This window comes from Curtobacterium sp. ME-Dv--P-122a (assembly GCF_030209645.1).
In the GTDB taxonomy this organism is placed as follows: Bacteria; Actinomycetota; Actinomycetes; order Actinomycetales; family Microbacteriaceae; genus Curtobacterium; species Curtobacterium flaccumfaciens.
The window spans coordinates 57,672-115,342 of the sequence record NZ_JARVRO010000005.1; the positions used below are offsets into that span (position 1 = coordinate 57,672).

At 70.2% G+C, this 57,671-nt stretch carries 47 protein-coding genes and 1 tRNA gene (2 of these 48 cut by a window edge); 36 read left to right on the forward strand and 12 right to left on the reverse strand.

The genetic code is table 11. The features are described 5' to 3' along the window. The 4 genes from gltB to QRN49_RS03985 all read left to right on the forward strand — a co-directional run. Positions 1–1,687, forward strand: partial view of a glutamate synthase large subunit gene (gene gltB, locus QRN49_RS03970; RefSeq protein ID WP_502868968.1) — the 3' portion only. It extends 2,918 nt beyond the left edge of the window; only the last 1,687 of its 4,605 coding nucleotides appear in the window; its start codon lies off the left edge, out of view; it ends in the stop codon at positions 1,685–1,687. Beyond that, the gene (locus tag QRN49_RS03975) at positions 1,680–3,137 is read left to right on the forward strand and encodes a glutamate synthase subunit beta (protein WP_071403731.1); all 1,458 of its coding nucleotides are present in this window, start codon (positions 1,680–1,682) and stop codon (positions 3,135–3,137) included. The genes gltB and QRN49_RS03975 overlap by 8 nt, the downstream gene beginning before the upstream one ends. Before the next feature lie 197 nt (positions 3,138–3,334). After that, positions 3,335–4,780 carry a pyruvate kinase gene (gene pyk / locus QRN49_RS03980; protein WP_017887208.1) on the forward strand — a complete coding sequence of 482 codons (1,446 nt, stop codon included), beginning with the start codon at positions 3,335–3,337 and terminating at the stop codon, positions 4,778–4,780. A 130-nt stretch (positions 4,781–4,910) separates the two neighbouring features. Continuing rightward, on the forward strand, positions 4,911–6,005 hold the full coding sequence (locus QRN49_RS03985; protein ID WP_284753999.1) for a VIT1/CCC1 transporter family protein: 1,095 nt from the start codon (positions 4,911–4,913) through the stop codon (positions 6,003–6,005). A gap of 32 nt (positions 6,006–6,037) precedes the next feature. Here QRN49_RS03985 and QRN49_RS03990 read toward each other — a convergent pair whose 3' ends face one another. Further along, the gene (locus QRN49_RS03990; protein WP_284754000.1) at positions 6,038–6,577 is read right to left on the reverse strand and encodes an HdeD family acid-resistance protein; all 540 of its coding nucleotides are present in this window, start codon (positions 6,575–6,577) and stop codon (positions 6,038–6,040) included. A gap of 151 nt (positions 6,578–6,728) precedes the next feature. On the opposite strand from QRN49_RS03990, the gene exaC reads away from it, so the two are divergent. Genes exaC through QRN49_RS04005 form a run of 3 tightly spaced genes read left to right on the forward strand, consistent with a single transcriptional unit; the run spans position 6,729 to position 9,944 of the window. Beyond that, on the forward strand, positions 6,729–8,270 hold the full coding sequence (exaC, locus tag QRN49_RS03995) for an acetaldehyde dehydrogenase ExaC (protein WP_111023051.1): 1,542 nt from the start codon (positions 6,729–6,731) through the stop codon (positions 8,268–8,270). Then, entirely contained in the window at positions 8,270–8,668 is a 399-nt protein-coding gene (locus tag QRN49_RS04000; protein ID WP_163343590.1) for a DUF779 domain-containing protein, read from the forward strand. Before exaC ends, QRN49_RS04000 begins: the two co-directional genes overlap by 1 nt. Before the next feature lie 52 nt (positions 8,669–8,720). Then, positions 8,721–9,944 (forward strand): GAF domain-containing protein, encoded by a 1,224-nt coding sequence (locus QRN49_RS04005; protein ID WP_284754001.1) that lies wholly within the window; start codon positions 8,721–8,723, stop codon positions 9,942–9,944. Between the two features lie 24 nt (positions 9,945–9,968). Here the strand turns inward: QRN49_RS04005 and QRN49_RS04010 are convergent, their stop codons facing one another. Continuing rightward, the gene (locus QRN49_RS04010; RefSeq protein WP_146245022.1) at positions 9,969–10,445 is read right to left on the reverse strand and encodes a hypothetical protein; all 477 of its coding nucleotides are present in this window, start codon (positions 10,443–10,445) and stop codon (positions 9,969–9,971) included. A 149-nt stretch (positions 10,446–10,594) separates the two neighbouring features. Here QRN49_RS04010 and QRN49_RS04015 point away from each other — a divergent pair, with 149 nt between their 5' ends. The 5 genes from QRN49_RS04015 to QRN49_RS04035 all read left to right on the forward strand — a co-directional run bounded on the left by QRN49_RS04015 (position 10,595) and on the right by QRN49_RS04035 (position 14,152). After that, on the forward strand, positions 10,595–11,278 hold the full coding sequence (locus QRN49_RS04015; protein WP_284754002.1) for a response regulator transcription factor: 684 nt from the start codon (positions 10,595–10,597) through the stop codon (positions 11,276–11,278). Beyond that, positions 11,275–12,765, forward strand: a complete 1,491-nt coding sequence (locus tag QRN49_RS04020; RefSeq protein WP_194653082.1) for a sensor histidine kinase — start codon at positions 11,275–11,277, stop codon at positions 12,763–12,765. The genes QRN49_RS04015 and QRN49_RS04020 overlap by 4 nt, the downstream gene beginning before the upstream one ends. Positions 12,766–12,777: 12 nt before the next feature. Then, positions 12,778–12,859 (forward strand) — tRNA-Leu (locus tag QRN49_RS04025). Between the two features lie 107 nt (positions 12,860–12,966). Then, positions 12,967–13,572, forward strand: coding sequence for an ANTAR domain-containing response regulator (locus QRN49_RS04030; protein ID WP_017887240.1), 606 nt, complete (start codon positions 12,967–12,969; stop codon positions 13,570–13,572). Positions 13,573–13,681: 109 nt separating this feature from the next. Continuing rightward, entirely contained in the window at positions 13,682–14,152 is a 471-nt protein-coding gene (locus tag QRN49_RS04035; RefSeq protein ID WP_209049688.1) for a GNAT family N-acetyltransferase, read from the forward strand. Between the two features lie 16 nt (positions 14,153–14,168). Here QRN49_RS04035 and QRN49_RS04040 read toward each other — a convergent pair whose 3' ends face one another. Then, positions 14,169–14,537: a PaaI family thioesterase gene (locus QRN49_RS04040; RefSeq protein WP_051596794.1), complete on the reverse strand. Its 369-nt coding sequence runs from the start codon at positions 14,535–14,537 to the stop codon at positions 14,169–14,171. A 128-nt stretch (positions 14,538–14,665) separates the two neighbouring features. Between QRN49_RS04040 and polA the strand changes: the two genes are divergently transcribed. The 7 genes from polA (at position 14,666) to QRN49_RS04075 (ending at position 25,218) form a co-directional block, all read left to right on the forward strand. Beyond that, positions 14,666–17,308, forward strand: a complete 2,643-nt coding sequence (gene polA, locus QRN49_RS04045) for a DNA polymerase I (protein WP_284754003.1) — start codon at positions 14,666–14,668, stop codon at positions 17,306–17,308. A 50-nt stretch (positions 17,309–17,358) separates the two neighbouring features. Then, positions 17,359–19,038 carry a DUF885 domain-containing protein gene (locus tag QRN49_RS04050; protein ID WP_194621889.1) on the forward strand — a complete coding sequence of 560 codons (1,680 nt, stop codon included), beginning with the start codon at positions 17,359–17,361 and terminating at the stop codon, positions 19,036–19,038. A gap of 158 nt (positions 19,039–19,196) precedes the next feature. After that, positions 19,197–20,672, forward strand: a complete 1,476-nt coding sequence (rpsA, locus tag QRN49_RS04055) for a 30S ribosomal protein S1 (protein WP_071403741.1) — start codon at positions 19,197–19,199, stop codon at positions 20,670–20,672. A 92-nt stretch (positions 20,673–20,764) separates the two neighbouring features. Further along, on the forward strand, positions 20,765–21,367 hold the full coding sequence (coaE, locus tag QRN49_RS04060) for a dephospho-CoA kinase (protein ID WP_284754004.1): 603 nt from the start codon (positions 20,765–20,767) through the stop codon (positions 21,365–21,367). Then, positions 21,364–22,407: a BPSS1187 family protein gene (locus tag QRN49_RS04065; RefSeq protein WP_284754005.1), complete on the forward strand. Its 1,044-nt coding sequence runs from the start codon at positions 21,364–21,366 to the stop codon at positions 22,405–22,407. The genes coaE and QRN49_RS04065 overlap by 4 nt, the downstream gene beginning before the upstream one ends. Positions 22,408–22,429: 22 nt before the next feature. Continuing rightward, the gene (locus QRN49_RS04070; RefSeq protein ID WP_284754006.1) at positions 22,430–23,926 is read left to right on the forward strand and encodes an AMP-binding protein; all 1,497 of its coding nucleotides are present in this window, start codon (positions 22,430–22,432) and stop codon (positions 23,924–23,926) included. A gap of 47 nt (positions 23,927–23,973) precedes the next feature. Continuing rightward, entirely contained in the window at positions 23,974–25,218 is a 1,245-nt protein-coding gene (locus QRN49_RS04075) for an acyltransferase (RefSeq protein WP_284754007.1), read from the forward strand. A gap of 217 nt (positions 25,219–25,435) precedes the next feature. Here QRN49_RS04075 and QRN49_RS04080 read toward each other — a convergent pair whose 3' ends face one another. Beyond that, positions 25,436–26,764, reverse strand: a complete 1,329-nt coding sequence (locus tag QRN49_RS04080; RefSeq protein ID WP_284754008.1) for an MFS transporter — start codon at positions 26,762–26,764, stop codon at positions 25,436–25,438. A gap of 170 nt (positions 26,765–26,934) precedes the next feature. Here QRN49_RS04080 and uvrB point away from each other — a divergent pair, with 170 nt between their 5' ends. From uvrB to QRN49_RS04135, 11 genes are all read left to right on the forward strand, one after another. Continuing rightward, positions 26,935–29,007 carry an excinuclease ABC subunit UvrB gene (uvrB, locus tag QRN49_RS04085; protein ID WP_284754061.1) on the forward strand — a complete coding sequence of 691 codons (2,073 nt, stop codon included), beginning with the start codon at positions 26,935–26,937 and terminating at the stop codon, positions 29,005–29,007. Continuing rightward, positions 28,997–29,914, forward strand: coding sequence for an SDR family NAD(P)-dependent oxidoreductase (locus QRN49_RS04090; protein WP_284754009.1), 918 nt, complete (start codon positions 28,997–28,999; stop codon positions 29,912–29,914). Before uvrB ends, QRN49_RS04090 begins: the two co-directional genes overlap by 11 nt. A 48-nt stretch (positions 29,915–29,962) precedes the next feature. Next, positions 29,963–33,034, forward strand: coding sequence for an excinuclease ABC subunit UvrA (gene uvrA, locus QRN49_RS04095; RefSeq protein ID WP_194621894.1), 3,072 nt, complete (start codon positions 29,963–29,965; stop codon positions 33,032–33,034). Further along, positions 33,035–35,089 carry an excinuclease ABC subunit UvrC gene (uvrC, locus tag QRN49_RS04100; protein ID WP_260689215.1) on the forward strand — a complete coding sequence of 685 codons (2,055 nt, stop codon included), beginning with the start codon at positions 33,035–33,037 and terminating at the stop codon, positions 35,087–35,089. It abuts the gene before it with no gap. A gap of 103 nt (positions 35,090–35,192) precedes the next feature. Beyond that, entirely contained in the window at positions 35,193–36,092 is a 900-nt protein-coding gene (rapZ, locus tag QRN49_RS04105; RefSeq protein ID WP_027465691.1) for an RNase adapter RapZ, read from the forward strand. Positions 36,093–36,167: 75 nt separating this feature from the next. Next, the gene (gene whiA / locus QRN49_RS04110) at positions 36,168–37,148 is read left to right on the forward strand and encodes a DNA-binding protein WhiA (protein WP_027465690.1); all 981 of its coding nucleotides are present in this window, start codon (positions 36,168–36,170) and stop codon (positions 37,146–37,148) included. 269 nt (positions 37,149–37,417) lie between these two features. Further along, positions 37,418–38,422 (forward strand): type I glyceraldehyde-3-phosphate dehydrogenase, encoded by a 1,005-nt coding sequence (gene gap / locus QRN49_RS04115; protein WP_111103024.1) that lies wholly within the window; start codon positions 37,418–37,420, stop codon positions 38,420–38,422. Positions 38,423–38,425: 3 nt separating this feature from the next. Next, positions 38,426–39,643, forward strand: a complete 1,218-nt coding sequence (locus QRN49_RS04120; protein ID WP_284754010.1) for a phosphoglycerate kinase — start codon at positions 38,426–38,428, stop codon at positions 39,641–39,643. Then, positions 39,640–40,419: a triose-phosphate isomerase gene (tpiA, locus tag QRN49_RS04125; protein WP_111031855.1), complete on the forward strand. Its 780-nt coding sequence runs from the start codon at positions 39,640–39,642 to the stop codon at positions 40,417–40,419. The genes QRN49_RS04120 and tpiA overlap by 4 nt, the downstream gene beginning before the upstream one ends. A 108-nt stretch (positions 40,420–40,527) precedes the next feature. Further along, complete coding sequence (secG, locus tag QRN49_RS04130) at positions 40,528–40,779, forward strand: preprotein translocase subunit SecG (RefSeq protein ID WP_017887256.1); 252 nt, start codon at positions 40,528–40,530, stop codon at positions 40,777–40,779. 3 nt (positions 40,780–40,782) lie between these two features. Further along, the gene (locus QRN49_RS04135) at positions 40,783–41,151 is read left to right on the forward strand and encodes an RNA polymerase-binding protein RbpA (RefSeq protein WP_110862753.1); all 369 of its coding nucleotides are present in this window, start codon (positions 40,783–40,785) and stop codon (positions 41,149–41,151) included. 423 nt (positions 41,152–41,574) lie between these two features. Here QRN49_RS04135 and pgl read toward each other — a convergent pair whose 3' ends face one another. From pgl to tkt, 6 genes are all read right to left on the reverse strand, one after another. Beyond that, entirely contained in the window at positions 41,575–42,345 is a 771-nt protein-coding gene (gene pgl / locus QRN49_RS04140) for a 6-phosphogluconolactonase (protein ID WP_284754011.1), read from the reverse strand. Between the two features lie 100 nt (positions 42,346–42,445). After that, entirely contained in the window at positions 42,446–43,390 is a 945-nt protein-coding gene (locus QRN49_RS04145; RefSeq protein ID WP_027465684.1) for a glucose-6-phosphate dehydrogenase assembly protein OpcA, read from the reverse strand. Then, on the reverse strand, positions 43,387–44,925 hold the full coding sequence (zwf, locus tag QRN49_RS04150; protein ID WP_284754012.1) for a glucose-6-phosphate dehydrogenase: 1,539 nt from the start codon (positions 44,923–44,925) through the stop codon (positions 43,387–43,389). Before zwf ends, QRN49_RS04145 begins: the two co-directional genes overlap by 4 nt. A 22-nt stretch (positions 44,926–44,947) precedes the next feature. Then, positions 44,948–46,546, reverse strand: coding sequence for a phosphoglucose isomerase-related protein (locus QRN49_RS04155; RefSeq protein ID WP_284754013.1), 1,599 nt, complete (start codon positions 46,544–46,546; stop codon positions 44,948–44,950). Beyond that, complete coding sequence (gene tal / locus QRN49_RS04160; RefSeq protein ID WP_284754014.1) at positions 46,546–47,658, reverse strand: transaldolase; 1,113 nt, start codon at positions 47,656–47,658, stop codon at positions 46,546–46,548. Before tal ends, QRN49_RS04155 begins: the two co-directional genes overlap by 1 nt. Before the next feature lie 136 nt (positions 47,659–47,794). Next, positions 47,795–49,888 (reverse strand): transketolase, encoded by a 2,094-nt coding sequence (gene tkt / locus QRN49_RS04165; RefSeq protein ID WP_284754015.1) that lies wholly within the window; start codon positions 49,886–49,888, stop codon positions 47,795–47,797. Positions 49,889–50,312: 424 nt separating this feature from the next. Here tkt and QRN49_RS04170 point away from each other — a divergent pair, with 424 nt between their 5' ends. Further along, positions 50,313–51,239 (forward strand): heme o synthase, encoded by a 927-nt coding sequence (locus tag QRN49_RS04170; protein ID WP_071403755.1) that lies wholly within the window; start codon positions 50,313–50,315, stop codon positions 51,237–51,239. Positions 51,240–51,694: 455 nt separating this feature from the next. On the opposite strand, the gene QRN49_RS04175 is transcribed toward QRN49_RS04170, so the two are convergent. Then, positions 51,695–52,669 carry a COX15/CtaA family protein gene (locus QRN49_RS04175; protein WP_071403756.1) on the reverse strand — a complete coding sequence of 325 codons (975 nt, stop codon included), beginning with the start codon at positions 52,667–52,669 and terminating at the stop codon, positions 51,695–51,697. A 251-nt stretch (positions 52,670–52,920) separates the two neighbouring features. On the opposite strand from QRN49_RS04175, the gene sufB reads away from it, so the two are divergent. From sufB to QRN49_RS04200, 5 genes are read left to right on the forward strand one after another with little or no spacing between them, the layout of a single operon-like run. Next, positions 52,921–54,339 carry a Fe-S cluster assembly protein SufB gene (sufB, locus tag QRN49_RS04180; RefSeq protein ID WP_071403757.1) on the forward strand — a complete coding sequence of 473 codons (1,419 nt, stop codon included), beginning with the start codon at positions 52,921–52,923 and terminating at the stop codon, positions 54,337–54,339. Then, positions 54,340–55,650, forward strand: a complete 1,311-nt coding sequence (sufD, locus tag QRN49_RS04185; RefSeq protein ID WP_284754016.1) for a Fe-S cluster assembly protein SufD — start codon at positions 54,340–54,342, stop codon at positions 55,648–55,650. Next, entirely contained in the window at positions 55,650–55,976 is a 327-nt protein-coding gene (locus QRN49_RS04190) for a non-heme iron oxygenase ferredoxin subunit (protein ID WP_084740352.1), read from the forward strand. Before sufD ends, QRN49_RS04190 begins: the two co-directional genes overlap by 1 nt. Before the next feature lie 57 nt (positions 55,977–56,033). After that, positions 56,034–56,807: a Fe-S cluster assembly ATPase SufC gene (gene sufC / locus QRN49_RS04195; protein WP_071403760.1), complete on the forward strand. Its 774-nt coding sequence runs from the start codon at positions 56,034–56,036 to the stop codon at positions 56,805–56,807. Beyond that, positions 56,807–57,136 carry a metal-sulfur cluster assembly factor gene (locus QRN49_RS04200; protein ID WP_017887270.1) on the forward strand — a complete coding sequence of 110 codons (330 nt, stop codon included), beginning with the start codon at positions 56,807–56,809 and terminating at the stop codon, positions 57,134–57,136. The genes sufC and QRN49_RS04200 overlap by 1 nt, the downstream gene beginning before the upstream one ends. Positions 57,137–57,421: 285 nt before the next feature. Here QRN49_RS04200 and QRN49_RS04205 read toward each other — a convergent pair whose 3' ends face one another. Beyond that, positions 57,422–57,671: the end of a biotin transporter BioY gene (locus QRN49_RS04205; protein WP_262133008.1), read on the reverse strand. It continues 350 nt past the right edge of the window; only the last 250 of its 600 coding nucleotides appear in the window; its start codon lies off the right edge, out of view; the stop codon is at positions 57,422–57,424.

The following is a 57,671-nucleotide window of genomic DNA, read 5'->3' on the forward strand; positions in this document are numbered from 1 at the left end:
GGGCGCGAAGCCCGGCGAGGGCGGGCAGCTGCCCCCGGCGAAGGTCTACCCCTGGGTCGCTCGCACCCGGCACGCCACCGCGGGCGTCGGCCTCATCTCGCCGCCGCCGCACCACGACATCTACTCCATCGAGGACCTCAAGCAGCTGATCTTCGACGTCAAGCGCGCCAACCCGTCAGCACGCGTCCACGTGAAGCTCGTGAGCCAGTCCGGCATCGGTGCGGTCGCGGCCGGTGTGACGAAGGCCCTGGCCGACGTCGTGCTCGTGTCCGGCCACGACGGCGGCACCGGCGCGAGCCCGCTGAACTCGCTCAAGCACGCCGGCACCCCGTGGGAGATCGGCCTGGCCGAGACCCAGCAGACGCTCATGCTGAACGGCATGCGCGACCGCGTCGTCGTGCAGGTGGACGGGCAGATGAAGACCGGGCGCGACGTCGTCGTGGCCGCGTTGCTCGGGGCCGAGGAGTACGGCTTCGCGACCGCGCCGCTCGTGGTCGAGGGCTGCATCCTGATGCGTGTCTGCCACCTGGACACCTGCCCGGTCGGCGTCGCCACGCAGAGCCCCGAGCTCCGCAAGCGGTTCTCCGGCAAGCCCGAGTTCGTCGTGAACTTCTTCGAGTTCATCGCGCAAGAGGTCCGCGAGCTCCTCGCCGAGCTCGGCTTCCGCAGCCTCGACGAGGCGATCGGGCAGACCGACGCGCTCGACGTCGACCGTGCCGTCGAGCACTGGAAGGCGTCGGGCCTCGACCTCGCGCCGGTGCTCAAGGGACCGCACTTCGACGACGCCGAGCCGCGCCGCCACCACCGCGAGCAGGACCACGAGCTGGACCAGCACTTCGACGTGCAGCTCATCCAGCAGACCGCGGACGTGCTCGACCACGGCGGTTCGATCGCGCTCGACCTGCCCATCCGCAACACCGAGCGCGCGGTCGGCACCATGCTCGGCCACCAGGTGACCCTGCGGCACGGCGAGCACGGCCTGCCGAACGGTTCGATCGACGTGACGCTGCGCGGTTCCGCCGGGCAGTCGCTCGGCGCGTTCCTGCCGGCGGGCATCACGCTGCGGCTCATCGGCGACAGCAACGACTACGTCGGCAAGGGGCTCTCCGGTGGCCAGATCGTCGTCCGCCCCGACGCCGGTTCGGGCTTCGACCCCGCCGAGAACGTCATCGCCGGCAACGTCATCGGGTACGGCGCCACCCAGGGCAGCATGTTCATCCGCGGCATCGTGGGCGAGCGGTTCCTGGTGCGGAACTCCGGTGCCACGGCCGTCGTCGAGGGCGTGGGCGACCACGCGCTCGAGTACATGACGGGCGGGCTCGCGCTCATCCTCGGCGAGACCGGCCGGAACCTCGGTGCCGGCATGTCCGGTGGAACGGCGTACGTCCGCGGCCTGCGCCAAGAGCACGTGAACACCGACGCCCTGGCGTCCGGCGAACTCCGGCTCGAGGCGCTCGACAGCGCCGACGTCGAGATCGTCACCGACCTGCTCACCCGGCACGCCGACGAGACGGGTTCGACGCTCGCGTCCGACCTGCTGGCGTCCGGAGACCTGAGCGATTTCGTCAAGGTGCTGCCACGCGACTACGCGGCGGTGCTCGAGACGCGCAGACAGGCCGTCGACGAGGGGCTCGACCCCGACGGTGACATCGTTTGGAATCGGATCATGGAGGTGACCGGTGGCTGACCCCAAGGGATTCCTGAAGGTCCAGGAACGCGAACTCCCGCCCCGGCGACCCGTGCCCGTGCGGCTCATGGACTGGAAAGAGGTCTACGAGCAGCAGGAGTCCGGTGTCCTGAAGCGCCAGGCCGGCCGCTGCATGGACTGCGGCGTGCCGTTCTGCCACCAGGGCTGCCCGCTCGGCAACCTGATCCCGGAGTGGAACGACCTGACGTGGCGCGGTGAGGGCCGCCAGGCGATCGAGCGCCTGCACGAGACGAACAACTTCCCGGAGTTCACGGGTCGGCTCTGCCCGGCACCGTGCGAGTCGTCGTGCGTGCTCGGCATCAACCAGCCCCCGGTGACGATCAAGCAGGTCGAGGTCTCGATCATCGACCAGGCGTTCCAGAACGGCTGGGTCACGCCGCACCCGCCGGAGCGCCTGACGGGCAAGACCGTCGCCGTCGTGGGCTCCGGCCCCGCCGGACTCGCCGCCGCGCAGCAGCTCACGCGTGCCGGCCACACGGTCGCCGTCTACGAGCGGGACGACCGCATCGGCGGCCTGCTCCGCTACGGCATCCCGGACTTCAAGATGGAGAAGCGCCAGATCGACGCGCGCCTCGCCCAGATGCAGGCCGAGGGCACCCGGTTCCGTGCCGGGGTCGAGATCGGCAAGGACATCACCTGGGACGACCTGAAGTCGCGCTACGACGCGGTCGTGGTCGCCACCGGTGCAACGGTCCCGCGCGACCTGCCGATCCCGGGGCGCGACCTCGAGGGCGTGCACTTCGCCATGGACTACCTGGTCCAGCAGAACAAGGCGAATGCGGGAACGACGGTCGACAACCAGATCACGGCCGAGGGCAAGCACGTCGTCGTCATCGGCGGCGGCGACACCGGCGCGGACTGCATCGGCACCGCCCACCGCCAGGGTGCGCTGAGCGTGACGAACCTGGCGATCGGCAAGCAGCCGCCGCTCGAGCGTCCGTCCGACCAGCCGTGGCCGATGTTCCCGACCGTGTTCGAGATCACGAGCGCCCACGAAGAGGGCGGCGAGCGGCACTTCCTCGCCTCCACCGTCGAGTTCCTGTCGAACGACGCCGGCGAGGTCCGCGCACTGCGGGTCGCCGAGACCGAGTACCTCGACGGCCGACGGGTCCCGAAGGCGGGCAGCGAGCGGGAGATCCCGGCCGACCTCGTCCTCATCGCGATGGGCTTCACCGGTCCCGAGTCGGACACGATCGAGCCGCAGCTCGGTCTGCCGACCACGGGTTCCGGGGCGCTCGACCGCCGTGCCGACTACGCGACCAACGAGGCCGGCGTGTTCGTCGCCGGCGACGCGGGTCGTGGTCAGTCGCTCATCGTGTGGGCGATCGCCGAGGGCCGTGCCGCGGCCGCACAGGTCGACGAGTACCTCGAGGGCTCCACGATCCTGCCGGCACCGGTCAAGGCGACCGACCGGGCGATCTCCGTCTGATGTCGGACGATCACGGAATGTCGGACGGCCACCAGATGTCGGGCCGCCGCCAGACGGCGGACCGTCTCCACCAGATGCTCACGCTCCCGTGAGCGTGAGGCCACCAGCACTCGGTAGGGTGCTGGTGGCCTCGCTTCGTTCCGCGCGGCCCCACAGCGCGGAAACCCAAGCTCCATCCACCACCACGAAGGAATCCATTGAGACGCGCAAAGATCGTTTCGACGCTCGGACCGGCAACGTCGGACTACGAGACCGTCAAGGAGATCATCGAAGCGGGCGTCGACGTCGCCCGCCTCAACCTCAGCCACGGTGACTACAGCGTCCACGAGGCCAACTACGTCAACGTCCGTCGTGCCGCCGAAGAACTCGGCAAGCCCGTCGCGATCCTCGTCGACCTGCAGGGTCCGAAGATCCGTCTGGCTCGGTTCGCCGACGGCCCGCACGACCTGGCGGTCGGTGACATCTTCACCATCACGACCGAGGACGTCCCCGGCTCGAAGGAGATCTGCGGCACGACGTTCAAGGGCCTGCCGCAGGACGTCAAGCCCGGCGACCCGCTGCTCATCGACGACGGCCGTGTCCGCCTCCGTGTCCTCGACACCGACGGCGTGCGGGTCCGCACCGAGGTCGTCGTCCCCGGCACGGTGTCCAACAACAAGGGCATCAACCTGCCCGGTGTCGCCGTCAACGTCCCCGCGCTGAGCGAGAAGGACGAAGCCGACCTGCGCTGGGCGATCCGCCAGGGCGCCGACCTCATCGCGCTGTCGTTCGTGCGCAACGCGAGCGACGTCGTGCGTGCCCACGAGATCATGGACGAAGAGGGCAAGCGCCTGCCGGTCATCGCCAAGGTCGAGAAGCCCCAGGCCGTCGACGCGCTCGAGGAGATCATCGACGCCTTCGACAGCATCATGGTCGCCCGCGGTGACCTCGGCGTCGAGCTCCCGCTCGAGGCCGTCCCGATCGTGCAGAAGCGCGCCGTCGAGCTGTCCCGCCGCATGGCGAAGCCGGTCATCGTCGCGACGCAGATGCTCGAGTCGATGATCTCGTCGCCGATCCCCACCCGCGCCGAGACCTCCGACGTCGCGAACGCCGTCCTCGACGGTGCCGACGCGGTCATGCTGTCCGGTGAGACGAGCGTCGGTGAGTACCCGGTGCAGACCGTCCGCACCATGGCCCGCATCGTCGAGTCCACCGAGGACCACGGGCTCGAGCGCATCGCCCCGCTCGGCACCAAGCCGCGCACCCTCGGCGGTGCGATCACCCTCGCCGCCGTCGAGATCGCCGAGTTCACCGAGGCGTCGTACCTCTGCGTCTTCACCGAGTCCGGTGACTCGGCCCGCCGCATGTCGCGCCTGCGCCACGGTCTGCCGATCATCGCCTTCACCCCGAACGAGGCCACGCGCCGCCGGATGGCCCTCACCTGGGGTGTCCGTTCGTTCCTGGTGGAGCGGAAGACCCACACCGACGAGCTCTTCTCGCAGGTGGACGACGTCCTCCTCGAGAACGGCCTGGCCGCCCCCGGCGACCGCGTCATCGTGACGGCCGGGTCCCCTCCCGGCATCGAGGGCTCGACGAACGACCTTCGCGTGCACCGGGTGGGCGACGCCCACGCCGAGGCCGCCCCGGCCTACGTCCGGGACTGACCCGAGGGATCCGTCGCCGCCAGGGCGCGGACGGGAGGCCCGGCGCGCGCAGCGCCGACCGCTTCCGGTCCGCGCCCTGCCGCGTCTCCACGGCCCTGGTGGTGACCGGACGTCGGCCGCAGGCGGCAGGATGGTCGCTGTGAGCCTCCGATCCGTCACCCCGGCGCCGCGCGCCGACGTCCGCCGCTGGCGTCGCTACCTGGCCGACGAACGTGCCGAGGCGGCCGTGTACCGCAACCTCGCTGCCCGCCGTTCCGGCGAGGAGCGCGAGATCCTCGCCGCGCTGGCCGAGGCCGAGGGACGGCACGCCGACCACTGGCTCGACCTGCTCGGCGACGACGTCGGACGGCCGCAGCGGGGGAGCCTGCGCACCCGGGTGCTCGCCGTTCTGGCCAAGCGGTTCGGGTCGGTCTTCGTCCTCGCGCTCATGCAGCGCGCCGAGGACCGCTCGCCGTACGCCGACGACTCGGACGCGACCGCGCGGATGGCCGCTGACGAGCGGATCCACGGCGAGGTCGTGCGCGGGCTCGCGAACCGCGGCCGGATGCGGCTGTCCGGCACGTTCCGGGCGGCGGTGTTCGGCGCGAACGACGGCCTGGTGTCCAACCTGGCACTCATCATCGGCATCAGTGCCTCCGGGGCCGACCGGCACTTCGTGCTGCTGAGCGGCATCGCCGGGCTGCTCGCCGGCGCGTTGTCGATGGGGGCGGGGGAGTACGTCTCCGTCCGGTCGCAGCGCGAACTGCTCGAGGCGTCCGCGCCGCACCCCGAGGCAGGCAAGGCCGTGTCGGACCTCGACGTCGACGCGAACGAGCTCGCCCTGGTCTACCGCGCGCGCGGGATGTCCGAGGCCGAGGCGACCGAGCACGCCGCGCAGGTGCTGTCCGGCATCGGCGAGCGGCGGCCGGCGACCGGTTCGACCGCGGTCGCGGACGACCACGAGGCGGTCGGTACCGGGCTGAGCGCCGCGGTGTCGAGCTTCTGCTTCTTCGCCTCGGGCGCGATCATCCCGGTGCTGCCGTTCCTGTTCGGCATGCAGGGGTGGCCGGCGATCGCTGTGGCCGGCGGGCTGGTGGGCATCGCGCTGCTCGGCACCGGCGCCGTCGTCGGCGTGCTCAGCGGAGCCTCGCCGGGCAAGCGGGCCTTCCGGCAGCTCGCCATCGGGTTCGGCGCGGCGATCGTCACCTACGCGCTCGGACTGCTCTTCGGTACCGGGTCGGCCTAGCGGCGGACGGCGGCGCGGCCGGCGAGTGGCGGCTACCGGCGGACGGCGGCGCGCGGCGGCAGGAGGAGCAGGGCCGCAGCCCCGACGACGATGAGCGCGATGCCGGCGAAGACCATGAAGACGGTCAGCGCGAGTCCGGGCGCGACGAGCACGACGATTCCCCCGATGATCGACAGCACGCCGCTGATGACCGTCGGGACGCGTGACGACCCCGGGTGGCCGACGAAGCCGCCGACGATCGCGGCGACCCCCTCGATCAGGAACCCGACCCCGGCGAGCACGGCGTACACGACGAGCGGGATCGCCGGGTCGAGCAGGGTCACGAGCCCCGCGACCGCGACGAGGCCGCCGACGATGCCGGACGTCCACCGCCACACCGGACGGGTGCCGTGCCCCCGCACCGCGGCGAAGACCCGGAGCGCTCCGGCCACGACGAGGTACACGCCGAACAGCAGTGCCACGAGCACGAGCGACGGGCGGGGCCAGACGATGGCCACGATGCCCAGTGCGATGGCGACGACGGCGGTGACGACGACGAACACCCGGAACGTCCTGACGGCACGAGAATCCACGAGCGCTCCTCCCTGATCGCCAGCGCTGGTGCCCAGCACGCTACCCGTCGGAGCTGCGGACCGTGCAACGACCTGCAACCCCCGCGGTCGTACCGTGCGGAGCAGGCGCGCGACCCGTGCGCTCCGACAGCGTCGTCGAAAGGGCACCACCATGACCATCGCACCCTCGCCCACCAGCTACGCCGCACCAGGCGAACCCGGCTCCCTGGTCGAGTACCGATCCCGGTACGACCACTTCATCGGCGGCGAGTACGTGCCGTCCGCCAGCGGGCAGTACTTCGAGAACCCCACCCCCGTCACCGGCAAGGTGTTCACCGAGGTCGCCCGCGGCGACTCCACGGACGTCGACCGCGCCGTCGCCGCCGGATGGAAGGCGTTCCCGGCCTGGGGACGGACGAGCGCGGCCGAACGTGCCGTCATCCTCAACAAGATCGCGGACCGCATGGAGGAGCACCTCGAGATGCTCGCCGTCGCCGAGACGTGGGAGAACGGCAAACCGATCCGCGAGACCCTCGGCGCCGACATCCCGCTCGCGATCGACCACTTCCGGTACTTCGCCGGGGCGATCCGTGCGCAGGAGGGCTCCGCCGGCGAGATCGACCACGACACCGTGGCGTACCACTTCCACGAACCGCTCGGCGTCGTCGGGCAGATCATCCCGTGGAACTTCCCGATCCTGATGGCGGTGTGGAAGCTCGCGCCGGCCCTCGCCGCCGGCAACTGTGTCGTGCTGAAGCCCGCCGAGCAGACCCCGGCGTCCATCCACGTGCTCGTCGAGCTCATCCGCGACCTGCTGCCCGCCGGGGTGCTCAACGTCGTCAACGGCTTCGGCATCGAGGTCGGCGCACCGCTCGCGCAGCACCCCGACATCCGGAAGATCGCCTTCACGGGGGAGACCACGACCGGGCGGCTGATCATGCAGTACGCGTCGCAGAGTCTCATCCCGGTGACGCTCGAGCTCGGCGGCAAGAGCCCGAACGTGTTCTTCCCCGACGTGGCGGCCGAGCAGGACTCCTTCTACGACAAGGCGCTCGAGGGCTTCACGTTCTTCAACCTGAACCAGGGCGAGGTCTGCACGTGTCCGTCGCGGGCACTCGTGGCGAAGGAGATCTACGACGGGTTCGTCGCCGACGGCCTGGAACGCGTCCGCGCCGTCAAGCAGGGACACCCGCTCGACCTGTCGACGATGATCGGCGCCCAGGCGTCCAACGACCAGCTCGAGAAGATCCTGAGCTACATCGACATCGGCAAGCAGGAGGGCGCGAAGCTCCTGACCGGTGGCGAGCGCGCCGACCTGGGCGGCGAACTCTCCGGTGGCTACTACGTCACGCCGACGGTGTTCGAGGGCGACAACTCGATGCGGATCTTCCAGGAGGAGATCTTCGGGCCCGTGCTCGCGCTGACGTCCTTCAGCGGCTACGACGACGCGATCGCCACGGCCAACGACACCCTGTACGGGCTCGGCGCCGGGGTGTGGAGCCGGGACGTCACGACCCTGTACCGCGCCGGACGGGACATCCAGGCCGGGCGCGTGTGGTCGAACACGTACCACCAGTACCCGGCGGGTGCGGCCTTCGGCGGCTACAAGCAGTCCGGCATCGGGCGCGAGAACCACAAGATGATGCTCGACCACTACCAGCAGACGAAGAACCTGCTCGTCTCCTACGCCGACGGACCGATGGGCTTCTTCTGATGCCCGACACCGCCCGCGTCGCGGTGACGCCGGCGGCGGGGGAGCTCCTCGGCACCCTCACCGCCCGGCACGGCCCGCTGATGTTCCACCAGTCCGGCGGCTGCTGCGACGGCTCGAGTCCGATGTGCTACCCCGTCGGCATGTTCCGGACCGGTCCGGGGGACGTCCTGCTCGGTGCGTTGCAGGTCGACGGGCTGGACCCGGTCGAGGTGTACATGTCGGTGTCGCAGTTCGAGTACTGGAAGTACACGCACCTGACGATCGACGTCGTTGACGGTCGGGGCGGCGGGTTCTCGGTCGAGGTCCCCGAGGGCAAACGGTTCCTCACCCGGTCGCGGATGTTCGACGACGCCGAGCTCGCCGATCTCGGCCTGGTCCCGCGGGTGGCCCGGACGTAGGCTGACCGCACGCGTCGCGACGGAGCGGCGGGTGGGGTCGATCGGAGGACGCATGCGCGCACCCGGTCGGCTCCGCCCGCTCGTCGCCGCGTCGTGGCAGCGGTCCGCCCGGGTCGACCCCGACGCCGCCCCGGTCCTCGCCCTCGGCGACGACGAACTCGACGCCGTCCGGCACGACGGCCCCCTCGCCACCCTGCTGCCGGTGGTCCGCCGGCTGCTGCTCGACGACTCCCGCTCGGCCGGGTGCGTCGTCGCCGTCGCGGACGCCGCGGGTCGTCTCGTCTGGGTCGACGGAGCCCGCTCCACGCGTCGCGCCGCCGAGGACATGGGCTTCGTCCCCGGGGCCGACTGGTCGGAGGACCGCGTCGGCACCAGCGCGCCCGGCACGGCACTGCGCCTGGACCGTCCGGTGCAGATCCGCTCCGACGAGCACTACGCGAACGCCGTCAAGCCGTTCTCGTGCACGGCCGTCCCGGTGCACGACGTGAGCGGTGCCACCGTCGGGGTGCTCGACCTGACGGGCGACGACCGCGCCGTCGAGCGGCACACGCTGTCGCTGCTCGCCGCCACGGTCGCCGCAGCCGAGGCCCAGCTCGCCCTCGCCGCGGTCCGCCCACAGGCGCGGACACCCCGCGTACCGTCGGCCGAGCTGACCGTGCTCGGGACCGACACCGCCGTGCTCCGTGTCTCCGACCGCCGGGTCGAGCTGTCCGCCCGGCACTCGGAACTGCTCGTCGTGCTCGCCGCGCACCCCGACGGCCTCGCGGCGACCGACCTCGCCGCCGCCGTCTACGGTGACCCGGGCGCGGTCGTCACCCTGCGCGCCGAGGTCGTCCGGCTGCGCCGTGTCCTCGCGCAGCACGCGCCGGACGTGACCGTGACGTCGCGGCCGTACCGGGTGACCGGGGTCCGGACCGACGTCGACGGCGTGCTGTCCGCGCTCGAACGCGGGGCGCGCCTCCAGGCCGTCGACCGGTACGCCGGACCGGTCCTGCCGGGCTCCGCCGCACCCGGCGTCGACGCGGTCCGTGACCTGGTGCGACTGCGGTTCCGCGAGTCGGTCGTCGCCGACGGCGGCGTCGACGCCCTGCTCGCGTGGGCGCGCACACCGGACGGTGCGACCGACGCGCTCGTGCTGCGCGCGCTGCTCGCGGTGCTGCCGCGGCGGTCGCCGCGACGGGCCGGTCTCGTGGCTACGATCGAGGCGCTCGAGGGTTCCGGAGACGCTCGGGACGACCAGACCGGGAGGCGCGCCCCGCGCGATCGGGATCGCTGACGGCGCGCGCTCCCCGGCTCGGTATCAGGAACCGGAGGCCGGCGCAGGGGTCGTGGTCGCGTCGGGAGCTGCCGGGGCTGGTGCCGTGGCCTTCCCCGTCGCGCTGTCCTCCGGCGGGGTCGGCGCCGTGGGCTTCGCACCCTCCTTCGGCGGGGTCGGCGCCTTCCCGTCGGCGCCCTTCGGCGGGGCGGGGACGGTCGCGTGCGCACCGGCGTCCGGGAGCGCCGTGCAGCCGGGCGCCGTCGCGGGCCCGCCCTCGGGCGGTGCGGGCACCGTCGCGGTGTCGCCGTCGGCCGGAGCCGGGGCCGGCGTGGTCGCACCGGTCGGTGCGCCGGTCGGGGTGCCCTGCGCCGGGGTGGTCGTGGCTGCGTTCGCCGTGGCGATGCCGAACCCGCCGAGCACCAGGACCGCGGCCGCGGCCGTGCCGATGCCGACCCGTCGCAGGAGCGCCCCGCGTCGCCGGGTGGGAGTGGTGGTCGAGTCGTCTCGTTCGTCGTGCATGGTGGTCACCGTTCGTCTGTCCGAGCGGATCCGGGTGATCCGCCGCTGCAGACGACGCTCGAGTCCGAATCTGAAGCATGCCTGAAGCACAGGGGTTCTCCAGCGTCCTCCATGCTCGGTGGCCGTCGGAGCGCCGTACGGTGTCCGCCGTGCCTGCTCCCGCCCGAATCCTGGTCGTCGACGACGACGAATCCATCCGCACCGCGGTCGCGACCACACTCCGCGCCGAGGGCTTCCTCGTCGCCGAGGCCGCGGACGGACGGGACCTCGTCGACGACCTGCGACGCAGCGCCCCCGACCTCGTCCTGCTCGACTGGATGCTGCCCGGACCGAGCGGCATCGTGCTCGCCGGACGGGTGCGTTCCGCCACGGACGCCGCCGTCGTCATGATGACCGCGCGGGACGAACTCGACGAGCGGTTGCGCGGTTTCGCCGAGGGGGCCGACGACTACGTGGTGAAGCCGTTCGCGATGGCCGAACTGGTCGCCCGCGTGACCGCGGTGCTCCGACGGCGTGGCCGGATCCCCTCGGTCGTCGAGGTGGGCGACCTCGTGCTCGACCCGGACGCCGCCACCGCCCGCCGCGCCGGGGTGCTGCTCGACCTCACCGCGACGGAGTTCCGCCTGCTGCGCTTCCTGGCCGAGAGCCGGGGCCGGACGGTGTCCAAGGGACAGATCACCACCCAGGTGTGGGGGTACGACGACGTCGCGGCGAACGTCGTCGAGGTCCACCTCAGCGCCCTCCGGCGGAAGATGGAGGCGCACGGACCACGCCTCGTGCACACCGTCCGGGGCATCGGGTACCGGCTCAGCGACGAGCGGACCGCAGCGTGAGGGCTGAGGCCGGGCGCCTGCGGACCACCTCGCTGCGGCTGCGGACCGTCGTCGCCATCGTGGTCCTGCTCGCCGTCCTGCTCGCCGGGCTGACGATCGCGGTCGAGGGGCTGCTCGGCGTCCGGCTCCGCGCCCAGGCCGAGGACCGCCTGCGTGACCGTGCGTCGGCCGCTGCGGCGCTCGTCGGCACCGTCGACGCCGAGGATCTGGCCGACCGGCTCTCCGCGCAGGGACTCTCGGTCCGGATCGTCCAGCCGGACGGGGACGCCGTCGAGGCCGGACCGACCCCGGACCAGCTCCGCGCCGGTCCGCTCGACCCCGGTTCCCTCCCCGTGACGGTCCCGCGGGGCAGCGGGGGCGTCGGACGGACACCCACCGATCCGGCCACGCCGGCGCCCGCCGACGACGGCGCCACGATCACGTCGTCGTCGGTTCGCGAGGACGACGGTGTCCTCACCCTGGTGAGCCGGCTCGACGACGGCACCCGGATCACCCTCACCGCCGGCACCCGTGACGTCCAGGACACGCTCGTGCAGCTCGGCTGGGTGATGGGCGGTGCCTCGGCGGCGTTCCTCGGCATCGCCGTCCTCGGCGTCGTCCTGGTCGTCCGACGGTCCCTGCGACCGCTCGACCAGATGGCGACGACCGCGCGGTCGATCGCCGGCGGTGACCGTGGGCAGCGGCTCCGACCCTCGCGCCGCGACACCGAGATCGGTCGCGTGGCCGTCGCCCTGGACGAGATGCTCGACGCGGTCGAGGGCGCCGAGCGTGACGCCGTCGCCGCAGAGGCCCGCGTCCGGTCGTTCCTCTCCGACGCCGCGCACGAACTGCGGACACCCGTCGCAGGGGTCCGCGCGGCCGCCGACACCCTGGTGCGGGGTGGCGCCGGTGACGACCGGACCCGCGAGGTGCTGGCCGTGCACGTCGTCCGGCAGGCCGACCGGGCAGCTCGGCTCATCGAGGACATGCTCACGATGGCCCGGCTCGACCGCGGGATCGAACTCGACCGTCGGGTGGTCGACCTCGGGGCGTTCCTGGCGGCCGAGGGAGACCGGCTCCGGCTCCGGCTGCCCACCCTCGAGCTCGACGTCGTCGTGCCCGCGCACCCGGTGGAGGCCGACGTCGACGCCGAGCGGATCGCCCAGGTCCTCGGCAACCTCGTCGACAACGCGGCACGTGCGGGCGGTGCGACGGGACGGGTCGTCGTCAGCCTCGACGACCGCGGACCCGGCCCCGTGGTGCGGGTCGAGGACGACGGGCCGGGGATCCCCGTGGAACACCGTGAGCGGGTGTTCGACCGGTTGGTCCGGCTCGAGGCCGCACGGGACGCCCGCTCGGGCGGAGCGGGGCTCGGGCTCCCCATCGCGCGGGGCATCGCCGAGGCGCACGGCGGCGGGCTGCGGTACGGCGAGGACGGCACCCTGGGCGGCGCCGTGTTCGAGTTGTCGCTCCCGGCGGCGACCGGGGTGGTGCGCGCGTCCTGCTAGCCTGGAGTCCTCGCGAGTGTGGTGGAATCGGCAGACACGGGGCACTCAAAATGCTCTGCCTCACGGCGTGCGGGTTCAAGTCCCGCCACTCGTACGAAATTGCTCACGGCGTGCGGGGCAGTTCGGACCCGCGTCCCGCCACTCGTACCAAACCGGTGGGTCTGGGATACGGCACTTCCGTCGTCTAGTAGGCTTTCGTCCGTGAGTGACACAGAAGCAACAGCACCAGCACCCCGTCGCGTCGTCGTCGCCGAGGACGAGTCGCTCATCCGCCTCGACATCGTGGAGATCCTCCGCGACAACGGGTTCGACGTGGTCGGTGAAGCCGGTGACGGTGAGACCGCCGTCCAGCTCGCGACCGACCTCCGCCCCGACCTCGTCGTGATGGACGTCAAGATGCCCCAGCTCGACGGCATCTCCGCAGCCGAGAAGCTGTCCAAGAACCACATCGCGCCCGTCGTCCTGCTGACCGCGTTCAGCCAGAAGGACCTCGTCGAGCGTGCCACTGAGGCCGGCGCGCTGGCCTACGTGGTCAAGCCCTTCACCCCGAACGACCTGCTCCCCGCGATCGAGATCGCCCTCTCGCGGTACCAGCAGATCATCACGCTCGAAGCCGAGGTCGCCGACCTCGTCGAGCGCTTCGAGACCCGCAAGCTCGTCGACCGCGCCAAGGGCCTGCTGAACGAGAAGATGGGCCTCACCGAGCCCGAGGCGTTCCGCTGGATCCAGAAGGCCTCGATGGACCGCCGCCTGACCATGCACGACGTCGCGAAGGCGATCATCGAGCAGCTCAGCGCCAAGAAGTAGTCCAGCGCACCACCGTCGCTCACGGAACGCCGTCGGACCCCCTGGGGTCGGCGGCTTTCCTGCGTCCGGGGGCGGGGCGTGTGCCGCGACCACCTGGCAGGCTGGAGCCATGGACGACGTGGTGATCCGGGCCTCCCGGCCTGACGACATGCCGGCGGTGGCGGACCTGCGGTGGCGGTGGAGCGTCGACGAGGGCGGCGCGCAGCCGGCGGCGAGCGTGGAGGCCTACCGCGATGCCATGACGGCGTTCGCCGCCGACCACACGGAGTCGCACCGGTGCGTCGTCGCGGAGCGGGACGGTGTCGTGCTCGGCATGGCGTGGCTCGGGCTCATCGCGCGACCGCCGCTGCCGGACCGGCCGGGCCGCCGACTGACCGCTGACGTGCAGACGGTCTACGTGCACCCGGAGTTGCGTGGTTCCGGCGTCGCCGGACGACTCGTCACGGCCCTGCTCGAGCTCGCCGACGAACTCGGCGTGGAGCGGACGTCGGTGCACTCGAGCGTGGACGGCGAACGGCTCTACCGCAGGCTCGGGTTCGGCGACGCCCGCCTGTTGCTGCAGCGGCCGCCGGAGGACTGAGCCGTCGGTCCGTCGGTCAGCGACGCTCGCGGATCATGTTCGTGATCCGGACGGTGGAGCAGCGGCGACCCTGGTCGTCGGTCAGGACGATCTCGTGGGTGGTGAGCGTGCCGCCCAGGTGGATGGCGGTGCACGTGCCCGTGACGATGCCGCTCGTCGCGCTGCGGGAGTGCGAGGCGCTGAGCTCGATGCCGACGGCGTAGCGGCCGGGCCCGGCGTGCACGTTCGCGGCCATCGAACCGAGGCTCTCCGCGAGGACGACGTAGGCGCCGCCGTGCAGCAGGCCGACCGGCTGGCGGTTGCCCTCGACGGGGATCGAACCGACCGCCCGCTCGGCCGAGAGCTCGGTGATGACCATGCCCATCTTCTCGGCCAGCTCGCCCATGCCGCGTTCGTCGATGCGGGGATCGATCGTGGTCGATGTGGTGTCGTCGGTCACGGTCTGCGTCGACCTTCCGTGTCAGCGGGCGTCGGTAGGCTGTCCGGGTGTCGGACTCCGCAAAGCCTACCCTCATGGTCATCGACGGCCACTCGCTCGCCTTCCGGGCCTTCTACGCGCTGCCGGTCGACAGCTTCGTGAACCGCGAGGGGCAGCACACCAACGCGATCCACGGCTTCATCTCGATGCTGCTGATGCTCCTGCAGCGCGAGAAGCCCACCCACCTGGCGGTGGCGTTCGACATCTCCCGGTTCTCGTTCCGAACGCGTGAGTACGCCGAGTACAAGGGCACCCGCTCCGAGACCCCGGCCGAGTTCAAGGGCCAGATCCCGCTCCTGCAGCAGGCGCTCGAGGCGATGGGCATCACCACCGTCACGAAAGAGGACTACGAGGCCGACGACATCCTCGCGACCCTCTCCAAGCAGGGTGCCGACCAGGGCTTCACGGTCTACGTGGTCTCCGGTGACCGCGACTCGATCCAGCTCGTCAACGACGACGTCACGCTGCTCTACCCGTCCGTCCGCGGTGTCTCCGAGCTCACCCGCTACGACCGTGACAAGGTCTACGAGCGGTACGGCATCGAGCCCCACCAGTACCCGGACATCGCGGCACTCGTCGGCGAGACCAGCGACAACCTGATCGGCATCGACAAGGTCGGCGAGAAGACCGCGGTCAAGTGGGTGACCCAGTACGGGTCGCTCGACGGCGTCCTCGAGCACGCCGACGAGATCAAGGGCGTCGTCGGCAACAACCTGCGCGAGCAGCGGGACCGGGCCATCCGGAACCGCCGGCTCAACCGCCTGGTCACCGACGTCGAGCTGCCGGTCGGTCCCGCCGACGTCGCGCTCCGCCCGGTCGACGAGACCGCGGTGCGCGAGCTCTTCGCGAAGCTGCAGTTCCGCACGCTGCTCGACCGCGTCTTCAAGGTCGCCGGGTCGGGCGACCCCGCGGAGCCCGCGGCCGAGGGTGCAGTCGCCGACGGCGCGCCGACCCCGCCGCCCGTCAAGACGCTGATCGACGAAGAGCTCGGGTACTGGCTCGAGCGCCGTAACGCGACCGAGGCGGCGAACGGCTACGGCGTCGCGGTCGAGGTCATCGACGGACGCCTCAGCGCCATCGGCATCGCGACCCACGACGACGCCGTGCTGGTGCCGGGCGGCAGCGGCGCGAAGGACTACGAGCAGCTCTCGGCCTGGTTCGCCTCCGACGCCCCGAAGCACTTCCACGACGCCAAGGCCGCGATCAAGGCGCTCGGCACCGCCGGCTTCGTCGTGAACGGCATCGCCGGCGACGCACGGATCATGGGGTGGCTCGCGCAGCCCGGCAAGCAGGGACAGCCACTGTCCGACCTCGTCTACCAGGAGCTCGGCGAGGAACTGCCGACGGCCGACCCGAACCAGCTGGTCCCCGAGACCGACCCGGTCAACGTCGGGGTGCACGCGTGGTTCGTGCTCCGCGTCACCACGGCCCTGCGCGCCCGGATCGACGCGTCCTCGCTGCAGGTCCTCGACGACATCGAGCTGCCGCTCGTGTCGGTGCTGGCCGGCATGGAGACCATCGGCGTCGGCATCGACCGCCCGGTGCTCACCGGCCTGTCGAAGGAACTCGGGGAGCGCGCCGCCGAACTCGCGCAGCAGGCCTTCGCCGAGATCGGGCACGAGGTCAACCTCGGGTCGCCGAAGCAGCTGCAGGAAGTCCTGTTCACCGAGCTCGCGATGCCGAAGACCCGCAAGACCAAGACCGGGTTCTCGACCGACGCCGCGAGCCTGGCGGACCTGCAGGAACAGCACCCGCACCCGTTCCTCGGGCTCCTGCTGCAGCACCGCGACGCCACGAAGCTCCGGCAGATCGTCGACACCCTCGATGCCGCCGTGGTCGACGGGCGCATCCACACCCGGTACGAGCAGACCGGTACGAGCACCGGCCGGGTCTCGTCGACCGACCCGAACCTGCAGAACATCCCCGTCAAGACGGCCGTCGGTCGCCGGATCCGGTCGGCGTTCGCGGTGGCCGAGCCTTACACGACGCTCGTCACCGCCGACTACTCGCAGATCGAGATGCGGATCATGGCGCACCTCTCCGGCGACCCGGGGCTGATCCAGGCCTTCAACGAGGGCGAGGACCTGCACCGCTTCGTCGGCGCGCGGGTGTTCGGCGTCGACCCGTCCGAGGTCTCCAACGAGATGCGCACCAAGGTCAAGGCGATGTCCTACGGCCTGGCCTACGGGTTGAGCGCCTTCGGTCTGTCGAAGCAGCTGCGCATCGAGCAGTCCGAGGCCCGCACCCTGATGACCGAGTACTTCGCCCGCTTCGGTGCGGTGCGCGACTACCTGCGCAACGTCGTCGAGCAGGCGCGCGAGGACGGCTACACCGAGACGATCTTCGGACGCCGCCGCCCGTTCCCCGACCTGAAGAGCCCGAACCGCGTCCTGCGCGAGAACGCCGAACGCGCCGCGCTGAACGCCCCGATCCAGGGTTCGGCCGCCGACATCATCAAGATCGCGATGCTCGGGGTCGCCGACGACCTGCGCGAAGGCGAGCTGCAGTCGCACCTGCTGCTCCAGGTGCACGACGAGCTCATCCTCGAGGTTGCGCCCGGTGAGCAGGAGCGTGTCGAGGAGATCCTCCGCACCCGGATGGGCAGCGCCGCCGAGCTGAGCGTCCCGCTCGACGTCTCGGTCGGCGTGGGGCCGAACTGGGAGAGCGCCGCCCACTGACCCGGGCGGCCCGGGGGTCCTGTCGACCCGAGGGTCGGTAGGGTCGGGGCATGAGCGAAGAGCGTCCTGTCCGCCAGCCGTCCGCCGTCGACCGCGTCGCCGAGGACTGGGTCACCACCCTCGTCGACCTCGACCCGACGACCGCCACGTACATCGGCGTCCCGGGGCGCACGGGGGAGTACGGCGACACCTCGCCCGCCGGCGCAGCCGCGATGGCCGAGGCCGCGCGCGGTGCGAAGCGTGCGCTCGACGCCGCTCCCGCCGTCGACTCCGTGGACCAGGTGACGAAGGCCGACCTCGGCGCCGAGCTGGACCTGGTGCAGGAGTCGTACGAGCGCAAGCTGCACCTCCGCGACCTGAACGTCATCGCGAGCCCGGCACAGTCGGTCCGCGAGATCATCGACCTGATGCCGACCGCGACCGAGGGCGACTGGCAGGACATCGCGAGTCGGCTGCAGGCGCTGCCGGATGCGCTCGAGGGCATCCGCGAGACCCTGCTCGAGGGCACGCGTGAAGACGTCACCCCGGCGAAGCGCCAGGTCGCGCTCATCGCCGAGCAGGCGGCGCGCACCGGCGCCGACGGCGGAATGTTCCGTCAGCTGGCCGACTCCGCGGCGTTCGAGGGCGACGGCCCCGTGCCGGAGACGCTCCGAGCAGACCTGCACCGCGGTGCCGAGGTCGCCGCGGCGGCCTACCGCTCGTTCGGACAGTTCCTGGAGCACGAGCTGCTGCCGCTCGCCACCCCCGTCGACGCCGTCGGTCGCGAGGCCTACGAGCTGCACTCGCGCCGGTTCCTCGGCGCGGTCGTCGACCTCGACGAGACGTACGAGTGGGGCCTCGAGGAACTCGCGCGCATGCGGGACGAGCAGGAGCGCATCGCCGACCGCATCGAGTCCGGCGCGAGCGTCGCCCGGGCGATCGAGGTGCTCGACACCGACCCCTCCCGGATCCTGCACGGCACCGACGCGCTGCAGCGGTGGATGCAGGAGACGAGCGACGCGTCGATCGCCGCGATGGCCGGGACCTACTTCGACATCCCGGATCCGATCCGTCGACTGGAGTGCCGGATCGCCCCCACGCAGGAGGGCGGCATCTACTACAGCGGCCCCTCCGACGACTTCTCCCGTGCCGGCCGCATGTGGTGGTCCGTGCCCGAGGGCGTCACCGAGTTCGGCACCTGGCGCGAGAAGACGACGGTCTACCACGAGGGTGTCCCCGGACACCACCTGCAGATCAGCCAGGGCGTCTACAACCGCGGCGAGCTGAACACGTGGCGCCGGCAGCTGTCCGGGTCGTCCGGGCACGTCGAGGGCTGGGCGCTGTACGCCGAACGGCTGATGGAGCAGCTCGGGTTCCTCGACGACGACGGCGACCGGCTCGGCATGCTCGACGGGCAGCGGATGCGGGCGGCCCGCGTCGTGCTCGACATCGGCGTGCACCTGCAGAAGACGAACCCCGACGGCGGCGGCTGGACGTGGGAGTACGCGCTCGACTTCATGGGCCAGAACGTGAACATGGACCCGGCGTTCGTCCGGTTCGAGGTCGCCCGGTACTTCGGGTGGCCGGGCCAGGCCCCCTCGTACAAGGTGGGTCAGCGCGTCTGGGAGTCCATCCGCGACGAGGTCGCCGCCCGCGAGGGAGCCGACTTCGACCTGAAGGCGTTCCACCACCGTGCGCTCTCGCTCGGCAGCATCGGGCTCGACACCCTGCGGACCGCGCTGGTCGGGTGACGCGCCGTCGACACGCCCGGTTGTGGGGCCTCCGCCGGTGCGGTTAGACTTGTGCGGCGCAATCCGCGCCACTCAATCAATCGCCACGGCGGTGCACCACGGGGGCCGAGTCCCCGCACGCCATGGCCCGACTCATGTCCGTTCGGAGCAATCTCTACATGACAACCACTACGACCAAGGCTCCTAAGCAGGTCGCCATCAACGACATCGGTTCGGCTGATGACTTCCTGGCCGAGGTCGAGAAGACCCTGAAGTTCTTCAACGACGGTGATCTCATCTCCGGCACCGTCGTGAAGATCGACCGCGACGAGGTCCTCCTCGACGTCGGTTACAAGACCGAGGGCGTCATCCCCTCGCGCGAGCTCTCGATCAAGCACGACGTCGACCCCAACGAGGTCGTCGAGGTCGGCGACGAGGTCGAGGCCCTGGTTCTCCAGAAGGAGGACAAGGAAGGCCGCCTCATCCTGTCGAAGAAGCGCGCGCAGTACGAGCGTGCGTGGGGCGACGTCGAGAAGATCAAGGAGTCCGACGGCGTCGTGACCGGGACGGTCATCGAGGTCGTCAAGGGCGGTCTCATCGTCGACATCGGCCTCCGTGGCTTCCTCCCCGCCTCGCTCATCGAGCTCCGTCGTGTCCGCGACCTCACGCCGTACCTCGGCCAGGAGATCGAGGCGAAGATCCTCGAGCTCGACAAGAACCGCAACAACGTGGTCCTGTCGCGCCGTGCGCTCCTCGAGCAGACGCAGTCCGAGTCCCGGACGACGTTCCTCAACAACCTCCACAAGGGCCAGGTCCGCAAGGGCATCGTGTCCTCGATCGTCAACTTCGGTGCGTTCGTGGACCTCGGCGGCGTCGACGGTCTCGTCCACGTCTCCGAGCTCAGCTGGAAGCACATCGAGCACGCCAGCGAGGTCGTCGAGGTCGGTCAGGAAGTCACCGTCGAGATCCTCGAGGTCGACCTGGACCGCGAGCGCGTGTCGCTCTCGCTCAAGGCGACGCAGGAGGACCCGTGGCAGGTCTTCGCCCGCACCCACGCGATCGGTCAGATCGCACCGGGCAAGGTCACGAAGCTCGTCCCGTTCGGTGCCTTCGTCCGCGTTGCCGACGGCATCGAGGGCCTCGTGCACATCTCGGAGCTCTCGAACAAGCACGTCGAGCTCGCCGAGCAGGTCGTCTCGGTCAACGACGAGGTCTTCGTCAAGATCATCGACATCGACCTCGACCGTCGCCGCATCTCGCTCAGCCTCAAGCAGGCGAACGAGGGCGTCGACCCGGAGAGCGACGAGTTCGACCCGGCGCTCTACGGCATGCCGACCGAGTACGACGACAAGGGTGACTACAAGTACCCCGAGGGCTTCGACCCGGAGACCAACGAGTGGCTCGAGGGCTACGACACGCAGCGCACCGAGTGGGAGGGCCAGTACGCGGCCGCCCAGGGTCGTTGGGAAGCCCACAAGGCGCAGGTCGCGAAGACCATCGCCGACGAGGCGCAGGGTGGCTTCGACCTCCCGGCCACGGCTTCCTCGTCGTCGTCGACCTCGTCGTTCGCCGGCGAGACGGGTGGCGCGAGCCCCCTGGCCGACGACGCGTCGCTCGCTGCACTCCGCGAGAAGCTCAGCTCGACCAACAACTGATCGAGCGGTTCGTCCCGACCGGAAGCCCGGCACCCCTGACAGGGTGCCGGGCTTCCGGCGTTTCCGGGCGTCGGGGTCGTTACCCTGTTGCCGTGCACATCATCGGACTCACGGGCGGCATCGCCGCGGGCAAGTCGACCGTCTCCCGGCGCTGGGCCGAGCACGGGGCCGTCGTCGTCGACGCCGACCGACTGGCTCGGGACGCCGTGGCACCGGGCAGCCCGGGCCTGGCACAGGTCGCCGAGCGGTTCGGTCCGTCGGTGATCGCCGCCGATGGTTCTCTCGACCGGCCGGCGCTCGGGTCGATCGTGTTCGCGGACCCCGCGGCGCGGAAGGACCTCGAAGCCATCACGCACCCCGAGGTCTGGCGGCTCGCGCAGCAGGCGTTCGACGCCGCCGAGGCAGCCGACCCCGACGCCCTGGTGGTCTACGACGTGCCGTTGCTCGCCGAGGCCCGCGGCTCGCGTCCGCTCCGGTTCGACGCCGTGGTGGTGGTCGACGCCCCCGCGGCGCAGCGCATCGAACGGCTCGTCGAGCACCGCGGGATGCCCCGTGACGAGGCCGAGCGCCGCGTCGCCGCCCAGGCGAGCGATGCCGATCGTCTCGCCCTCGCCGACCACGTCGTCGACGCCACCGGGACGCTCGAGCAGACGATCCACTCCGCTGACGAGGTGTGGGCGCGGATCACTCCATGAACCACCGCCTGGTGCTCGTCCTCGCCGCGATCGTCCTCGTGGCGATCGGGGCCGCCTCGCTCGTCGCCGCGAACGTCCTCGGTGCCCAGCGTGTGGCGGACAACGGCCGCGTCGCGGTGCACGAACGGCCGTCGGGTGACGAACACGGGCCCGAGGGGGAGTTCCACCGGTTCCGGCTCGGAACCGTGAACGGTGAGCGGCTCACCCCGAACCGCGACGACTTCGCCGCGCGCACCTCGGCCGACGGTCCGCTCCTGCTGTTCCTGCCGGCGACCCGGTCCCGTCCGGCGGAGTACCAGCGGTTCCTCGGAGCCGCCCTGGCCGACGGGTACCACGTGCTCGGCCTCGACTACTGGAACCTGGGCCGTACCCTGTCCGGCACGTGTGAGGCGAACGCACGCTGCTACGGCATGGTGCAGCGGAACCGCTTCGACGGCACGCGGCCCTCGGCGTTCAGTGCGGTGAGTCCGGCCGGGTCGATCGTCTCGCGCTTCCGGGACGCCGTCGCGTACCTCGACGACCACGACCCCGACGGCGGCTGGGGGCGGTTCGTCCAGGGCGATGACCGCATCGTCTGGGACGACATCGTCGTGGCCGGGCACTCGCAGGGCGGCGGAGAGGCGGCGTACATCGCCCACATCCGCAGTGTCCACGGCGCGCTGATGTTCTCGTCGCCCGTCGAGTCCCGCGGGCCGGCGCACGCCGCGTGGATGGACCGCCCGGGCCGGACACCGGTCGACCGGATGTACGCCATCGACGACGTCCGAGACACGTTCGGTCCCCGCATCACCGGTTCGTGGGACGTCCTCGGGCTGAGCGGTGTCTCCGGGCCGTTCGAGACGGACACCGCACCGCCACTCGCCGGAGCGGACCCGCACGCGATCCTCACCGACCTCGGCGGCGACGGCAAGGCGCACTCGCTCATCATCAAGGACTCGACACCGCTCACCCGTGACGGCGTCCCCCGGATGCTCCCGCTGTGGCAGTGGATGCTGCACCGGTTCTCCACAGATCCCGCTCTTCCCTCTGACCGCTCATAGCGTCGCGCAATAGCCTTCCTGCGTGCAGCCCGTTCGTGAAGAACCCGACCTGCGCTCGCTCATCCGGGCCCGTGCGGCCGACGGGGGCCTGCGCCACTTCCTCGAGGACGCCCGCTCCGAGCGCGTCCTCACGTACCGTGCGCTCGACGACGCGGTGACCGCCTGGTCACGGACCTTCGACGCGATCGGCATCGCCCCGTCGGGTGCCGTCCTGGTCGACGTGGGCGACCCGCTCGCGTTCGCGGTCGTGCACCTGAGCGCCGTCGCCTCCGGTCGCCGTGCGATCCCCGTCGACACCGGCCAGCCGGCCACCGAGCCCGGCCGTCTCGCCGACCTGATCGGCGGAGCGTCCATCGTCGTGTCGGACCGCGCGGTGGACGCGACCGTTCCCGGGGCACCGGCGAGCGGGATCGACCCGGCCACGTTCCTCCCGACCGCCGTCCGTGACGGCGACCTGCCCGCCCACAGCCCGCACGCGCCGGGCCAGGGTTCCGTCGTGCTGTTCACCTCCGGTTCGACCGGCACGCCGAAGGGCGTCGAGCTGCCCGAGACGCAGCTGCTGTTCGTCGCCCGGGCCGTCGCACGGCACAACCGGCTCGTGCCGGACGACCGCGGGTTCAACTCCTTGCCGCTGTTCCACGTCAACGCCGAGGTGGTCGGACTGCTCGCGACGCTCGTCGCCGGCGCGACCCTCGTGCTCGACCGGCGCTTCCGTCGTACCGGGTTCTGGGACCTGCTCGCGGAACGACGGATCACCTGGCTGAACGCCGTCCCGGCCGTCCTGGCCGTGCTGGCGAAGACCGGACCGCTCGAGTTCCCGCCGGGCCTGCGGTTCGTGCGCAGCGCGTCGGCGCCGTTGCCCGACCCGGTGCGCGCCGCCCTCGGCGACGTGCCGCTCGTCGTGAGCTGGGGCATGACCGAAGGCGCCTCGCAGATCACGGCGACCCCGCTCGACGAACCGGCCCGGCCCGGTACCGTCGGGGTGCCCGTCGGCTCCGAGGTGCAGGTCCGCGGCGAGGACGGCTCGGTGCTGCCCGCCGACGAGATCGGCGCGCTGTGGGTGCGGGGCGAGGGGATCGTCCGGGGCTACCTGGGTGGTCGCGCGTCCGAGCGGTTCGACGCCGACGGCTGGCTCCACACCGGTGACGTCGGCTCGGTCAGCGCCGACGGCTGGGTGTCCCTGGCCGGACGCTCCGACGACGTCATCAACCGCGGTGGCGAGAAGGTCTACCCGTCCGAGGTCGAGGACGTCCTGCTCGGTGACCCCCGCGTGCTCGAGGCGGTCGTCGTCGGCCGCCCCGACGACGTGCTCGGTGCCGTCCCGATCGCCTACGTGATCCCGCAGCCCGACGAACCCGTCGACCACGCAGCCCTCGTGGCCGACCTCGTGGCCCGGGCCGAGGCGCACCTGACCCGGTTCCGCCGACCGGTCGAGGTCATCGTCGTGCCCGACCTGCCGCGTGCGCCGACCGGCAAGGTGCAGCGCGCGAAGGTCCGGACCATGGCCCGACCATCGTGAACGGACCATCACGCGTGTCCCCGGCATCGACCGGCGACGAGCCTGGGGTGCAGACGCCGACACGCACGGCCGAGGGCAAGCCCCGGCACCTGTACGAGGTCGACGTGCTCCGCATCCTCACGTTCGCGTGCGTGATCGGGGTGCACACCACGAGCCACACCGCGGCCACCGACGACGTCGGGCTGAACGCGCTGCTCGCCCTGCTGCACTTCACCCGGCTGGTCTTCTTCTCGCTGACCGCGTTCGTGCTCGTGTACAGCTACACCTTGCGCCCGAGACCGATGGCACAGTTCTGGCCGAAGCGGTTCCTGCTCGTGGGCGTGCCGTACCTGGCGTGGTCGTTCGTCTACGTCGCGGCGGCGTGGCTGCTGAGTCCCACCCGCCGTGGCGACGTCCCCGACCTGGTGCGCACCGCGGCCGAGGGTATCGTCACCGGCACTTCGTGGTACCACCTGTACTTCCTGCTCGTGACGATGCAGGTGTACCTGCTCCTGCCGGTGATCGTCTGGCTGGTGCGCCGGACCCGCGGGCACCACGTGACCGTGCTGGTCGTGACGCTCCTGGTCCAGCTGGTGGTGTTCGCCGGGTACAAGTACTTCCCGGCGAGCGACGCGTGGATGCAGGGGTACCAGAAGCAGTTCTTCTTCTCGTACGTCTTCTTCATCGTCTCGGGGGCGATCGCCGCCGACCACGCGGAGGCGTTCCTGCGGTTCATCCGGGTCCACCGCCGTTCGGTCCTGTGGGCGTTCGCCGGCGTCGGGGGGCTGACCCTCGGCGTGTGGGCACTCCAGGTGGGCCTCGGCCAATCCCTCTACGCCGCGGGGACACCGCTGCAGCCGATCCAGGTGGTCTGGAGCACCGCGGTGTTCGTCGGGTTCCTGGCGATCGGTGCCGCCTGGGCGGACCGTCGGCGCCCCGGGAGCCGGACCGCCCGGTTCGTCGACTACGCGTCCGACCGCTCGTTCGGCATCTTCCTGAGCCACCCGTTCGTCATCTGGATCCTGCTCTACGGCGACAGCTGGCTCGAGGCCGTCGTGCCACGACCGTGGCTCACGCTCGTCACCTATGTGCTCGTGCTGGTGCTGTCCGTCGCGGTGACCGAGCTGTTCCGGTGGACGACGCTCAGCGTGCCGCTGACCGGGCGGCCGTCGTTGTCCTCGCGGGCGTCGCGAGCGGCGCGGGCGCGCCGTTCCGCAGGCGCGGCGGTGCCGCAGCGGTCGCAGGAACCGGTGGAGCCGGATGACGCCCTCGTCGGCGAGACCGACGACGTCGGGCGGCGCGCCGCGCACTGAGCGTTCGCCCGCACGGCGCAGCTCTCGTGCGAGGTTCCGTCCGTGGTGCGATGGTGACGCCGTCCCACGGGGTCCGGAACCTCGCACCAGCCGTGCGGGGCGGTGGACACGTGGCGCGGCGGCCGGGAGGCACGTGGCGGGCCCGACCCGTGGCCTCCCGGCCGCCGCGTGCGGACCACCAGGGCCGGCGCACGTCCCGCGCACCGGCCGCCGGCCGTCAGGCCGAGCGCTGCTCGGCCTTCGGGGTGCCGATCTCGAGCACGCCGTCGGTGGACGTCAACCGCTGGGGCTTCATGAACCACGCGACGACGGCCGCGGCTCCGAGCAGGACGCAGGAGAGCGCGAAGGGCACCTGCCAGCCGGAGGCGTCGATGAGCAGACCGAACACGATGGGCGAGACGACACCGGCGATGCCGAACCCGGTGTTCATGAAGCCCGAGGCCGTGCCGGACCACTGCGGCGCCACGTCCATCGGGATCGCCCAGAGGTTGGCGTTGCAGAGCTCGAGGTAGAAGAACGACAGGGCCAGCGAGATCGTCGCGACGAGCAGGCCCTGCCCGACCACGAGCGGGATGAGGCAGAGGAGCGAGCCGCCGAGCCCGATCACCAGGATGATCCGGCGGGCGTTCCGGGTGTTCCCGCCGCGTTGGATGATGCGGTCGCTGAGCATCCCGCCGACGGTGTCCCCGACGACACCGGCCAGCAGGATGAGGGTAGTGAACAGGGCGAAGTCGCCGATCTCCAGGCCGTAGGTCGAGCTGAGGAACGTCGGGAGCCACGTGAGGAACACCCAGAGGGTCCAGCCGTACCCGAAGTCGACGAAGGTGACCGGCAGGATCTGCTTCGCCATCTGCCGCCACGGCACCGGGGGACGGGTCGCGCGGGTCTCGACCGGCGGGAGCTCGGCGAGCTCGACCCGCGTGATGCCCTTCGCGGACTCCGGCTTGTCGCGGAACCAGACGAGCCAGACGACGGCCCACGCCAGGGACAGCACCGCGGTGGCGAAGAACGCCCAGCGCCAGCTGCCCGTCGCGCCGATCACCCACGCGACGATGAGCGGGGCCAGCGCGTTGCCGAGCCGTGCCGCGGAGTGCACCACGCCCTGGGCGAAGCCGTTCCGGTCGCGGGGGATCCAGCGGCTCATCGCCTGCGTGGCGGTCGGGAACGCGGCGGCCTCGCTCAGCCCGAGCAGGGCCCGTGCGGCGAAGAGGGTCCAGAAGCCGACCGCGAACCCGGTCCAGAGCGTCGCGACGCCCCAGATCACCGTGATGACGAAGAGCGCCCGGCGCGGGCCGAACTTCTCGCTGATCGTGCCGCCGAACACCTGCAGCAGGGCGTACGGCAACGAGAACGCGGAGACGATGAGGCCGGCGGTCGCCTCGTTGAACCCGAACTCCTCGGTGATGTGCGGCAGCGCCGTCGAGATGTTCGTCCGGTCGATGTACGAGATCGCGTACATGCAGCAGAGCAGGACGAGCACGCGTCCGCGGATGCGTCCGCGGAACGGGGTGCCCTTGATCGGTGCGGCCGGGTTCGCCGTGGTCATGAGGCCTCTTCGGGGGAGTGGGAAGGAGTCGGGTGACTGAACGGATCGGACGGTATGCCCGTTGACCATCAGTCGACTTGGAGCCTGCTTGCAGCGGACAGTACGCCGAGGGCGAGCAGGGGCCCTCGGTGTCAGGGGTGCCGACTACCGTTGTCCTCATGGGTGTTGCGATCGAACCGACCCGAGCGGTGCGTCCGTTCGAGGTCATCAGCGAGTACTCGCCGAGTGGCGACCAGCCCGCGGCCATCGCGGAACTCGCCGGGCGGATCAACGCCGGTGAGACCGACGTCGTGCTGCTGGGTGCGACCGGTACCGGCAAGTCGGCGACGACCGCCTGGCTCATCGAGCAGGTGCAGCGGCCGACACTCGTGCTCGCGCACAACAAGACCCTCGCGGCGCAGCTCGCCAACGAGTTCCGCAGCCTGATGCCGAACAACGCGGTCGAGTACTTCGTCTCCTACTACGACTACTACCAGCCCGAGGCGTACGTCCCGCAGACGGACACCTTCATCGAGAAGGACTCCTCCGTCAACGCCGAGGTCGAACGACTCCGGCACTCCACGACGAACTCACTGCTCAGCCGTCGCGACACCGTGGTCGTGTCCACCGTCTCCTGCATCTACGGTCTCGGTACCCCCGAGCAGTACATGAACGCATCGGTCGCGCTCCACGTGGGCCAGACGATCTCGCGCGACCAGCTCGTCCGCAAGTTCGTCGCCATGCAGTACCAGCGCAACGACGTCGACTTCGCCCGGGGCACGTTCCGGGTGCGCGGCGACACCATCGAGATCATCCCGATGTACGAAGAGCACGCGATCCGCATCGAGATGTTCGGTGACGAGATCGAAGCGCTCTCCTCGCTGCACCCGCTCACCGGCGACGTCATCGACGACCTGCCCGCCGTGTCGATCTTCCCGGCCTCGCACTACGTCGCGGACACCGACGTGATGCACCGCGCGATCGCCTCCATCAAGGAAGAACTCGCGGAACGGCTCGCCGAGCTCGAGGGCCAGGGCAAGCTGCTCGAGGCCCAGCGCCTCCGCATGCGCACCACGTTCGACATCGAGATGATGGAGCAGATCGGGTTCTGCTCGGGCATCGAGAACTACTCGCGGCACATGGACGGCCGTGGTCCGGGCGAAGCGCCGCACTGCCTCATCGACTACTTCCCCGACGACTTCCTGATCGTCATCGACGAGTCGCACGTCACCGTGCCGCAGATCGGCGCGATGTACGAGGGTGACGCCTCGCGCAAGCGCACCCTCGTCGAGCACGGGTTCCGCCTGCCGAGCGCGATGGACAACCGCCCGCTGAAGTGGGAGGAGTTCCTCGAGCGCGTCGGGCAGAAGGTCTACCTGTCGGCCACCCCGGGGCGCTACGAGCTCGGGGTCACCGACAGCGTGGTCGAGCAGATCATCCGCCCGACCGGCCTGATCGACCCCGAGATCGTGGTCAAGCCGAGCGACGGCCAGATCGACGACCTGCTCGAGGAGATCAAGCAGCGGGTCGAGAAGGACGAACGCGTCCTCGTCACCACGCTGACCAAGCGCATGGCAGAGGAACTCACCGACTTCCTCGGGAACGCCGGTGTGCGCGTCCGGTACCTGCACTCCGACGTCGACACCCTGAAGCGCGTCGAGCTGCTGACCGAGCTGCGGCAGGGCGTCTACGACGTGCTCGTCGGCATCAACCTGCTGCGCGAGGGGCTCGACCTGCCCGAGGTGTCGCTCGTCGCGATCCTCGACGCCGACAAGGAAGGCTTCCTCCGCTCGTCGACGTCGCTCATCCAGACGATCGGTCGCGCTGCCCGCAACGTGTCGGGCCAGGTGCTCATGTACGCCGACAAGATGACCGACTCGATGAAGACCGCGATCGAGGAGACCGATCGCCGTCGTGAGAAGCAGGTCGCCTACAACCTGGAGCGCGGCATCGACCCCCAGCCGCTGCGCAAGAAGATCGCGGACATCACCGAGGTCCTGCAGCGCGAGAACGACGACACGAAGGCGCTCCTGCAGGGTCGCCCCGGCACCGACGGCCGTCGGTCGCCGACGCCGAACCTCAAGCGCGGCGGCATCGCGGGCGAGGGTGCGACGCAGCTCGGTGCCACCATCGCCGACCTGAACGACCAGATGCTGCAGGCTGCGGCGGAGCTGAAGTTCGAGCTCGCGGCGCGACTGCGCGACGAGGTGCAGGACCTGAAGAAGGCCCTGCGCCAGATGGAGTCGGCCGGACATGTCAGCTGACGGCGCCCGCACGGTCGTCGTCACCGGTGCGAGCGCCGGGCTCGGGTACCACGCCGCCGAGCAGCTCGCCGCGGCGGGGCACCGTGTGGTGCTGGCGACGCGCGACCGCGGCCGGGCGGACGCCGCCGAGCGCAGCATCCGTCGGCACGTCGACGGCGCCTCGCTCGCCCACGTCCACCTCGACCTCGCCGACCTCGACTCGGTCAGTGCCGCTGCCGACGAACTCGCCGCGCTGGAACCCGACGGCGTCGACGCGGTCGTGAACAACGCCGGGGTCGTCGGGGCGTCGACGCGGAGGAGCACGGCACAGGGCACCGAACTGCAGATCGGTACGAACCACCTCGGGCACTTCGCGTGGACCGCCCGGGTCCTGCCCCTGCTCGAACGACGAGCCGGCCGGGTCGTGCACCTCGGGTCGATCGCCCATCGATTCGCCCAGCTCGACGCGACCGATCCGCTCGGCGTCGGTCGGTACTCGAGCCACCGTCAGTACGCCAGGAGCAAGCTCGCCGTGATGCTGTTCGGTTTCGAGCTCGCCGAGCGACTGGCCGACTCGGGATCGTCCGTGTCGAGCGTCGTCGCGCACCCCGGCCTGTCGCTCGACCGCCTGTCACCGGCACGCCCGGACATCAGCCCGGCACGACCCGAACCCGAGTGGATCCGCCCGACGCAGCGCATCGTCGCCCAGGGCAAGGACGTCGGCGCCCAGCCGCTCGTGCACGCGGCCGTCGGTGCTGACGTGCACTCGGGGGAGTACTGGGGCCCGGCCGGCTGGATGCAGCTCCGTGGCCCGGCCACGGTGGTCGCGGCCGAACCACGGGCGCACGACCGCACCGTCGCAGCACAGCTCTGGGCCGCGAGTGTGCGTGCATCCGGCGCCGCGTTCGCTCTCGACGCACTCGTCTGACCCTCCATCCCGGCCGAATGTCGGTGCCGCTTCGTAGAATCGACGACGATGACCATCACCTCTGACCCCGGTACCTCGACGTCGGGCCGGAACGCCTTCGGCGAGCCCGCTGACCTCCACCTCCCCGGCGGGACCGCTCCGCACAGCACCTCCACGCTCAGCGTGCGGGGCGCGCGCGTGCACAACCTCCGTGACGTCGACCTCGAGATCCCGCGTGACTCGCTCGTCGTGTTCACCGGCCTGTCCGGCTCGGGCAAGTCCTCGCTGGCGTTCGACACGATCTTCGCCGAGGGGCAGCGCCGGTACGTCGAGTCGCTGTCCGCCTACGCGCGCCAGTTCCTCGGCCAGGTCGACCGCCCCGACGTCGACTTCATCGAGGGGCTCTCGCCGGCGGTGTCGATCGACCAGAAGTCGACCAACCGCAACCCGCGGTCGACGGTTGGCACGATCACCGAGGTCTACGACTACATGCGTCTGCTCTGGGCGCGCATCGGGGTCCCGCACTGCCCGACGTGTGGCGAGGTGATCAGCAAGCAGACCGTGCAGCAGATCGCCGACCAGCTCATGCAGTTCGAGACCGGCACCCGCTTCCAGGTCCTCGCACCCGTGATCTCGAAGAAGAAGGGTGAGTTCGTCGACCTCTTCCAGGAGCTCGCGGCGTCCGGCTACGCCCGCGCGATCGTGGACGGGGAGCGCATCCAGCTCAGTGACCCGCCCAAGCTGAAGAAGCAGGTCAAGCACGACATCTCGGTCATCGTCGACCGCCTGGTGGCGAGCGACGACATCCTCGGTCGACTCACCGACTCGCTCGAGACCGCCCTGCGCCTGACCGACGGCACCGTCGGCATCGACCTGGTGGACCACGAGGGGCCCGGAGCGGTCCGGAACTACTCCGAGAACCTCTCGTGCCCGAACAACCACCCGCTCGCACTCACCGAGATCGAGCCGCGCACGTTCTCGTTCAACGCGCCGTTCGGTGCCTGCCCCGAGTGCTCCGGCCTCGGTACGCGCATGTCGGTCGACCCCGACCTGGTGCTCGGCGACCCCGAGGCCTCGTTGCGGGATGGCGTCCTGCTGCCCTGGACCGGGACGAGCGGGCTGTACTCCTACTTCGAGAAGCTGCTCGGCGGCCTCGGCAAGGAGCTCGGCTTCTCGCTCGACACCCCGTGGAACCAGCTCGACCCCGCGGTGCAGGCGTCGATCCTGACCGGCAAGGACTTCCAGGTGTCGGTCTCCTGGCGCAACCGCTTCGGCCGCGAGATGCGGTACACGAGCGGGTTCGAAGGCGTCATGCCCTACATCGAGCGCAAGTTCGCCGAGGCCGAGTCGGACTCGCAGCGGCAGCGCTTCCAGGGGTACCTGCGCGAGGTCCCGTGCCCGGTGTGCGAGGGAACCCGCCTCAAGCCCGAGGTGCTCGCGGTGACGGTCAACGACCGCAGCATCGCGGACGTCACCGACATGTCGCTCGACAACGCGTACTCGTTCATGGACGAGCTGACGCTGACCGACCGCGAAGCGCACATCGCCGCAGCGGTCCTCCGTGAGATCCGCGCACGCCTCGAGTTCCTGCTCGAGGTCGGCCTGAACTACCTCACGCTGGCACGTGGTGCCGGCGGTCTCTCCGGCGGTGAGGCGCAGCGCATCCGCCTGGCGACGCAGATCGGCTCCGGGCTGACCGGCGTGCTCTACGTGCTCGACGAGCCGAGCATCGGCCTGCACCAGCGCGACAACCGTCGACTCATCGACACCCTGGTCAAGCTCAAGGACCTCGGCAACACGCTCATCGTCGTCGAGCACGACGAGGACACGATCCGCACGGCCGACTGGGTCGTCGACATCGGCCCCGGTGCCGGTGTGAACGGCGGCAACGTCGTGCACTCCGGTTCGTACGAGGGCATCATCGAGAACCGCGAGTCGATCACCGGTGACTACCTCGCCGGCCGACGCGCGATCGAGGTGCCGGCCGAGCGTCGCAAGGTCAACCTCAAGCGCGCCATCACCGTGCAGGGCGCCCGGGCGAACAACCTCAAGTCGATCGATGCAGACTTCCCCCTCGGTGTGTTCACCGCGGTGACGGGCGTCAGCGGGTCCGGCAAGTCGACGCTGGTGAACGACATCCTGTACAAGGTGCTCGCCAACCAGCTCAACGGCGCACGGCACATCGCGGGCAAGCACACCCGGGTGAAGGGCCTCGACCAGCTCGACAAGGTCGTGCACGTCGACCAGGCACCGATCGGCCGCACCCCGCGCTCGAACCCGGCGACCTACACGGGCGTGTTCGACCGCATCCGCCAGCTGTTCGCCGAGACGCAAGAGGCCAAGACCCGCGGCTACCAGCCCGGTCGCTTCAGCTTCAACGTCAAGGGCGGCCGCTGCGAGAACTGCGCGGGCGACGGCACGATCAAGATCGAGATGAACTTCCTGCCGGACGTCTACGTCGCGTGCGAGGTCTGCGGTGGTGCGCGCTACAACCGCGAGACGCTCCAGGTGCACTACAAGGGCAAGAACATCTCCGAGGTCCTCGACATGCCGATCAGCGAGGCGGCCGAGTTCTTCGAGCCGATCTCGGCGATCCACCGCTACATGGCGACCCTGGTCGACGTGGGCCTCGGCTACGTGCGCCTCGGCCAGAGCGCGACCACGCTCTCCGGCGGCGAGGCGCAGCGCGTCAAGCTCGCCACCGAGCTGCAGCGTCGCTCGAACGGCCGCACGGTCTACGTGCTCGACGAGCCGACGACCGGTCTGCACTTCGAGGACGTCCGCAAGCTGCTCCTCGTGCTGCAGAGCCTGGTCGACAAGGGCAACACCGTCATCACGATCGAGCACAACCTCGACGTCATCAAGTCCGCCGACTGGCTGATCGACATGGGACCCGAGGGCGGTTCCGGTGGCGGCACGGTCCTGGCGACGGGCACCCCGGAGCACGTGGCGACCGTGCCGGAGAGCCACACCGGTGTCTTCCTGCGCGAGATCTTCGACGCCCAGGACGCCCGGGTCGGCAAGCAACAGGCCGTCGGCGCACGGCAGGCCACCCAGAAGCAGCAGGGCGGCAAGCAGCAGAGCGACGAGAAGCAGGGTACGACCAAGCAGGCGAGCAAGCAGAAGGCGGGTGCTCGGTAGGTGGCGGACACCGTCCCCTGGCGTCCGAAGGCGGGGGAGATCCCGACCGACCCGGGCGTCTACCGCTGGCGTGACGAAGCCGGGCGGGTGCTCTACGTCGGCAAGGCGAAGAACCTCCGCGCCCGGCTGAGCAACTACTTCGCGCCGCTGCCGACGCTGCACGAGCGCACGCGGCGCATGGTCCTCACGGCACGCAGCGTCGAGTGGACGACGGTCGGCTCCGAGATCGAGGCGCTCCAGCTGGAGTACACCTGGATCAAGGAGTTCGACCCGCCGTTCAACGTCAAGTTCCGCGACGACAAGTCGTACCCGTACATGGCGGTCACCCTGGGTGACGAAGCGCCGCGGGTGATGGTGACACGCAACCGCAAGATCAAGGGCGCGAAGTACTTCGGTCCGTACCCGAAGATCTGGGCGGTGCACGACACCATCGACCTGATGATCAAGGTCTTCCCGATCCGCACGTGCTCGGACTCGTCGTACAAGAAGGCGATGCAGACGGGCCGTCCGTGCTTCCCGGGGCAGATCGGCAAGTGCGGTGGCCCGTGCTCGCAGAAGGTCACGATCGAGGAGCACCGCGCGCTCGTCGAGGAGTTCGTGCGCTTCATGAACTCCTACGACCGCCGGGTCATCACCGAGCTCCGGCAGCGCATGGGGGCCTCGGCCGACGCGATGCAGTACGAGCAGGCCGCGAAGTACCGCGACCAGGTCGAGGCGCTCGAGGCCGTGCTCGAGAAGTCCGCCGTGGTGCTCCGCGACTCGGTCGACCTCGACCTGTTCGGCATCGCGGAGGACGAGCTCGCCGCCGCCGTGCAGCTGTTCTCCGTCCGTGGTGGCCGCATCCGTGGTGTCCGCGGCTGGGTGGTCGACAAGGAGCTCGACATCGCCACGGGCGACCTCGTCGAGCAGATCGTGCAGGGCGTCTACGTCACCGACGAGCCCCCGCGCGAGGTCGTCGTCCCCGAGCTGCCCGAGGACGCCGACGCGCTCCAGGAGTGGCTCAGCAAGCGCCGGAACGGGCGCGGCACGAAGCTCAGCACGGCACAGCGCGGCGATCGCGCCGGGCTCGCGCGGACAGCCGCGCAGAACGCCGGGCAGGCGCTCATGCTCTACAAGACCAAGCGCTCCGCCGACTACACCACCCGGGCCGCGGCATTGGCCGACATCCAGGACGCCCTCGGCATGACCGAGGCACCGCTCCGCATGGAGTGCTACGACATCTCGCACCTGCAGGGCACGAACGTCGTCGCCTCGATGGTGGTGTTCGAGGACGGCCTGCCGCGCAAGGACCAGTACCGCCGGTACTCGATCGCCGAGACCACCGACGACACCGACAGCATGTACCAGGTGCTCTCGCGGCGCCTGGCGCGGCTGGACGAGGACGCCGAGCTGCCGGACGTCCCCGACGTCACGACCGACGAGGTCGTCGAGGGGTCGAAGCCGACGAAGCGGTTCGCGTACCGTCCGCAGCTGCTCATCGTCGACGGCGGCCAGCCCCAGGTGCAGGCCGCGAAGCGCGCGATGGACGAAGCCGGCGTGCACGACATCGCCCTGGTCGGCATCGCCAAGCGGCTCGAGGAGCTCTGGCTCCCCGACGACGACTTCCCGGTGATCCTGCCCCGCAACTCCGAGGCGCTCTTCCTCATCCAGCGCATCCGCGACGAGGCGCACCGGTTCGCGATCACCCACCAGCGCAGCAAGCGGAAGCGCGACGTCCGGTCGCGGCTTTCCGAGATCCCCGGTCTCGGCCCGAGCCGTGTCAACGCCCTGCTGAAGCACTTCGGCTCGGTCGCACGGCTGCGTGAAGCGACGGCCGAGGACATCGGCGAGGTGAACGGTATCGGCCCGGCGACCGCCGCCGCGGTCGTGTCGAAGCTGGCGCAGACGCCGACGAGCGCGCCGGCGACGAGCGCGTCCAGCGCCCCCGAACCGGACGCCGACGCGATCGCGGACACCGTGATCGAGAACGCAGCCACCCAGCAGACCGCCACCAACCCGGGAGGCCCGGTGCGGGTCCCCGAGGTGACCGACGACGGTCCGCAGCGACCGTCGTGACGAACCCCGCGCCTCCCGGCCGCCACCGGGCGGTAGCCTGGTCCGGCAGCCGAGACCTCCCCGGGCGACGCGCCCGGGCCGCCACGACGGAGCCCACTCCCAGATGACCGACAGCGCCACCGCGACCACCCACGCGTCGCAGCACGACATCCTCATCGTCACCGGCATGTCCGGGGCCGGGCGGTCCACCGTCGGCAAGGCCCTCGAAGACCTGGGCTGGTACGTCGTCGACAACCTGCCCACGCAGATGCTGGCCCCGCTGACCGAACTGGCCGACCGCGCGGGGGAGAAGATCCCGAAGATCGCCACGGTGGTCGACGTCCGCGGCGGGCGGTTCTTCACCGACCCCGAGCACGCGGTCGAGCAGGTCCGCTCGAGCACCTCCGCGCGGGTCCGGGTGCTGTTCCTCGAAGCCACCGACGCTGTGCTGGTCCGGCGCTTCGAGCAGGTCCGTCGACCCCACCCGCTCCAGGGCGAGGACACCCTGCTCGACGGCATCGCCCGCGAACGGGCGCGTCTCGCCGGCCTGCGCGAGGCGTCCGACGTGGTGATCGACACCTCCGACCTCAACATCCACCAGCTCGCGAACACCGTGATCGAGCACTTCGCCGACGAGCACTTCGTGGGCGTACAGGTCACGCTGATGAGCTTCGGCTTCAAGTACGGACTGCCCGCCGACGCCGACATGGTGGCCGACGTGCGGTTCCTCCCGAACCCCTACTGGGTGCCGGAACTGCGGCCCCACACCGGGCTGGACCAGCCGGTCTCGGACTACGTGCTGGCCCAGGCCGGAGCCCGTCCGTTCGTCGACCGCTACGCCTCCGTCCTCGAGCCGGTGTTCGAGGGGTACCAGCGCGAGAACAAAAGACACGCTACGATCGCCATCGGCTGTACCGGCGGGAAGCACCGCTCGGTCGCCATCGTCGCCGAGTTGGCGAACCTCCTCCGCGGGATGCCTGGCGTCGCCGTGCGTGTGAAGAACCGAGATCTCGGCCGGGAGTGACCGTCCCTCCGGCCGCTCCCACGCCCGTGCCGCCGGATCTGCGGGAACCACTGAACGAACGTTAGGAATGATGCTGTGCCGTTGACTGCCGAGGTCAAGGACGAACTGGCCAGGGTCGCCGTGAACCGCAACACGGTCCGCGCCGCCGAACTGGCCACGATCCTCCGGTTCGCTGGTGGTCTGCACGTCATCTCGGGCCGCATCGCGGTCGAGGTCGAGCTCGACACCCGGATCATCGTGCACCGGGTCCGCAAGGACCTCGCCGAGCTCTACGGCGTGCGCAGCGAGGCGTCGGTGGGCTCGTCCGCGTCCGCCCGCCGCGGGACCCGCTACCTGGTCCGCGTGCTCGAGGCGGGGGAGACCCTCGCCCGCCAGACCGGCCTGATGGACGCCCGTCGCCGCCCGGTCCGCGGCCTGCCGAACCGCCTCACGACGGGCAACCGTGAGGACCTCGCCGCCATCTGGCGCGGCGCCTTCCTCGCCTCCGGCACCCTGACCGACCCGGGTCGGGCCGCAGCGCTCGAGGTCACCTGCCCCGGCAACGAGGCCGCGATGGCCCTCGTCGGTGCCGCGTCGCGTCTCGGGGTCGCCGCGAAGGGCCGCGAGGTCCGCGGGGTCCACCGCGTCGTCATCCGCGACGGTGAGGCCATCGGCCAGATGCTGACCGTCATGGGTGCAGCGCGCACCACCGCCGACTGGGAGGAGATGCGCCAGCGTCGCGAGGTCCGCGCGACCGCGAACCGCCTGGTCAACTTCGACGACGCGAACCTCCGCCGTTCCGCGCAGGCCGCCGTGGCCGCCTGCGCCCGGGTCGAGCGTGCGCTCGAGATCCTCGGCGACGAGGTCCCCGACCACCTGCAGTACGCCGGCACGCTGCGCCTGCAGCACCGCGACGCGTCGCTCGACGAGCTCGGCCAGCACGCGGACCCGCCCATGACCAAGGACGCCATCGCCGGCCGCATCCGTCGCCTGCTGGCGATGGCCGACAAGCGGGCCTCCGACCTCGGCATCCCGGGCACCGAAGCGAGCGTTCCCGAGGAGCTCGAAGGGGCCTGAGAGCGGTCTGTCGACCCCACGGACGGGAGGCGCGGTGCCAGTTGGCACCGCGCCTCCCGTCCGTTTCCCGGCCCGTTCCCGGACCCGTTCCCGGCCTGGTCGGCGACCGTCCGGACGGACCGTCATCCCGCTCGGGCACGCAGTGTCCGACTGCTAGGGTCGTTACGGCGACGTTACGGGGCGTATCGTCCACCACACGCGGGCCCGCCAGGGTGCGCGACTCCCGAAAGCAGCGCCCCCTGGGCGCTCCACACTCACCAGGAGATCCATTGACCGTCAAGATCGGTATCAACGGCTTCGGCCGCATCGGCCGTAACTTCTTCCGGGCCGCCCTCGCGAAGGGCTCCGACCTCGAGATCGTGGCGGTGAACGACCTCACCGACAACGCGTCGCTCGCCAACCTGCTGAAGTTCGACTCCATCACGGGCCGTCTCGGTGTCTCCGTCGAGCTCGACGGCGACAACATCGTCGTCGACGGCAAGGCCATCAAGGTCCTCGCCGAGCGCGACCCCGCCAACCTCCCCTGGGGCGAGCTGGGTGTCGACATCGTCATCGAGTCGACCGGGTTCTTCACCAAGGCCGCCGATGCGCAGAAGCACATCGACGCCGGCGCCAAGAAGGTCATCATCTCCGCCCCGGCCACGGGTGACGACGTCACCATCGTGCTCGGCGTGAACGAGGACCAGTACGACGCGGCGAACCACCACATCATCTCAAACGCGTCCTGCACCACGAACAGCCTCGCGCCGCTCGCCAAGGTGTTCCACGACAAGTTCGGCATCGAGCGTGGCCTCATGACGACGGTGCACGCCTACACCGCCGACCAGAACCTGCAGGACGGCCCGCACAAGGACCCCCGTCGTGCCCGCGCCGCCGCGCTGAACATCGTCCCGACCTCGACCGGTGCCGCCAAGGCCATCGGCCAGGTCATGCCGGAGCTCGCCGGCAAGCTTGACGGCTTCGCGCTGCGCGTCCCGGTCCCCACCGGCTCGATCACCGACCTCACCCTCGAGACCAAGTCCGAGGTCACCGTCGACGAGATCAACGCCGCCTACAAGGAGGCCGCGGAAGGCCCCCTCAAGGGCATCCTGCTCTACAGCGAGGACCCGCTGGTGTCGACCGACATCACCACGGACCCGCACTCCTCGATCTACGACTCCGGTCTGACCAAGGTCATCGGCGGTCTCGTGAAGATCACCTCGTGGTACGACAACGAGTGGGGCTACTCGAACCGCCTCGTCGACCTCACCGAGTACGTCGGCGAGCGTCTGTAACACATGGCCCTCCGCACCCTCGAGGACCTCGGCGACCTCGCCGGCAAGCGCGTCGTCGTCCGCTGTGACCTGAACGTCCCGCTCAAGGACGGCACGATCACGGACGACGGCCGCGTCCGCGCGTCGCTGACCACGCTGAACACGCTCGTCAACGCCGGCGCACGCGTCATCGTGATCTCGCACCTGGGCCGCCCCGACGGGGAGCCCAAGCCCGAGTTCTCGCTCGCACCGGTGGCCCAGCGGCTCTCCGAGCTGCTCGGCAAAGAGGTCACGTTCGTCGGCGAGACCGTCGGCGACGAAGCGACCGCCGCGGCCGAGGCCCTCGAGGACGGCGACGTCCTGCTGCTCGAGAACCTCCGCTTCAACCCGGAGGAGACCTCGAAGGACGCCGCCGAGCGCGGTGCCTTCGCGGACCGCATCGCCGCCCTCGGTGACGCCTTCGTCTCCGACGGCTTCGGTGTCGTGCACCGCAAGCAGGCTTCGGTCTACGAACTCGCGTCCGCGCTGCCCAGTGCAGCCGGTTCGCTGATCGAGACCGAGCTCCGCGTGCTCGAGCGCCTGACCACGGACCCGGAGCGGCCGTACACGGTGGTGCTCGGCGGGTCGAAGGTCAGCGACAAGCTCGGTGTCATCGACCACATCCTGCCGAAGGTCGACACCCTCTGCATCGGTGGCGGCATGCTCTTCACGTTCCTCGCGGCCCAGGGCCACGGGGTCGCGAAGTCGCTGCTCGAGGCGGACCAGCTCGACGTCGTCCGCGAGTACCTCTCGCGGGCGAAGGAGCTCGGTGTCACCATCGACCTGCCGACCGACGTCGTGGTGGCCTCCGGGTTCGCGGCCGACGCCGACCACGAGACCGTGGCGGCCCACGCCATCGAGTCCTCGTCGTTCGGCACGGACGGCATCGGCCTCGACATCGGCCCGGAGACCGCTGCGCGGTTCGCCTCGGCCGTCTCGGGTTCGAAGACCGTGTTCTGGAACGGCCCGATGGGCGTGTTCGAGTTCCCGGCCTTCGCCGCCGGCACGAAGACCGTCGCGCAGGCGCTGACCGAGGTCGACGGCCTCGGCGTCGTCGGTGGTGGCGACTCCGCTGCCGCCGTGCGGTCGCTCGGATTCTCGGACGACCAGTTCGGCCACATCTCGACCGGTGGCGGTGCGAGCCTCGAGTTCCTCGAGGGCAAGTCGCTGCCCGGTCTCGAAGCACTGGGGTGGACCGCATGAGCCGCACGCCACTGATCGCCGGCAACTGGAAGATGAATCTCGATCATCTCCAGGCCATCGCCACCGTGCAGAAGCTCGCGTGGACGCTCAAGGACGCCCGGCACGACTTCGACGACGTCGAGGTCGCGGTGTTCCCGCCGTTCACCGACTTGCGGAGCGTGCAGACGCTCATCTCGGCCGACAAGCTGCCGATCCACTTCGGTGCGCAGGACCTGTCGCAGTTCGACTCCGGTGCCTACACCGGTGACGTCTCCGGCGCGTTCCTCGCCGCGCTCGACGCCCAGTACGTCATCGTCGGCCACTCCGAGCGGCGCACGCTGCACGGTGAGACCGACGAGGTCGTCGCGGCGAAGACCGCAGCGGCCGTCAAGCACGGCCTCGTCCCCGTGGTGTGCGTCGGCGAGACCGGCGAGCAGCGCGAGGAGCGCGGCGCCGGTGTCGTGCCGGTCGAGCAGCTCCGCGTCGTGCTCGACGCGGTCAAGCCAGCCGACATCGTCGTGGCCTACGAGCCCGTCTGGGCCATCGGCTCCGGCCAGGCCGCCACGGCTGAGCAGGCGCAGGACGAGTGCGCGGCCATCCGTCGTGGCATCGCCGCAGCCTGGGGCGACCAGGCTGCTGCCGACACCCGAGTGCTCTACGGCGGCTCGGTCAAGTCGGGCAACATCGCGGGGTTCCTCCGCGAGCCCGACATCGACGGCGCGCTCGTCGGTGGCGCTTCGCTCGACGTGCAGGAGTTCGCGGCCATCGCCCGGTTCCGTCAGCACGTCGGGCTGTAGTCCACAGGCGTCGTCGCGGGCAGTCGTCCGCACCACTCCCGTCCAGGTACCGGCCGTGCTCCGCGCGGCCGGTACACTGGTACGGCTGACTGACACGAAAGGTACGTCGTGGCGATACTCTCCGTCGTGCTGCAGGTCCTGCTCGCAATCACGAGCCTCCTGCTCACGCTCCTCATCCTGCTGCACAAGGGCCGCGGTGGTGGCCTCTCCGACATGTTCGGCGGTGGGGTCACGAGCAACCTCGGTGCGTCCGGCGTGGCCGAGCGCAACCTCAACCGCATCACGGTGATCCTCGGTCTGGTCTGGATCGTCTCCATCATCGTGCTCGGTCTCATCAACAAGTTCACGGCGGGGGTCTGATCCATGGCAAGCGGAGGCAGTGCAATCCGAGGGTCTCGCGTCGGCGCGGGACCGATGGGCGAACAGGACCGCGGGGTCCAGGCAGAGCGCGTGGCGATCTCGTACTGGGACGCCCTCGGCAACGAGGTCGTGCGGTACTTCGCCGCGAACCTGCCCGACGAAGAGATCCCCGAGACGGTGGACTCGCCGTCGAGCGGTCTGCCGGCCGGGCGCGACAAGGAGAACCCTCCCGTGGTCTCCAAGACCGAGCCCTACAAGACGCACCTCGCGTACGTGAAGGAACGCCGCACCGAGGAAGAGGCAGCGCAGCTCCTCGAGGACGCGCTCCAGCAGCTCCGAGAGCGTCGCGGCACCGCGGCGAAGAAGAGCTAGCGCACACACGCTGACGAAGGCCTCTGCACCGATGGTGCGGGGGCCTTCGTGTGTCCCGGGGAAGGGGTGGCTCGCTCGCCGAGAGGTCACGACACGCCGCGTGCGGTGTGTGGTGGTGGCACGAACTGTCGTGCGGCGTGCGCGCAGCCGACAGTTCGTGCCCACTCGGCGTCGTGCCGGCGGGGAGTCGCGACCGCTCGGCGCTCGAGGTGCCGCGCGGAGAGCAGGCTCGCCGAGAGGTCACGACACGCCGCGGGTGATGCGCGGTGGTGCCACGAACTGTCGCCTGCGGCGCCCGCGGGCGACAGTTCGTGACCACTCGGCGTCGCGGTCGCGGCGCGGCGCGCAGTGGGCGCGACCACAGACGGACGGGAGGCCCGGTGCCAGCTGGCACCGGGCCTCCAGTCCGTGAGGAACGCGCGTCTAGTACGTCGACGCGATCAGGTTCTCGGGGACGTCGCGCGCGGCGTCCTGGTCCACGAAGAAGACGGTGCGCTTGCGACCCTGCACGCCACCCACGGGGACGTCCTCGATCGATGCACCGGCAAGGGCCAGCCCGAGGACCGAGGCCTTCTCAGCGCCGGAGAGGATCACCCAGACCCGCTGCGAGGCGTTGATCACCGGGAAGGTGACGGTGAGACGCTGCGGCGGTGGCTTGGGGGAGTCGTCGACCGACACGACGGCGCGGTCGGTGACGGTGAGCTGCGGGAACTCCGGGAAGAGCGAGGCGGTGTGCCCGTCGGGGCCGACACCGAGCAGCGTGATGTCGAAGCGCGGCGCGACGGCACCCTCGGGCGCGGCGTCCTGCAGCTCGTGCTCGTACTGGGTCGCAGCGGCCTCGATGTCGAGCCCGCCGTCCGACGCCGGCATCGGGTGGATGTTCGACGCGGGGATGTCGACGTGGTCGAAGAAGTCGGTCTGCGTGCCGATCGTGTTGCGGTCGGCGTCGTCCGAGGGGACCCAGCGCTCGTCGACCCACCAGACGTGCACCTTCGACCAGTCGACGCTCTCGCGCGCCGGCGACTGGCCGATCGCAGCGAGGACGAGGGAGGAGACCGATCCACCGCTGATCGCGATGTCGGCACGCTCCTGCTCGTCGAGCACGTCGATGATCTTGGTGATGAAGCGTGCGGCGACCGAAGCGCCGAGGGCCTGCTTGTCCGGGTGCACGAGCACCCGCCGTTCGTTGGTCACGTGACTCCCGTGTTCGTGGCGGCCGACCGGTCGTCCGACCGCCTTCGGTCCGGTCGGGCCGCCTGCACCAGACAGGCGGCCCGACCGTGTGGGGTGTTGATCAGCGGGCGATGGTCTCGCGCAGCTGGGGCACCCCGTGCTTGACGACGTCTCCGAAGAGGACGTCCGGGTCGAGTCTACGGAGTTCCTCGGCCAGGCAGTCGCGCAGGTTGCGGCGTGGCAGCGACAGGTCGTGCGTCGGCTGCCCGGGCATCGAGAGCGTGGCGACGTCCACCAGGGAACGCTCGAGCTCGATGGTGCCGGACTCGCGGACGAGCTTCACACCGTGGATGCCGCTCGACCCCGTCGCGCGCGGCGACGTGACGACGGACACCGGCACCTGGAGCTGCAGCTGCAGCCAGGCGGCGAGGAGGATCGTCGACGGGCTGTCGGACGCGCCGGAGACCTCGACGGCGGTGATCGGCTCGTACGGCGGCTGGTCGAGCGCCGCGGCGAGCTGGTTCCGCCACAGGGTCAGACGGGTCCACGCGAAGTCGGTGTCACCCGGTACGTAGGACGCACCGAGTGCCTCGATCGCGCCGTTGGGGTCCTTCTGCGCGGCCGCGTCGGTGATCCGTCGCTGCGCGATGCGGCCGAGGGCCGAGGCCGCGGGCTGCTCGGGAGCCGTCTGCGGCCACCAGGCAACGACGGGTGCGTCCGGCAGCAGGAGGCCGGTGACCAGGCTCTCCTCGTCGGTCGCGGTCTCGCCGTACGCCCGGAGGACGATGACCTCGCTCGCACCCGCGTCGCTGCCGACACGGATCTGCGCGTCGAGGCGCCCGGGGGACTTCGTGTCACCGCTGTTCTTCGAGACGATGATGACGCGCATCGGGTGCTCGCGGGACGCCTCGTTGGCCGCCTCGATCGCCTCTTCCTCGTGACCGAGGGCCGTCGAGATGATGAGGGTCAGCACACGGCCGAGGGCGACGGCGCCGCCCTCTTCACGGATGCGGACGAGCTTCTTCTGGATCTTCGACACCGTGGTGTCGGGCATGTCGATCTTCACGGACGCCTCCAGGTCCGACCGTCGCGGGCGAGCAGGGCGTCGGCGGATGCCGGCCCCCACGTGCCGGGACGGTACTGCTCGGGCTGGCCCTGCGTGGCCCAGAACTCCTCGATGGGGTCGAGGATCTTCCAGGACAGCTCGACCTCCTGGTGCCGCGGGAACAGCGGCGGGTCACCGAGGAGCACGTCGAGGATGAGTCGCTCGTACGCCTCGGGGGATGCTTCGGTGAACGCGTGGCCGTAGCCGAAGTCCATCGTCACGTCGCGCACCTGGGTGCCGACGCCGGGGACCTTCGAACCGAAGCGGAGCGTGACGCCCTCGTCCGGCTGGACACGGATGACGAGCGCGTTCTGGCCGAGCGGGGACTGCGTGTTGCCGTAGACGTCCTCGGGGACGCGCTTGAACACGATCGCGATCTCGGTCACACGACGGCCCAGACGCTTGCCGGCGCGCAGGTAGAACGGGACGCCCTGCCAGCGACGCGTCGCGATGTCGAGCTTGATCGCCGCGTAGGTCTCGGTACCGGACTCCGGGTTCATCCCGGCCTCTTCGAGGAAGCCGAGCACCTTCTCGCCGCCCTGCCAGCCGCCGTCGTACTGCCCGCGGGCAGTGGCGGTCGACAGGTCCTCGGGCAGACGGACGGCGGAGAGCGCCTTCTCCTTCTCGGCGCGCAGGTCGGCGGCCTTGAACGAGACGGGCTCCTCCATCGCGGTGAGTGCGAGGAGCTGCAGCAGGTGGTTCTGGATGACGTCGCGCGCCGCACCGATGCCGTCGTAGTACGCGGCACGCCCGGCGACGCCGATGTCCTCGGCCATCGTGATCTGCACGTGGTCGACGTAGTTCGAGTTCCAGATGGGTTCGTACATCTGGTTCGCGAACCGGAGCGTCAGCAGGTTCTGGACGGTCTCCTTGCCGAGGTAGTGGTCGATGCGGAACACGTCGTCGGGCGCGAAGACGCTCTCGACGATCGCGTTGAGCTCGCGCGCGGTGCGGAGGTCGGAGCCGAACGGCTTCTCGACGACCACGCGGCTCCAGGAGCCCTCGCGCTTCTCGGTCAGCCCGGACAGCTTCAGCTGCTCGGTGACGACCGGGAACATCTTCGGCGGGATGGACAGGTAGAACGCGTGGTTGCCAAGCGTCCCGCGCTCGGCGTCGAGGTCGTCGACGGTGCGCTTGAGCTCGCGGAACGCCTCGGGGTCGTCGAACGAGCCCTGGACGAAGCGGATGCCCTGTTCGAGCTGACGCCAGACGTCCTCGTCGAACGGGGTGCGCGAGTGCTCCTTGACGGCGTCGTGGACGAGCTGGGAGAAGTCTTGGTCCTCCCAGTCGCGACGAGCGAACCCGACGAGCGCGAACCCCGGGGGCAGGAGCCCCCGGTTGGCCAGGTCGTAGACCGCGGGCATCAGCTTCTTGCGTGACAGGTCGCCCGTCACGCCGAAGATGATGAGCGTGCTCGGTCCCGCGATCCGGTTCAGTCGACGATCCGTCGGCAGCCGGAGCGGGTTGTGCTCCGGGGTGATTGCCACCGGTGACATGAGTCGGTGAACTCCTTACGAGTCAGTGGGAGACGGCGGACGCGATCGCCGCGGTGGCGGCGTGGACGTCCGACGTCGTGAGGGTGAGGACCGGCCGGCCGTGCTCGGCGAGGACGCTCGCGTCGCCGGCTGCCTGGGCCCGGAGGAGCTGCCCGAACGTGAACGGCCGACCCGGGATCGCCAGGTCCTCCGCCTCGTCGGCCACGATCTGCAGGAACACTCCCGTGGCGGGGCCGCCCTTGTGGTACTGGCCGGTCGAGTGCAGGAAACGGGGGCCGTACCCGAAGGTGACGGGGCGCTCCGTGCGCGCCGCGATCGCGTCGCGCAGCGACTCCAGACCGCTGTTGGTGGTGCGGTCGACGTACGCCTGCACCGACACGTAGCCGGTCGGGTCGAGTGCGGACAGGAGGCCCGACACGGCTTCCGAGAGCGTCGCACCGACCGCGAGTCCGGGCGTCGCGTGGACGGCGATGCCGTCCTCGGAGAAGGCGGGCTGCGCCGCAACGGGGCGGTCGTCGAGGAGCGCGCGGGTCGCGACCTTGGCGGCCTCGACGTCGGGCTGGTCGAACGGGTTGATGCCGAGCAGGCGACCGGCGACCGCGACGGCGTACTCCCAGACGAGGATCTGGCCACCGAGCGTGCCGGTGATCTCGACCTCGCCCTCGGCCACGTGACGCTCGTCCTCGCGCGAACCGACCAGGCGGATGACCTGGACGTCCGGCAGGCCGGCGGTGACCTCGGGGGAGTGCGCGTGCAGCACGACGGGCAGCAGACCGCGGCCGTCCTTGCCGGTCGACTCCGCGATCAGCTGTTCGACCCAGTCGCCGAAACCGACGATGTGCGTGCCGTCGGGCACGATGGCGATCTTGTCGCGCAGCGGCTCTGTGCCGGCGAGGACCGCACCGAGCACGAGCCCGGGGTTCTCGTCCAGGTCGACCGAGAGCAGCGCGGAGATCGCGTCGGCCTCGTCGAGGAGCTCAGCGATGTCCGCTCCCGCGAGCCCGGACGGCACGAGGCCGAAGGCGGTGAGCGCGGAGTAGCGGCCACCGACCGTGGGATCGGCGGTGAAGACGCGGTAGCCGGCGTCGATCGCAGCGGCCTCGAGCGCGGAGCCCGGGTCGGTGACGACGACGATGCGGCGGGCCGGGTCGATGCCGGCGTCGCGGAAGGCCTGCTCGTAGACACGGCGCTGCGAATCGGTCTCGAGCGTCGAGCCGGACTTCGACGAGACCACGAGCACGGTGCGCTCGAGGTCGGTCGTCACGGCCGCGCGGACCTGTGCGGGGTCGGTCGAGTCGAGGACCGTGAGGGGCACGCCGGCGGTGCGCGTGATGACCTCGGGTGCGAGGGACGAGCCGCCCATGCCGGCGAGGACGACGTGGTCGACCCCTTCGGCACGGAGCGACTCGCGCAGCGCGGTCACCTCGGCGACGAGCGGGCGGGAGACCGACACGGCCTCCACCCAGCCGAGGCGCTTCGACGCCTCGGCCTCGGCGGTGGTTCCCCACAGATCGGCGTCCTGGGCGGTGATGCCCGAGGCCACCAGGTCAGCGACGAGCCGCGGGACCACCTGTTCGATGGCCCGCGCGGCGCCGCCGCTGGCTGCGATGGAAACCGTCACTACTTGGCGCCCTCGAGCGCTGCCTTGACGGTGTCGACGAGCTCGCCCCAGGAGACGATGAACTTGTCCACGCCCTCCTTCTCGAGCAGTGCGACGACCTCGTCGTAGTCGACGCCCTGTGCGGCGAGCTGGTCGAGGACCTGCTGCGCCTGGTCGAACGTGCCGGCGATGGCGTCGCCGTGGATCTCACCGTGGTCGAACGTGGCGTCGAGCGTCTTGCCCGGCATCGTGTTGACGGTGTTCGGGGCGGCGAGCTCGGTCACGTAGAGCGTGTCGGGGAGCGACGGGTCCTTGACACCGGTCGAGGCCCAGAGCGGACGCTGCGTGTTGGCGCCGGACTCGAGCAGGCCGAGGGCACGCTCGGAGGCGAACGCCTCGGTCCAGACCTGGTACGCGAGCTGCGCGTTGGCGATGCCGGCCTTCGACTTGAGGGCCTTGGCCTCGTCGGTGCCGACGGCGTCCAGGCGCTGGTCGATCTCGGAGTCGACGCGCGACACGAAGAAGGACGCGACCGAGTGGATCTTGGAGAGGTCGTGGCCAGCGGCCTTGGCCTTCTCGAGCCCACCGAGGTAGGCGTCGATGACGGCGCGGTAGCGCTCGAGCGAGAAGATCAGGGTGACGTTGACGGAGATGCCGGCGCCGATGACCTCGGTGATCGCCTCGAGACCCTCGAGCGTCGCCGGGATCTTGATGAGGACGTTCTCCTTGCCGACCTTCTCGAACAGGAACTTGGCCTGCTCGATGGTCTTGGCGGTGTCGTGCGCGAGGCCCGGCTCGACCTCGATCGAGACGCGGCCGTCGAAGCCCTTGGTCTCGTCGTAGATCGGCTTGAAGACGTCGGAAGCGTTCGCGACGTCCTGCGTGGTGATCTCGAAGATCGCATCGGTGACGTCGGTGCCCGCAGCGGCGAGTTCCTTGACCTGCGAGTCGTAGCGCTCGCCCTTGGCGAGGGCCGACGCGAAGATCGTCGGGTTCGTCGTCACGCCGACGACGTTCTTCTGCTCGATGAGCTCGGTGAGCTTGCCGGTCTCGAGGAGCTCGCGGGAGAGGTCGTCGAGCCAGATGCTCACGCCGACCGCGGAGAGGGCGGCGGTGGGGGTGTTCTCAGCCATGTGTTTCTCTTCTTCTTTCATCGACGGGTCCGAGGACCGTGAGTCGGGGTTTCGGGGACGGGAGGCCCGTGGCGGAACCGAGCCGGGCCTCCCGGAAGAAGGGCCGGATCCGGAAACCGGACCCGGCCCTTGCAGGTCAGGAAGCTGCGATCGATTCCTTCGCGGCGGCCACCACGTGCTCCGTCGTGAAGCCGAACTCCTTGAAGAGCGTCTGGTAGTCGGCCGAGGCACCGAAGTGCTCGATCGAGACGCTGCGGCCCTTGTCGCCGACGATGTCGCGCCAGCTCATGGCGATGCCGGCCTCGACCGACACGCGAGCGGTGACGTCCTTCGGGAGCACCTGGTCCTGGTAGTTCTCGGACTGGGCGCGGAACCACTCGATCGACGGCGCGCTCACGACGCGGGCGTTGATGCCCTCGGCCTTGAGCTGCTCGCGAGCATCGACCGCGATCTGGACCTCGGAACCGGTCGCGATGAGGATGACGTCCGGGGTGCCGTTGGGCGCCTCGGCCAGGATGTACGCACCCTTGGCGACGTTCTTCGCCGAAGCGAAGACCTCACCGGTCGCGTCACCCTCGCCACGCTCGAACACGGGGAGGTTCTGACGGCTCAGCGCGATGCCGGCCGGGCGGTCGGTGTGCTTGAGCATCTCGAGCCACGCGTACGCGACCTCGTTCGCGTCGGCCGGGCGGACGACGTCGAGACCGGGGATCGCACGGAGCGACGAGACCTGCTCGATCGGCTGGTGCGTCGGGCCGTCCTCGCCGAGGGCGATGGAGTCGTGGGTCCAGACGTAGATCGCCGGCGCCTGCATGAGCGCGGCGAGACGGACCGCGGGACGCATGTAGTCGCTGAAGATCAGGAACGTGCCACCGAAGGGGCGGGTGTTCCCGTGCAGGACGATGCCGTTGAGGATCGAGCCCATGGCGTGCTCGCGGATGCCGAAGTGCAGCACGCGGCCGTATGGGTCGGTGCTCCACGTCGACGTCGAGGCCTCGGCCGGACCGAAGGACTTGGCACCCTCGATCGTGGTGAGGTTCGACTCGGCGAGGTCGGCCGAACCGCCCCAGAACTCGGGCATCAGCGGCGCGATGGCGTTGATGACCTTGCCGGAAGCGGCGCGGGTCGAGACGGCCTTGTCGGTCGGGAAGACCGGGAGCGCTGCTTCGAGGCCCTCCGGGAGCTCCTTCGACTGGACACGGTCGAACAGCGCCTTCTTGTCGGCGTTGGCCGCGGCCCACGCGTCGAAGGACTTCTGCCACTCGGCGTGCTCGGCCTGGCCCTTGGCGACGGCGCCGCGGGTGTACTCGAGGACCTCGGGGGCGACCTCGAAGGTCTTGTCGGTGTCGAAGCCGAGGATCTCCTTGAGACCCTTGATCTCGTCGGCGCCGAGCGCCGAGCCGTGGATCTTGCCCGAGTTCTGCTTGGTCGGCGACGGCCAGCCGATGATCGTCTTGAGGACGATGAGCGACGGCTTGTCGGTGACCTGCTTGGCGGCCTCGATCGCGGCGTGGAGCTCCTCGACGTCCTCGGAGTACTCGCCGGTCTTCTTCCAGTCGACGATCTGGACGTGCCAGCCGAGCGCCTCGTAGCGGTCGGCGACGCTCTCCGAGAACGCGATGTCGGTGTTGTCCTCGATCGAGATCTGGTTCGAGTCGTAGAACGCGATGAGGTTGCCGAGCTGCTGACGGCCTGCGAGCGAGCCGGACTCGTTCGTCACGCCTTCCTGCATGTCACCGTCGCCGGCGATCACGTAGGTGTAGTGGTCGAACGGCGACTGGCCGGCCGGGGTCTCCGGGTCGAACAGGCCGCGCTCGAAGCGCTGGGCGTAGGCGAAGCCGACCGAGGACGCGAGGCCCTGGCCGAGCGGGCCCGTGGTGATCTCGACACCGTCGGTGTGGCCGTACTCCGGGTGACCCGGGGTCTTCGAGCCCCACTTGCGAAGGTGCTGCAGGTCGTCGATCTCGAGCCCGTAGCCGTGCAGGTAGAACTGCACGTACTGGAGGATCGAGGCGTGACCGGCGGAGAGGATGAAGCGGTCGCGGCCGATCCAGGTGGAGTCGCTCGGGTCGCGACGCATCACCTTCTGGAAGAGCAGGTGGGCGAGCGGAGCGAGGCTCATCGCGGTGCCGGGGTGACCGTTGCCGGCGGCCTCGACCGAGTCGGCGGCGAGAACGCGGGCCGTGTCGACGGCCTTCCGGTCGATGGCGTCCCAGGTGAATTCAGCCACTTGGATGTTGACCCTTCTTGATGCGACATGTGCGAGGGCTCGTGCCATCGCACGGACATGTGGCCATCCCGGGGCCGAGTCGTGTCGCCGTCTAGCGGCGGCCGACCGGCTCATCGCGGCCGACGTCATCGGGGCGCGCACTGCGGGAGGGCGTGTCCAGCATAGTGACCCGGTACTCAGAAGGGGTTCAGGTGACCCCCGATGTTCACACCGGGGTGGCTGTCGACGGTCGATCCGGGCGTGTCGAGCGCGTCCGGATCACGCCGGGATGTCGGAGCGGGGCACCGTCGCGGCGCTTCCATCCCGTAAACTGATCGGGACCCGTGGACATTCCGGGTCAGCGCATGCCCGGACGCCGTCGCAGTCGTCCACCGAGTGTGCGAGCTGATGCGAACAGACTGAGGTTCTCTTGCCGACTGCCACCGTGACCCGGCCCGACACCGATCGACCCCGATCGCCGCTGTCCCGCAAGGTCCGTGCGTACGTCTCGTTGACGAAGCCGCGCGTGATGGAGCTGCTGCTCGTCACCACGGCGCCGACGATGTTCCTCGCCGAACGCGGCGTCCCCGACCTGTGGCTCGTCTTCTGGACGATGCTCGGCGGAGCGATGTCGGCCGGTTCGGCGTCGGCCTTCAACTGCTACATCGACCGCGACATCGACCGGCTGATGAAGCGGACGAGCACCCGCCCGCTGGTCACCGGTGAACTGTCCGACCGCGAGGCCCTCGTGTTCTCGTGGGTGCTCGGCATCCTGTCGACCGCGGTGCTCGGGTTCCTGGTGAACTGGCTCGCCGCCGCGCTGAGCGTCATCGCGATCCTCATCTACGTGTTCGTCTACACGCTGTGGCTCAAGCGCCGCACCCCGCAGAACATCGTGTGGGGCGGCTCGGCCGGCTGCATGCCCGTGCTCATCGGCTGGGCGGGCGTCACCGGGTCGCTGACCTGGACCCCGGTCATCCTGTTCATGGTGATCTTCCTGTGGACGCCGCCGCACTACTGGCCGCTGTCGATGAAGTACCGCGACGACTACGACGCGGCCGACGTGCCGATGCTCGCCGTGGTCCGTGGCCGCACCGTCGTCGGCCTCCAGGTCGTGCTCTACGCGTGGGCGACGCTCGTCTGCTCGCTCCTGCTCATCCCGGTCGGGCACATGGGGCCGCTCTACACGGTCGTCGCGCTGGCCGGCGGCATCTGGTTCGTCGTCGAGTCGCACCGCCTGTACTCGCGGGCCATCCAGCACGTCGAGCACGTGCAGCCGATGCGGGTCTTCCACAGCTCGATCACGTACCTGACGCTGCTCTTCATCGCCGTGGGCATCGACCCGCTGCTGCCGCAGGTCTTCACCTTCTAGGCGGTCGAGCGGGCGCCCGCTCGTTCGGTCCGCAAGACGCCGTCGTGTCCAGGTGACGGCGTCGTGTCCAGTTGACGCCGTCGTGTCGGCACGACGCCGCCACCCCGCCGAGACGCCGCTGAACCCGGCGGCGTCTCGCGCGTTCGGCGGCGTCTCGGCAGGACACCGGCGTCCTGCGTCGGGCACGAGGCGGCCTGGAGGCGCGGTGCGGGCCCGCCACGGGCCTCCCGTCCGGCGTTGCCGCCGTCGGCCGCGGGGCGGACGCGAGCCGCTGCGGACCGCGCGTGGTGCGGATGTCGAGCGACGAATTCGGTGTCGTGCGACGTCGGCGGTGTCGTTCCGCGTCAGCAGCGTGGCGCCCGCCGGCCACGTCCACCGCGAACGCGACACCCCACGAGTCGAACGACTCGCGGGGTGTCGGAGAACCGGTGTCGAGCGCGCGACGCGCCCGGGCGTCAGGCGTCGATGGGTTCCCGGACGGCGTCTCGGCCGGCCGAGGCCCGCGTCGACAGCACCACGGCGGTCACCGCTCCGACGAGCAGCCCGGCGAGCACCATGTGCGTGCCGACGAGCCCCACGGGCAGACCCGTTCGCGCCTGCGTCAGCCCGACAGCGATCTGCAGGAACTCGACGACGAGCAGCAGCAGTGGCCACTTGCTCGGGCGGCCCAGGCGGACGGCTCCGATGACGAGCACCAGGGTCAGGGCGAAGAGGGCGTACGCGGGCCAGGCGTGCACGTGCTCCATGACCGCGGGGTCGAACCCGGTGCGGTGCAGGCGTCCACCGTCGACCGCGGCGTCGGCTCCGGCGTGCGGGCCGCTGCCGGTGGTCAGGATGCCGACGAGCACGGTCACGACGACGGCGGCGACGGTGCCGCGGACGACACCCGTGTACCAGCGCGGGACGAGCCGCTGGGCGGTGCGCGGGCCGTGCGTCGTGCGGTAGACCAGCGCAGCGGTCACCGAGGTGAGGGCGGCGGAGACGACGAAGTGCAGCCCGACCACGAAGGGGTTCAGGTTCGTCCAGACGCTCATGCCGCCGATGACGGCCTGCACCGGGATCGCGACGCCCTGAGCGAACGCCAGCCAGAAGAGTTCGGGGCGCGTCCGGAGCATCCGGACGACCGCGAGGAACATCGCGACGGCCACGATCACGAGCACGAAGGTGAGCAGACGGTTGCCGAACTCGATGATGCCGTGGATGCCCATCTCCGGCGTGGAGACGAGCGAATCCGCCGTGCACTTGGGCCAGGTGGGGCATCCGAGGCCCGAGGCGGTGAGGCGCACCAGGCCTCCGGTGCCGATCAGCACGACCTCGACCACGAAGGACGCCCAGGCCAGTGCGACCACGCGACGGTCGACCACGCGGGGGAGCGACCACCACCGTCCGGTCCGGAGATCCTGCTCGACGGGGGATCCGACGCGTGTCACGAGGGTGGTGCCTTCCTGTTGTTCCGTGCAGTGAACCTGTAGGATTCGAGGGTTCAGCAGCAGTCAAGTCTAGGCAGGCGCCGGCTCCGAATGGGCCGAGATCGCCGATCAACCCACGGACTGCGTGGAACCATTGTCGTTGCGAGGGAGCAGCACCCGGTCCGCATGTCAGCGGTCCGCGGTGGAATGGCGTCCAGACGCCACGGGTTCACACCTGTAACGCTGTCCCGCGAGAAGGAAACGAGGAGACCATGTCCGACGTGCTCATCGACCGTCCCGAGCTCGAAGGGCTCGGCCAATACGAGTTCGGCTGGTCCGACTCCGACTCGGCAGGGTCCTCCGCCCGTCGTGGGATCTCGGAAGAGGTCGTCACCGACATCTCGAACCTCAAGGACGAGCCCGAGTGGATGCTGAAGAACCGCCTCAAGGGGCTGTCGCTCTTCGGCCGCAAGCCGATGCCGACGTGGGGTGCCGACCTGACGGGCATCGACTTCGACAACATCAAGTACTTCGTGCGTTCCACGGAGAAGCAGGCGCAATCGTGGGAAGACCTCCCCGAGGACATCCGTGCGACCTACGAGAAGCTCGGCATCCCCGAGGCCGAGCGCCAGCGCCTCGTCGCCGGCGTCGCCGCGCAGTACGAGTCCGAGGTCGTCTACCACCAGATCCGCGAGGACCTGGAGCAGCAGGGCGTCATCTTCATGGACACCGACACGGCGCTCCGTGAGCACCCGGAGCTGTTCGAGGAGTACTTCGGCACCGTGATCCCGGCCGGCGACAACAAGTTCGCCGCGCTGAACACGGCCGTCTGGTCCGGTGGCTCGTTCGTCTACGTCCCGAAGGGCGTCCACGTCGAGATCCCGCTGCAGGCCTACTTCCGGATCAACACCGAGAACATGGGCCAGTTCGAGCGGACGCTGATCATCGCGGACGAGGACTCGTACGTCCACTACATCGAGGGCTGCACCGCCCCGATCTACAAGTCCGACTCGCTGCACTCGGCCGTCGTCGAGATCATCGTGAAGAAGAACGCCCGCGTTCGGTACACGACGATCCAGAACTGGTCGAACAACGTCTACAACCTCGTCACCAAGCGTGCGATCGCACACGAGGGCGCGACGATGGAGTGGATCGACGGCAACATCGGGTCCAAGGTCACGATGAAGTACCCGTCGATCTACCTCGCCGGCGAGCACGCCAAGGGCGAGACGCTCTCCGTCGCCTTCGCGGGCCCCGGTCAGCACCAGGACGCCGGCGCGAAGATGATCCACATGGCGCCGTACACGACGTCGTCGATCGTCTCGAAGTCGATCGCCCGTGGTGGCGGTCGTGCGGGCTACCGCGGTGAGGTCCGGGTCGACCCGGCCGCGCACCACGCCGCCAACACCGTGCGCTGCGACGCCCTGCTGGTCGACACGATCAGCCGGAGCGACACCTACCCGGCGATCGACATCCGTGTCGACGACGTGCAGCTGGGACACGAGGCCACGGTCTCGCGTGTCAGCGAGGAGCAGCTCTTCTACCTCATGTCCCGCGGCATGGCCGAGGACGAGGCGATGGCGATGATCGTCCGTGGCTTCATCGAGCCGATCGCCCGCGAGCTCCCGATGGAGTACGCACTCGAACTCAACAAGCTCATCGAGATGAGCATGGAAGGATCCGTCGGCTAGATGTCCAGCACCACCCCTCCCCACATCGACCAGCCGATCGAGCCCGCTGCCGCAGCGCAGGGCGGCACCCAGCACGGCGCCGGAGCCCACTCCGACGGCGGCTGGGACGCCCCCGACAAGAAGGTGCCGGTCCAGACCCGCTCCGAGCGGTTCCAGTCCGGCGACGTCGAGGCGTTCCCGAAGGTCACCGGCCGAGAGGTCAACTGGAAGTTCGCGCCGCTCGCCAAGCTCCAGCCGCTGCTGGACGGCGCGCTCGACGGATCCGCCTACCCGTACCTCGCCCGTCAGTCCGACGGTGCCGACGTCGAGTGGGGCCGCAGCGACGACCCCCGCGTCGGCTCCGCCGGCCTGCCCGAGGACCGCGCCTCGGCCGCAGCCTGGACCGCCCGTGACGCGGTCCTGGCGATCACGATCAAGGCCACCGAAGCGCACGAGTTCATCACCGTGACCCGTTCCGACTTCGGGTCGCAGCCCCGCGCTGCGCACACGGTCATCACGGCCGAGCCGAACTCCCAGGGCATCGTCGTGCTCGACAACCGCGGCAGCGCCCTGCTGAGCGAGAACATCGAGATCGTCGCGCAGCAGAACGCACGACTGACCGTCGTCAGCCTGCAGGACTGGGACGACGACGCCGTGCACGTCTCGACCCACTTCGCCGAGGTCGGCCGCGATGCCTTCCTCAAGCACGTCGTGGTCTCGCTCGGCGGCGACGTCATCCGCGTCAACCCCTCGACGCACCTCGGTGCGCAGGGCGCTGACACGGAGATGTACGGCGTGTACTTCGCCGACGCCGGCCAGTACATCGAGCAGCAGGTCTACGTGAACCACGACGCGCCGAACACGCGCGGTCGGGTCAACTACAAGGGCGCGCTGCAGGGCCAGGGCGCGCACACCGTCTGGATCGGCGACGTCCTGATCGGCCGCGCCGGTGACGGCACCGACTCGTACGAGCAGAACCGCAACCTCGTGCTGACGGACGGCACCCGTGCCGACAGCATCCCGAACCTCGAGATCGAGACGGGCAACATCGAGGGCGCCGGCCACGCGAGTGCGACCGGTCGCTTCGACGACGAGCAGCTGTTCTACCTGCAGTCCCGCGGCGTCCCGGAAGAAGAAGCGCGGCGCCTCGTCGTGCTCGGCTTCCTGGTCGAGGTCATCCAGAAGATCGGTGCGCCCGAGCTCGAGGAACGCCTCATCGCCGCGGTCGAGCAGGAGCTGGCCGAGGGCCGTTCGGTCATCGCCGCACCGGCCGAGGCGAGCGACGCACAGGCCGCCGCCGCGCCGTCCGACGGCGCGGAGGCAACCGCCTGATGGCCGAGAAGGTCTGCGCCGAAGCCGACATCGCGGTGGACAGCCCGATGCGGGTGGTCGTCGACGGCACGGCGGTCGCGATCGTGAAGGACTCGTCCGGCACGGTCCACGCCATCGGCGACACCTGCACGCACGGCGACATCTCGCTGGCCGAGGGCTTCGTCGAGGGTGACTCGCTGGAGTGCTGGGCCCACGGGTCCCGCTTCTCACTGGCGACCGGCAAGCCGCAGAACTTCCCGGCCTACGAGCCCGTCCCGGTCTTCCGGGTCGAGGTCCGCGACGGCGACGTCTACGTCGACGTGCAGGACGTCGTCCCGGTCGACTGAGCACCCCCAACACTTCCCGCGGCTGACGCCGCACACAGCTGCAACCGAAGGAACGCAATGTCCACTCTGGAAATCCGTGACCTCAAGGTCTCGATCGACACCGATCAGGGCACCAAGGAGATCCTGAAGGGTGTCGACCTCACCATCAACGAGGGCGAGATCCACGCGATCATGGGGCCGAACGGCTCCGGCAAGTCCACCCTGGCGTACACGATCGCCGGTCACCCGCGGTACAACGTCGTCGGTGGCACCATCACCCTCGACGGCGAGGACGTCCTCGCGATGAGCGTCGACGAGCGTGCCCGTGCCGGCATGTTCCTGGCGATGCAGTACCCGGTCGAGATCCCCGGCGTCACGGTGTCGAACTTCCTCCGCACCGCCAAGACGGCGATCGACGGTGAGGCTCCGGCGCTCCGTGGCTGGATCAAGGAACTCCGCCAGTCGATGGCCGACCTGAAGATGGACTCGTCGTTCGCCGAGCGCAACGTCAACGAGGGCTTCTCCGGTGGCGAGAAGAAGCGCCACGAGATCATGCAGCTCGAGCTCCTCAAGCCGAAGTTCGCCGTCCTCGACGAGACCGACTCCGGCCTCGACGTCGACGCGCTGAAGATCGTCTCCGAGGGCGTCAACCGCGCCAAGGCCGCGACCGGCCTCGGTGTGCTGCTCATCACGCACTACACGCGCATCCTCCGCTACATCAAGCCGGACTTCGTGCACGTGTTCGTCGCCGGCAAGATCGCGGAGCAGGGCGGCCCCGAGCTCGCCGACCGCCTCGAGAACGAGGGCTACGACCGCTACGTGCAGGTCGCCGCCGCCGAGGCGCAGGCCTGATGATCGCCGCACTCGCCCCCGACAAGTTCGACGAGGTCGTCGAGGGCCTGAAGGAGGTCCAGGACCCGGAACTCGGCGTGAACATCGTCGACCTCGGCCTGATCTACGACCTCGCCTGGGACGACGACGCCAACGCGCTCGTCATCAGCATGACGCTCACGAGCGCCGGCTGCCCCCTGACCGACGTCATCGAGGGTGACACAGCGAACGCCCTCGACGGCATCGTGGACGCCTTCCGGATCAACTGGGTCTGGATGCCGCCGTGGGGGCCGGAACGGATCACCGACGACGGGCGCGAGATGATGCGCGCCCTCGGGTTCGCGATCTAGTCGCGACCCACCACGGACGGGAGGCGCGGTGCCAGCTGGCACCGCGCCTCCCGTCCGTCTGTGCGCACGCCACGCGCGGGGCGCGCCGCCGATCGGTCGCGACCACCCGCTCACGTTCGCCGAGTGGTCACGTTCTGTCGGCTGACCGCACGCCAGACGACAGAACGCGACCACTCGGCGTCCGGGCGGCGGGGAGTCGTGACCGCTCCAGCCCGCCTGCCCGCACGCACCGGACGCAGAACGGCCCCGCACCGATCAGGTGCGGGGCCGTTCTCGTGCGAGGCCTCAGCGGCGGCCGACGGCCTTCCACGCCAGCGGCAGGATGCCGGCGGCGATGAGGGCCTTGGCGATGCCACCGACGATGAACGGGTACAGGCCGGCGGTGAGCACCGACTGGACGTCGTTCGGGGCGCCGAGCTGGCCGAGCGCCACGGCCAGGTACGGCAGGCCGGTCACGAACGGGATGGCACTCGCGAGCAGCATCGCGACCGCGGCGCGGCCGACGTTGCGGTCCCAGTTGCGACGGGCGAGCCAG

Bases quoted from the DNA above. Each gene is read 5' to 3' on its own strand.
- QRN49_RS03985 (WP_284753999.1), top strand. From the start codon at position 4,911: ATGGTCGCTGTGAGCCTCCGATCCGTCACCCCGGCGCCGCGCGCCGAC.
- exaC (WP_111023051.1), top strand. From the start codon at position 6,729: ATGACCATCGCACCCTCGCCCACCAGCTACGCCGCACCAGGCGAACCC.
- QRN49_RS04000 (WP_163343590.1), top strand. From the start codon at position 8,270: ATGCCCGACACCGCCCGCGTCGCGGTGACGCCGGCGGCGGGGGAGCTC.
- QRN49_RS04005 (WP_284754001.1), top strand. From the start codon at position 8,721: ATGCGCGCACCCGGTCGGCTCCGCCCGCTCGTCGCCGCGTCGTGGCAG.
- QRN49_RS04010 (WP_146245022.1), bottom strand. From the start codon at position 10,445: ATGCACGACGAACGAGACGACTCGACCACCACTCCCACCCGGCGACGC.
- QRN49_RS04035 (WP_209049688.1), top strand. From the start codon at position 13,682: ATGGACGACGTGGTGATCCGGGCCTCCCGGCCTGACGACATGCCGGCG.
- QRN49_RS04040 (WP_051596794.1), bottom strand. From the start codon at position 14,537: ATGGGCGAGCTGGCCGAGAAGATGGGCATGGTCATCACCGAGCTCTCG.
- polA (WP_284754003.1), top strand. From the start codon at position 14,666: ATGGTCATCGACGGCCACTCGCTCGCCTTCCGGGCCTTCTACGCGCTG.
- QRN49_RS04050 (WP_194621889.1), top strand. From the start codon at position 17,359: ATGAGCGAAGAGCGTCCTGTCCGCCAGCCGTCCGCCGTCGACCGCGTC.
- rpsA (WP_071403741.1), top strand. From the start codon at position 19,197: ATGACAACCACTACGACCAAGGCTCCTAAGCAGGTCGCCATCAACGAC.
- QRN49_RS04065 (WP_284754005.1), top strand. From the start codon at position 21,364: ATGAACCACCGCCTGGTGCTCGTCCTCGCCGCGATCGTCCTCGTGGCG.
- QRN49_RS04080 (WP_284754008.1), bottom strand. From the start codon at position 26,764: ATGACCACGGCGAACCCGGCCGCACCGATCAAGGGCACCCCGTTCCGC.
- QRN49_RS04090 (WP_284754009.1), top strand. From the start codon at position 28,997: ATGTCAGCTGACGGCGCCCGCACGGTCGTCGTCACCGGTGCGAGCGCC.
- uvrA (WP_194621894.1), top strand. From the start codon at position 29,963: ATGACCATCACCTCTGACCCCGGTACCTCGACGTCGGGCCGGAACGCC.
- rapZ (WP_027465691.1), top strand. From the start codon at position 35,193: ATGACCGACAGCGCCACCGCGACCACCCACGCGTCGCAGCACGACATC.
- QRN49_RS04120 (WP_284754010.1), top strand. From the start codon at position 38,426: ATGGCCCTCCGCACCCTCGAGGACCTCGGCGACCTCGCCGGCAAGCGC.
- tpiA (WP_111031855.1), top strand. From the start codon at position 39,640: ATGAGCCGCACGCCACTGATCGCCGGCAACTGGAAGATGAATCTCGAT.
- QRN49_RS04135 (WP_110862753.1), top strand. From the start codon at position 40,783: ATGGCAAGCGGAGGCAGTGCAATCCGAGGGTCTCGCGTCGGCGCGGGA.
- zwf (WP_284754012.1), bottom strand. From the start codon at position 44,925: ATGTCACCGGTGGCAATCACCCCGGAGCACAACCCGCTCCGGCTGCCG.
- tal (WP_284754014.1), bottom strand. From the start codon at position 47,658: ATGGCTGAGAACACCCCCACCGCCGCCCTCTCCGCGGTCGGCGTGAGC.
- sufB (WP_071403757.1), top strand. From the start codon at position 52,921: ATGTCCGACGTGCTCATCGACCGTCCCGAGCTCGAAGGGCTCGGCCAA.
- sufD (WP_284754016.1), top strand. From the start codon at position 54,340: ATGTCCAGCACCACCCCTCCCCACATCGACCAGCCGATCGAGCCCGCT.
- QRN49_RS04190 (WP_084740352.1), top strand. From the start codon at position 55,650: ATGGCCGAGAAGGTCTGCGCCGAAGCCGACATCGCGGTGGACAGCCCG.
- sufC (WP_071403760.1), top strand. From the start codon at position 56,034: ATGTCCACTCTGGAAATCCGTGACCTCAAGGTCTCGATCGACACCGAT.
- QRN49_RS04200 (WP_017887270.1), top strand. From the start codon at position 56,807: ATGATCGCCGCACTCGCCCCCGACAAGTTCGACGAGGTCGTCGAGGGC.